The organism is Halomonas sp. IOP_31 (assembly GCF_021151495.1).
Taxonomy (GTDB): Bacteria; Pseudomonadota; Gammaproteobacteria; order Pseudomonadales; family Halomonadaceae; genus Modicisalibacter; species Modicisalibacter zincidurans.
The window spans coordinates 1-54,728 of the sequence record NZ_JAIRBP010000024.1; the positions used below are offsets into that span (position 1 = coordinate 1).

Here is a 54,728-nt window from a genome sequence, read left to right on the forward strand (position 1 = left end):
GAGGCGGTCGGCATGGTACATTTCGTCATGGCGGTTGATGCGGTTGATTCTTGTGTAGGAGCTTGAATTATAACCGATTTTCAGCCGCTTTTTTCATGTCTGATGAAATATCCGGGCTAGCATTGTGGATGCGGATCAACGCTCACTAAGCAGGGCCGCTCAATGGCCATGGATCAATCGCCGGCCAACCACTCGGTGACGAGGCGTTGCTCGGCGAAGCCGGCCAGGTCGAGTGCGGGGTCGGCCAGTGCATCCAGCCAGGCCACCGCGAAGCTGCCCGGCCCGGCGGCGTGGGCTTCGGCCCGCTCGGCCGCTGCCGCGGCATGTACATGGGCGGCGAGCATGGCCCCGACGACGTCGTCGCAGACCGCGGCGTAGGCGGCGGCTATTGCCCCCAGCGCGCAGCCGCTGCCGGTCATGCGCGCCTGCCAGGCGCTGCCGCCGTCGAGGCGCAGCTCGAGCGGGCATGCCCGGCCATCGTTGTCGGCCCGCGCCACCAGGCGATCCTGCACCCCGGAAACCGCCACGCCGCCGCACCGCGCGAGCAATCGGCGGGCGGCGTCGCGGGCCTCCGCGCTGGCACGCGCGCTGTCGACGCCGCGCCCGCCGCCTTCCGCCTGACCACCCAGGGCGATGACCTCGGCGGCGTTGCCACGCAATAGCGTCGGCCGGTGCGCCAGCAGTTCCTCGGCCCAATGGCGGCGCAGCGTCAGCGCGCCGGCGCCCACCGGGTCGAGCACCCAAGGCACGCCCACCTCGCCGGTCGCGGCGATGGCGCGATGCATCGCCTCGATCTGGTGGTCGCTGGGGGTGCCCTGGTTGACCAGCACGGCGCCGGCCTGGCGCGCCACGTCGGCGGCTTCCTGGGGATGATCGGCCATCACCGGCGCAGCGCCGATCGCCAGCAGGGTGTTGGCGACCACGTTGATGGTGACCCGGTTGGTCAGGCAGTGAACCAGCGGCGAGCGCTCTTTCAAGCGCCGGTGAGCCTCGCTCACCGTCTGCGGTGTCGGGGGCTGGGCGGCGCACTTGCGTATGGTCATGGCGGCTCCCTGTCGCGAAGAGGAAACGGTACCGGCCAGCATGCCGCTGGCCGGTACCGGGCTCCCTACAGGATAGCGTGTCGAGCTAGTCGCGAAAGCGCCGGCAGGCCGGCCAGTGCTTCATCAGCAGGTAGTAGGTGAGGCCGGCCGGGACGAGGCTGATGTACCACCCCAGATCCGTGAACGCGAACGCCGCCGCGAAGCCGACCAAAGAAGCGATGATGGCCGCTGGGTTAATGCCGCGATACGGGCCGTCCTTGTCGTACAGGGCGGTAAGGTCCAGGCTGCGGCGACGGGTGAGGTAGTAGTCGACCACCATGACGGCGAAGATCGGGCCGAGGAAGGCGGAGTAGATCTGGATAAACAGCTGCAGTCCGGCGGCGGAGTCGGGTTGCACCAGCTTCCAGGGGAAGGTGGCCACGGCGAGCAGCCCCACCAGGATGGTGGAGGTCTTGAAGGGGAGCTTGAAGACGTCCATGAATACGTAGGTCGGCGGCACCACGTTGTTGAGCACGTTGGTGGTGACCTGGGCGAAGGCGATGAACAGCAGGGTGGTGACCAGCAGCAGGGTGTTGTCCGTCGCGTTGCTGAACACGTCGATTGGATCGACCGTCCCCGTTGCACCCGAGACCATGAAACCGATCAGGCCCATGAACAGGGTGACCGGCAGAATGGCCATGGTATAGATGGTGGTTATCAGACCCGGGCCAGTATCGCGCACGTGCTCCCGAGAGTAGTCGCTGACGTTGAGCATCATGGTCGCGTAGATCCCCAGGTACAGCATGGTCGCAGACCAGAATGGCGCCCCCCATGTGCCCTCGATGTCGACCAGGTTGGCCCCGATTTGGTCACCGTATCGGTTGATAACGCTGATGAACATGTAGACCAAGGAGGCCAGGATGAAGACACTGCCGATGTTCTCCAGCCACTTGATGCCCTTGAATCCGAAGACCGACAGGCCGATCTGGAGCCCCTGGAAGACGATGAACCAGGCGACAATGTTGTCGAAGCCGAACAGGGTGGCCGTCACCAGGTTGAGGGCGCCCGCGCCGATCCAACTCTGGAATCCGTACCACACCAAGGCGGGGATGGCCCGCACCAGGCCGGGGATCTTGGTGCCAGCCATGCCGAAGGCGCTGCGCGCCTGGACCACGAAGGGGATGCCGTACTTGTGGCCGGCGGCGCCGTTGATGGCGAGTCCGATGCCGATAACCAGGCATCCGATGCTGACAGCCAGCACCGCCTGGAGCAGGTTCAAGGTCCCGACCAGGCTGGATCCGACGGTGAACGTCCCGATAGAGACGCACCCACCCATCCAGGCTGCCAGGTAGGAGGTGCGCCCCATGATGCGGGTCTTCTGCGGTGCCAGGGATTCGTCGCCGGGGGCCTTGGTCGCCGTGGCGACGGCGTCGGGCGCCGCCCCGGGCTGGGAGGTCGAAGTGGTCATACGTTGCCTCGCGGTGATTGCCGGTTTGTTGTCGTCGCCGCAAGCGGCGGGTCTTGGGTCTGAGGCGTGCTGCGTCGTTGTTGTAATTGATTGGCGTGTCGGATTTCTGGGTCTTGGGTGGCACCTTGTGTCGTAAGGTTGGCGGGCTCGTCAGTGGCGCGCGTCGCTCCAGTCGGCGAACCGGCCGCTGAACGGCTTGGGTCGTGGAAACGCCAGGTCGCCGTGCTTGCTGGTGTGAAGGCCCAGCCCGACCAGCGCCTCGGCGAGCTTGACCGAGGCGGTCACGCCCTCGATCACCGGCAGACCCACGGCGTCGCTGATCCGCCCGGTGAGATCGGCCATGCCGCCGCAGCCCAGCACGATCGAGCCGATGCCGTCCTCGTCGCGGGCGCGCCGGCACTCGGCGACGATGCGCTCGAAGGCCGCCTCATTGTTGTCTTCCAGTTCGAGCACCGGAATCTCGGCGGCACGCACCCGCCGGCAGTGGCCGGCGAAGCCGTAACTGGCGAGCAGGTGCTCGGCGATGATCGCGGTGCGCCCCAGCGTGGTGACCACCGAAAAGCGCGTGCTGACCAGCGTGGCCATGTGGAAGGCGGCTTCGGCGATGCCGATCACCGGCGCCCGGGTCAGCTCGCGCGCGGCCATCAGCCCGGGGTCGCCGAAGCAGGCGACGATATAGGCGTCGACCGATTCGCGCTCGCCGCGGCGCACCTCCTCGGCGACGCCGACCGCGCTGATCGCCTCGTCGAAGTGGCTCTCGATCGACACCGGGCCGTCCTGTGGGTTGACCGCGCTGATGCGCGTGCCCGGCGCGGCGATCGCCTCGGCGGCTTTGCCGATCCTGGCGGTCATGCTGGCGGTGGTGTTGGGATTGATGACGCGAATGTGCACGGTTGTCTCGCGGCTGAAGGCCGGCCTCACCTGGTTGTCTACGATATGAAAATATTTTGTACACAAAAGTTAGAGGCCGCTGGCAGCGAATGCAAGCAAAGAAGCGTTGGCCAGGCAGGAAGGTGTCAACGCGTCGTGGAGGATTCGCCGACTTGGCTGAGACCAGGACAAGAGCCAAGTCCAGCGTCCGGGAACGGCTTGCCGTGGAGGCGCGTTAGGCGCTAGGTTAGCCTTGTATACATTGGTCCCGGGCACTCGCCGCCTGTACAACGACAAGGAAAACCGTCATGTCTCTATCGGATGCCGCCTACCCCCGCGATCTGATCGGCTACGGCCGCACGCCACCGCAGGCCGACTGGCCGGGCAAGGCGCGCATCGCCGTGCAGTTCGTGCTCAACTACGAGGAGGGCGGCGAGAGCTGCGTGCTCCACGGCGACAGCCACTCCGAGCAATTCCTCTCCGAGATCGTCGGCGCGGCGGCCTATCCCGAGCGCCACATGAGCATGGAGTCGATCTACGAGTACGGCTCGCGGGCCGGTGTATGGCGGGTGCTGCGCGAGTTCGAGCGGCGCGGCCTGCCGCTTACCGTGTTCGGCGTGGCGATGGCTCTCGAGCGCAACCCCGAGGTCGCCCGGGCGTTCAAGGAACTGGGTCACGAAGTCGCCTGCCACGGCTACCGCTGGATCCACTACCAGAACGTGCCGGAGACGATAGAGCGCGACCACATGCGCCGGGCGGTCGAGATCTTCGAGTCGCTCTACGGCGAGAAACCGCTGGGCTGGTATACCGGCCGCGACAGCCCCAACACCCGGCGGCTGCTGCTCGACCGGGGCGGTTTTCTCTACGACAGTGATTACTACGGCGACGACCTGCCGTTCTGGAGCGACGTCAAGGACAGCCAGGGCCAGACGCACCGCCACCTGATCGTGCCCTATACGCTGGATACCAACGACATGCGCTTCGCCTCGCCCACCGGCTTCGACCACGGCGAGCCCTTCTTCCAGTATCTGCGCGATGCCTTCGACGTGCTCTATGAAGAAGGCGCGGAGACCCCCAAGATGCTGTCGATCGGCCTGCACTGCCGGCTGGTCGGGCGCCCCGGGCGCTTCCGCGCGCTGCAGCGCTTCCTCGATCACCTCGAGGCCCACGACCGGGTGTGGATAACCCGGCGTGTGGATATCGCCCGCCACTGGGCCGAGCATCATCCCGCGTCGCGCGGTTGAAGCGCTCGACCACCGTCAACGTTTCAAGGTAAGCCATGACACAACCGACCTATTACGCCCCACACGGCGGGCTGCCGCCGCAGACGCAACTGCTTTCCGATCGGGCGGTGTTCACCGAGGCCTACGCCTTCATTCCCAAGGGGGTGATGCGTGACATCGTGACCAGCAACCTGCCGTTCTGGGACAGGACGCGGCTGTGGGTGCTGTCGCGGCCGCTGTCGGGCTTCGCCGAGACGTTCTCGCAATACATCATGGAAGTCGCCCCGGGCGGTGGCAGCGACAAGCCCGAGCTCGACCCGGCGGCCGAAGGCGTGCTATTCGTGGTCGAGGGCGAATTGAGCCTGACCCTGGCCGGTGAGCATCACATCCTGCAGCCGGGCGGCTATGCGTTCATCCCCCCGGGCTGCGACTGGCGGGTGCGCAACGAAGCCGATAGCGAGGTGCGCTTCCACTGGATTCGCAAGGCCTACGAGCGCGTCGAGGGCATCGCGACGCCCGAGCCGTTCATCGCCAACGAAGTCGACATCGAGCCGCTGGTGATGCCCGATACCGACGGCAAATGGAGCACCACGCGCTTCGTCGACCCTGGCGACATGCGCCACGACATGCACGTCAACATCGTCAACTTCGAGCCCGGCGGGGTGATTCCCTTCGACGAGACCCACGTCATGGAACACGGTCTCTACGTGCTCGAGGGCAAAGCGGTCTATCACCTCAACCAGGACTGGGTCGAAGTCGAGGCCGGCGACTACCTATGGCTGCGCGCGTTCTGTCCGCAGGCCTGCTACGCCGGCGGCCCGGGGCGCTTTCGCTATCTGCTCTATAAGGACGTCAACCGGCACATGAAATTGTGCCTGTAAAACTGTCTGCGCTCGGTCATGCAGTGTTGAAGATCAACTCGGGCGCGAGTCCGATCAAAATGCTCATTTACGACTTGTAAACTCGTGTGCGAGCCCAGTCCGCTTTTCGCCGATCTTCGCCTCGCCTGACCTTCGCTCGCCTAGTTTTACGAGACGTAGAATCGAACAGGGTTATGAACATGCTCGAACTCACCGCCCAGCCCCTCACCAACGAGGCCTTCGCGCCCTTCGGCGATGTCATCGACACGCGTACGGCCGAGTACTTTCACATCAACGCCGGGCGCACACGGCGCTATCACGACCTGGCCAGGGTCGAGACGCTGGGTGACGAGGCGCGCGCCCTGATCAGTATCTTCGTCAGCCAGCCGGTCACGCTGCCGCTGACGCTGGACTTCCTGGAGCGCCATCCCTTGGGCAGCCAGGCGTTCATGCCGCTGCACGAGGAGCGCTTTCTGGTCGTCGTAGCGCCGCCCGGCGAGACCATCGATCCGGCCGGCATGCGCGCCTTCGTCACCGACGGCCGGCAGGGCGTCAACTACCGCGCCGGCACCTGGCACGCCATTCAGTCGGTGCTCGAGCGCGAAGGCGAGTTCCTGGTGGTCGACCGCGGCGGGCCGGGCGACAACTGCGACGAGCACCCCCTGGCCGCACGCATCAGCCTGCCCTGAGCCACTCATCTCTGTCCAGAGTCGCCGATGCCGTCGTTTTCCGCCAATCTCAGCATGCTGTTCGGCGAGGTCGATTTTCCCGCGCGCTTCGAGCGTGCCGCAGCGGCCGGCTTTCGCGGCGTCGAGTGTCACTTCCCCTACGGCTATCGCCCCGAGACGCTGCGCGCGACGTCTATCACATGCAGGTGATGGAGGGCGATCTGGCGATGACGCTGGAGCGGCTCCTGCCGCGCATCGGTCACATCCAGGTGGCGGACGCCCCGGGGCGCCACGAACCGGGTGCCGGCGAGATACACTATCCGTTCCTGTTCAAGCATCTCGATCGGCGGGGCTATCGCGGCTGAGTCGGTGCCGTGTACTGGCCGGCGAGTACCACCGAGGCGGGGCTTGGCTGGCTTAAGGCTTGCTTGCCGGGCCGAGATTAATGCGTTTGCGCTCGGTTTAGAGCGAGCCCGGGTCCCAGCGCGACGCCCCGGCGGTGCCGGGGCCATTGGCGAGCCGCTGAAGAGGCGCTCGGTCAGCCGGCCGGCGGGGCGCTCGGCTGGGTCAGCGTCGCCTTGGGGGCGCGCTCCATGCGCTCGCGCTCCTGGTCGAGCTTGGCCAGTGCCTCGGCCTCGCTGACCCGCGAGGCCGGCGTGGCCAGGCTGACGATCACCCCGCCGAGGGTCGCCACGATTACCGCGGGAATGCTGGGATTGCCCCAGAAGGCGCTCCACTCGGGGTTGGCGATCACCGCCAGCGAGGTCGCCGAGGCACTGATCAGGCTGGCTACCGCCCCTTGCCAGTTATAGCGCGGCCAGAAGCGACCCAGCATGCCGCACACGAACAGCCCGGCAAGCACCGTCGAGATCATCTTGGTGATGTAGCTGACGACGTTGTCCGAGGTCAGCGCGAAGGCCAGCGCCAGGCCGATGGTGGCGACCAGCGCCAGGCGTGAGTAGAGCACCACGTGGCGCGCCGAGGGCGTGCGTCCGGTGAACAGCACGTAGATGTCGCGCATCAGCGTCGAGACCCCGGCGATGGCGTCCGAGCTGGCGCTCGACATGGTCGCCGACAGCCCGGCGACCAGCAACAGCAGGCCCAGGCCGAGCGGCAGCACTTCGGTGGCCAGGAACGGGAAGGCGTAGTTGCTGTTGTCGAGATCGGGATTGAGCACGTGGGTGGCCATGCCGATGATCGCCGGAACGATCGAGAAGGCCATATAGAGCACCCCGGTGATGACGAACGAGCGACGCACCGAGCCCACTGACTTGCCCGAATAGATGCGCTGGCGGAACGACGGGGTGGACAATACCCCCACGGCGATCACCGTGGCCAGCGACAGTGCCGGCAGCCCGCCAATCTTGTCGATGCCCAGGAAGCTGGTCGAGGCGGCATCCATGCCGGCGGTGAGGCCGTCGAAGCCGCCTACCTCGATCAGCGATAGCCCGGCCATCAGGAAGAAACCCACGAACAGTACGATGGCCTGGACGGTGTCGGTCCAGACCACCGCCATGTAGCCGCCGATCACGCAGTAGACGCCGAAGCCCAGTGCCACCACCAGCTTGGCCAGGGTCGGGTCGATATCGGCCATCCAGGCCAGATAAAGCCCGCCGCCGAGGATATGCGCGCCCAGCCAGCCGATGCAGGCGAGGTAGATCAGCAGTGCGACTATATTGCGCACCAGTCGATTGGCGCCGACGTAGTAGGAGAGCTCCTCGCTCATGGTCATGAAGCGGAACTTGCGTACCGGGGCGAAGCAGAACGCCAGCAGCAGCACGCCGACTGAGCCGCCGATGCCGTAGAGCGCGCCGGCCCAGCCGTTGCTATAGCCGAAGCCCACCGCACCCATGCTCGAGCCGGTACCCACCATGGTCGCCACGGTGGTACCCACGGTGAGAAACAGCGGTAGGCTGCGCCCACCGAGCAGGAAGTCGTCACCCGTACCGCGACTGTTGCGCGACACCCACCAGCCGAAGCCGATCATCGCCACGATATAGACGAAGAAGGTGCCGAGGAAGATATGACTGTTCATACATGCCTCTTATACTTGTTGGCTCGGTCGTTGCCGCGACCGAGGCAGTGGTAGAAAACGTTATCGGTTGAAACGTGGTTATCGCTGCAGTGTGTGGCGTCGGGGCCTTGCCGGGCCTCGGCGCCTTTTTGTTGCCGGTGCCTTTATTGCCGATTCATGGCCCGCGGGTTGCCGCCCGCGGACTCACGCAGCGGTCGCGCTCAGGCGCGGTCGGCGCGGTAGCACTTGACGTCGACCTCCACCTTGCAGTCGACCACCAGGTCCTGGACGCTGCAGATGCGCGCCGGCGGATGCTCGCCGAACACCTCAGCGAAGACCTTGTTGAACGACGAGAAGTAGCGCGCATCGGTGAGCACCGCGGTGACATGGACGACGTCTTCCACCTCGTAACCGGCCTCGCGCATGATCGCCAGGCAGTTGTCGAAGGCCAGCCGGGTCTGCTCGACGATGCCGCCCTCGACGACCTCGCCGGCGGTCATCGGGGTCTGGCCCGAGACCAGCAGCCAGCCGGCGGCCTGGGTGGCGCGGGCGAACGGCAGCTTCTGGCCGCCGGTGCCGACGCCGCCCTCGACGCCGTAACGCTGGATGGTCATGAATTTTCCTCCGTGGTGAATGGATTAGTGGGTTGGGGGGATAGATGTTGGCTGCGCCGCAGCAGGCGGCCGCCGCGTTCGCCGGTGGCCGCGCCGGCGCGGTAGCCGATCACGCCGTTGACCATCACCAGCTCGATGCCGCGGGCGGCAGCGATCGGCCGGGCGTAGTCGGCGCTGTCCTCGAGAGTGGCGAGGTCGAACAGCGTCAAGTCGGCGTAGCCGCCCTCGCGAATCACCCCGCGATCGGTGAGGCCGAACTGGGCGGCCGACAGGCCGGTCATCTTGCGCACCGCCTCGGTCAGCGACATCAGTTCGAGATCGCGGCTGTAGTGGGCGAGCACCCGCGGGAAGGCGCCCCACAGCCGCGGATGCGGATGCGGGTCGTTGGGCAAGCCATCGGAGCCGATCATCGCCAGCGGGTGCGCCAGCACCCGACGCATGTCGTCCTCGCTCATGTTGTGGTAGACCGCGCCGGCCGGCTGCAGGCGGTGCGCGGCGTCGAGCAGCGACAGGCCCCAGTCGGCGGCGATCTCGGCGAGCGCGCGCTGGGCCTGCTCGGGGTGCGGGTCCGACCAGGTGATGAAGATCGCGATCTCGTCGGTGACCTGACCCAGATCCAGCGTCGACGAGCCGGCGGTATACGGATAGCAGTCGCAGTGCGCGCGTTGGTGGCGCGCGGCGTCCTCGAGCTTGGCCAGGGCGCGTGGCGCGCCGCCCCAGTTGCCGGCGCCGGCGCATTTCAGGTGCGAGATCACCAGTGGCGCCTGGCCCTGGCGCGCGGTCTCGAAGGCCTCGTCCATTGCTGCGGGCAGGCCGGCGAACTCGTCGCGCAGATGGGTGGTATACACGCCGCCGGCGGCGCCGACCTCGGCGACCAGCGGGCGTAGCTCCTCCAGCGGGGCGTGGAAGGCGTTGCGGTAGGCCAGCCCCGAGCTCATGCCCAGCGCGCCGGCGGCCAGCGCCTCGCGCAGGGCGTCGCGCATGCTGGCGATCTCGGCCTCGTCGGCGGGGCGGGCGAAGTCGCCCATCGCCTGGCTGCGCAGGCTGGTATGGCCGATCAGCGCGGCGACATTGACCGCGGGCGCGGCGGCGTCCACCGCCTCGGCGTAGGCCTCGAAACTGGGGTAGCGGAAGTCCTCGGCGCGGCCCAGCAGATTCATCGGGTCGGGCACGTCACCGCTAAGCGTCACCGGCGCGGCGCTGATCCCGCAGTTGCCGACCACCACCGTGGTCACCCCCTGCGAGAGCTTGGGCAGCATCCCGGGGGTGCGGATGACGTTGGTGTCGTCGTGGGTATGCACGTCGATGAAGCCCGGCGCCAGGTAGCGGCCGTGGGCGTCGATCACGCTGTCGGCGGTGGCCTCGCCGAGCGCGCCCACGGCGACGATGCGCTCGCCGCGCACCGCCAGGTCGGCGCGAAACGGCTCGGCGCCGGTGCCGTCGACGATCCAGGCGCCGCGGAACAGGGTGTCGTAGCGCATGCTCAGTCTCCCAGCGGTTGGCGGTTGTCGCCGCCGCGATGGGCGTCGAGGGTGATCTTGAGCCGGCGCAGCTTGGTGCGCGAGCGGTCCTGATGGCGCAGCGCCAGTTCCAGCGCCAGCACGTCGATGGCGGCGAGCATGGCGTAGCGCGACGCCGAAGGGTGATAGATGAAGTCGGTCTCGCGGGCCACCACCGGCAGCACCACGTCGGCGGCCTCGGCCAGCGGCGAGCCGTGGGCGGTGATCGCCACCACCCGGGCGCCGTACTGGCGGGCGATCTGCGCCGACTCGACGATCTCGGGGGTGTAACCGCTCACCGACAGCGTCACCACCACGTCGCGGGGTTCCAGCGTCGAGGCGACCATCCGCGGCAGCAGCGACTGCGGGTAGGCGCTGATCGCGTAGCCCAGCCGCACCAGCCGAAACTGCAGCTGCTGGGTGAGCATCGTCGAACTGCCGCCGGCGCCGAACGTGAGGATCTGGCGCGCGCCGTCGAGCAGTTCCACGGCACCGGCGACGGCGAACAGGGCGCCAGCCCGGGAGGAGGGGTATGAGAGAACCGATGACTGAACCGATGAGTGAACCGGCCAAGCGCAAGGCAATAAGCAACAAGGGCACGCCCGAGACGGGGCGCTCGCTGCTGAATGGGGTCAGCCTGCCGGCGGCGGCGATCTTCGAAGCGCCGCTTTCGCACAATCTGGCCTGGATGCAGCGCTTCGCCGAGGCCCACGGCGCGCATCTCGCGCCACACGGCAAGACCACCATGACCCCGGCGCTGTTCAGGCGCCAGCTCGAGGCCGGCGCCTGGGGCATCACCCTGGCCACCGCGCCGCAGTGCCGTGCGGCCTACATCCACGGCGTGCGCCGTCTGTTGCTCGCCAATCAGCTGGTCGGCGAGGCCAACATGGCGATCGTCGCCGGGCTGATCGAGGCCGGTGCCGAGTTCTACTGCGTGGTCGACGGCGAGGCCAACAGCCGCGCGCTGGGGCGGTTCTTCGCTGCGCGCGGGTTGACGCTCAACGTGTTGATCGAACTGGGCGTGCCCGGCGGGCGCACCGGCTGTCGCACAGCCGAGCAGGTGGTCGAGCTGGCGCGCCTGGTCGACGCCGAACCGGCCCTGCAACTGGCCGGCATGGAAGGCTACGAGGGCGTTGTGGGTGACGCGGCGCAGGGCGCCGATCCGGTGCCGGTGATCCGCGACTATGCCGCACGGTTGGTCGACTGCGCGCAGCGCCTCGATCGCGACGGACTGATCGGCGTCGGTGCGCCGATCATCACCGCCTCGGGCTCGGCCTGGTACGACCTGATCGCCGAGGCCTTCGACGCCGCCGAGCTGCGCGAGCGCTTCACGCCGGTGCTGCGCCCGGGCTGCTACGTGGTTCACGACCATGGCCTCTATCGTCAGGCCCAGCGCGGCGTGCTGGCGCGCCGCCCGGACCTGCACGAGGGGCTCGAGCCGGCGCTCGAGGTATTTGCCCAGGTGCAGTCGCTACCCGAGCCGGGGCTGGTGATCGTCGCCCTGGGCAAGCGCGACATCGGCTTCGACCAGCTGCCCGAGCCGTTGCGTCGCTATCGAGAGCAAGGGCTGCGAGAGCAAGGGCCGCGCGAGGGCGGCCGCGCCGACGAGACGCTGAGCGTCGCAGGCTGGCGGCTGACCCGGCTGATGGACCAGCACGCCTTCATCGAGCTGCCCGCGGGAAGCGACGACGTCGCGGTCGGCGACATCGTCGCCTTCGGCGCCTCGCACCCCTGCCTGACCTTCGACAAGTGGCGCCAGGTGCTGCTGGTCGACGACGCGCTTAGCGTTCGGGAAATGATGGAAACCCGATTTTGAGCGCCTGCGGCACCGCGGACTGGAGGCGGCGGGGCGTACCTTGTATGCCGGGCTGGGCGTGGAGTTCTGAGCCGGCCGAGGTGCCGCTGACGCTTCTCGTGAGTGACGGCGCCTCAAGTTTGCCCCGGCTTCGGCCGATATCGCTGTGATGGGGCGATAGCGGTCTCGGCAAACGGCAGGAGGGGTGATGGCTCACAAGGCGCGTTGGATTGCATGGCTGGCATGGCCGCTGGCGCTGGTCTGCGTGACGCCGGCGTTGGCGGCAACGGTGACCGTCACGGACTCAGCCACCGGGCGTCCTTTGGCGGATGCGGTGGTCGAGGTCTATGCGTCGGGCACCATGCCGGTAGAACGCGATGCGCCTGCGTATGAAATGATGCAGCGTCAGACAACCTTCATTCCATACGTGCTGGCGGTGCCGGTCGGTGCCGCCGTGGAATTTCCCAATCGTGACACCACGCGTCACCAGGCCTATTCCTTCTCGCCGGCCCATCCGTTCAATCTGGATCTCTTTCTGCGTGAGACTCCGCCGCCGGAGTATTTCGACAAGCCTGGCGTGGTGGTGGTGGGCTGCAATATCCACGATTCCATGCAGGCATTCATCATTGTCAGCGAGGCGCCCTATTTCGCCAAGACCGGCGACGACGGCACGGTGTCATTCGACTTGCCACCCGGTAACCATCGCCTGCGCATATGGCATCCGAAACTGGAAGACACCCACTACGAGTGGTGGGAGGGCGAGCTAGCGGGCAATACGTCACGCAGCGTGGCGCTGACGCTCAACGCCAGCCTGCCGGCGGTGGAAAAGCCCTCGGCGCTGGAGCGGCGTTTCCAGCAGGCCCTGCAACAGCGGCAGTCAAACTGACATGTCGTTTCGCCGGCGCTTGCTACTGGTCATGCTGGCGGTGATGTGCGTCGCTCAGTTGGTGACGGCCGCCGCCACCTTGCAGACCATCCGCCAGGATGTGTTGCAAAAGGGCGAGCAGGAGTTGGATGTCAGCCTCGGAGTTATGCGTCAGCTACTCGATGAGCGTGGTCAGCAGCTACGCAACAACGTGGCCATCCTGACCGCGGATTTTGGCTTCAAAAGTGCTATCAGCTCGCAGGATGTCGGCACTCTGGCAAGCGTTCTTGCCAATCATGGCGCGCGTGCTGGTGCCGATATCGTGCTGCTGGCCGACCCCAATGGCGATATTCTCGCCAGCAGCGACCATGCCCCCGGCACCTCGATCGGGTTTTCCCGACTATGGCAACAGGCCCAGCGCGATGGTCAGGCGATCGGCGTAATCCTTGAGGCGAACATGCCCTATCAGTTCGTGCTGCTGCCGGTGGGCGCGCCCAATCTGGTTGGCTGGGTGGGAATGGGCTTTTTACTCGATGGTCAACTGGCCGGCGAGATCGGCCGCTTGATCCGTTTGCAGGTCAGCTTTCTGGTGGATGGCGGTGCGTCGGCAGGGAGCGCTGCAACGAAGTATGTCGCCGGTGCGCTGAAAAACCAGCCGGACACCGCTATCGCCGGTTTGGCCGCCTCGCTGGCGGAAGGAAACTACCTGAAACACAGCGGCCTCGACGAATCGCTGGATGCCCTGACGCGGGCGGCGCGATTGAAGGAAGATGATTCCGCGGGGACGGGTGCGGGACGGGTCTATGCCATTATCCAGAACCCGCGGACCGACCTGCTGGCGATCTTCCAGGCATTGAGCTGGCAGTTGCTGGCCATCTTTGCGTTGACGCTGCTGTTGACCGTGATGGCCGCCGCCATCAGTGCGCGGGGCATATCATTACCCTTGATGAGGTTGGCCGAAGCCGCTCAGCGTATCGGCCGCGGTGAGCGACTCGAGGGAATGCGGGTTGCCTCTCAGGGTGAGCTAGGCATGTTGGCCAACACCCTGATGACCATGCAAGAGGACATTGCCGAGCGCGAGCGACAGCAATTGTATCAGGCTTGTCACGACCAGCTGACCGACCTTGCCAATCGTCACTCGGCGCAGCAGGACATCGATGCCGCCGCGGCCCGTGAGCTGCCGTTTACGCTGTTGCGGCTGTCGATCAGCGGCTTTCGCGATATCAACGACACCTTCGGCTACGCCACGGGCGACCAAGTGCTGGTGCGGCTCGCCCAACGTCTGCGCGAGTTGCCGGCGCCGCTGCGCCAGGCCTACCGCCTGGGCGGCGATGAGTTCCTGCTGACCATCGACGGCCCCCAGACCCAGGACGATTGGCTGAAGGCGGTACGCAAGCGTCTTGCCCAGCCTATCGAGCTCGACCATGGCGCGCTGCGGCTCAAGCTGGTCTATGGCGAGGTAAACTTTCCACGCCACGGCAGCAATGGCTACTTGTTGTTGAGACGCGCGGAGGTCGCCATGGACATGGCGCAGCAGGCCAACCTCGGTTACCTGCGCTACATGGAAGGCCAGGACGAACAGCATCTGCGCCAGTTGACCCTGGCTCGCGATCTGCAGGAGGCGGCGGCGCGTCAGCAACTGAGCCTGGTCTATCAGCCCAAGATCGCCGCCGCAGGCGGTGAGCTGGTTTCTTTCGAGGCGCTGATGCGCTGGCGGCATCCCGAGCTGGGATTCATTGCGCCGGACGAATTCATCGCCCTGGCCGAGCGCTCCGGTTTCATCGGCCGGCTGACCCAGTGGATGCTCCACACGGTATGTCGTCAACTGGCCGACTGGCAGCGTCAGGGGCAGTGCGTGAACGTGGCGATCAACCTGTCGGCCCAGGACGTGGTTGATCCGGGTCTGCCGGGAATGGTCCGGCAGGCGCTCGACGAGCACGGCCTGGATGCCGGGCGGCTGGCGCTGGAAGTCACCGAGAGCGCGATCATCCAGGATCCCACGCTGGCTCGTACCATGCTCGGCGAGCTTTGCGACAGCGGCCTGCACATCGCCATCGACGACTACGGCACCGGCTATTCGTCGCTGTCGCAGCTCAAGAGCCTGCCGGTTCGCGAGTTGAAGATCGACAAGTCGTTCATCCTCAAGCTCGATCAGCAGTCCGACGACCGGATCATCGTGCGTTCGACCATCGAGCTTGGCCACAACCTGGGGCTCGAGGTGGTTGCCGAAGGCGTCGAGACCCTAGCCTCTCGCGAACTGCTGACGGCGCTGGGCTGCGACTATCTGCAGGGCTATCTGATTTCACGTCCCTTGCCGGCCGAGCAGGTGCTCGACTGGATCGACACCTATCGACGCTGCAAGGCCGACACTTGACCCGGAAATCACCATGATGCATCAGAACTTGAAGTGCCTCGCCCTGGCGGCCGGGCTGAGTGTGGCAGCGCTGATGGCGACCTCGGCCGAGGCGGGCAGCCGCCTGCTGGCGACTGGCGGAGTCACCCAGATCGAGGGTGCGGCGGGTGGGGGCCTCTCGCCATGGGGCGTGCTGGCCGGCACCGCCAGCGATACCGAAGTGGCGGTGACTGCCAGCGCGAGCGCGGCCGAGCTCGACGACTACGGGCTGCGGGTCGAGGGCGTGGCATTCAACTGGCGCGACCGGCTCGAAGTCTCCTATGCCCGTCAGCATCTCGATCTCGATACCCTGGGTGGCGATCTCGAGCAGGCAATCTACGGCGCCAAGCTGCGGCTGTTCGGCGACCCGCTCTACCACCCCTGGGGCAGCTGGAGCCTCGGCATCCAGCACAAGCGGCTCCGCGAAGGGCAGGCGCTGGCCCGCGCGGTGGGGGCCGAGGCGACCCAGGGCAATGACGTCTATCTGGCCGGCAGCAAGCTGCTGTTCGATGCGGTGGCCGGACGCAACCTGCTGGTCAATTTGACGCTGCGCTCGACCCGGGCCAACCAGGGTGGATTGCTGGGCTTCGGCGGCGATCGCGAATCGGAGCGCTCGCTGGTGATGGAAGGTTCGCTGGGGCTGTTCCTGACTCCCCGCTGGGTGGTAGGCATGGAGTATCGCCAGAAACCCGACAATCTCGGCTTTGCCGAGGAGGACGCCTGGCAGGATCTGTTCACGGCGGTATTCATCGACAAGCATGTCTCGTTGACCGGCGCGTGGCTCGATCTCGGCGACATCGCCGGGCTCGACAATCAGCGCGGCGGCTATCTGTCGCTGCAATTGGCCTTTTGATCGGGAGTACGACAATGACTCGCCTGCGTAGCGCTTTTCTCGTCCTTGTGTTGCTGTTGGCCGGCTGTGCCGGCTCGGGCGCCAAACCGCCACCGACACTGTATCAACAGCTCGGCGGCGAAGCGGGCCTTAGCGCCATCGTCGAGGACTTCGCCTATCGGGTCGCCGACGACCCGCAACTGGTGGGATTCTTCGCCAATACCAACATCGACCACCTGGTGGCGTCGCTGGAACAGCAGTTCTGCGCGGTCAGCGACGGCCCCTGCGTCTATCAGGGCCCGCCGATGGACAAGGTGCACCAGTACATGGGCATTCGCGAGACCGATTTCAATCGGCTGGTCGGCAAGTTGCAGGCGGCGTTGCTGGCACAGGGCGTACCCGCCGCGGCGCGCAATCAACTGCTCAAGCGCCTGGCAGCGATGCATGACGATGTGATGCGTCGTCAAGACGGCTAAAGCGGGCAAAAGCCCCGACAGGCAGCATGCCGGGGCGGGTGGGTACGGCTGGAAGTTTAAGCGGCGGCTTACTCTTCGAAATTGGTTTCCGAATAGAGCGCGCGGGTGCGCAGGGTGTGATCGACCTGCTTGATCGCCTCCAGCGCCTGGGCGCCGTAGGCCTTGTCGACGTCGACCACCACGTAGCCGACCTGCGAGTTGGTCTGCAGGAACTGGCCGGCGATGTTGATGCCGTTCTCGGACAACACGCGGTTGATCTCGGAAAGCACCCCAGGCACGTTGTCGTGGATGTGCAGCAGGCGATGCTTGTCCGGGTGGGCGGGCAGCGCCACCTCGGGGAAGTTGACCGAGGTGATGGTGGTGCCGTTGTCGGAGTAGGTGATCAGCTTCTCGGCGACCTCGATGCCGATGTTCTCCTGGGCCTCGAGAGTCGAGCCGCCGATGTGCGGGGTGAGGATCACGTTCTCGAGCCCGCGCAACGGCGAGACGAACTCTTCGGCGTTGGCCTTGGGCTCGACCGGGAAGACGTCGATCGCCGCGCCCAGCAGCCGGCCGCTGTTGAGCGCATCGGCGAGCTCCTCGATCACCACCACGCTGCCGCGCGAGGCGTTGATCAGGATGCTGCCCTGCTTCATCAGCGCCAGCTGCTCCTTGCCGATCATCCAGCGCGTCGAGGGTACGTCGGGGACGTGCAGGCTGACCACGTCGGCGCGCGCCAGCAACTCCTGCAGGCTGCCGACCTGACGGGCGTTGCCCATGCCCAGCTTGGTGATGGTGTCGTAGAAGATCACGTCGAGGCCCACCGATTCGGCGAGCACCGACAGCTGGGCGCCGATGTTGCCGTAGCCGACGATGCCCAGCGTCTTGCCGCGCGCCTCGTGAGCGTTCTTGGCCGACTTCAGCCAGCCGCCCTGATGCGCGCGGGCGCTCTTCTCGGGGATCCCGCGCAGCAGCATGATCGATTCGGCCAGCACCAGTTCCGCCACCGAGCGGGTGTTGGAGTAGGGCGCGTTGAACACCGGAATGCCGCGCGCCAGGGCGGCGTCGAGATCGACCTGGTTGGTGCCGATGCAGAAGCAGCCCACCGCGGTGAGCTTCTCGGCGGCGGCGAACACCCGCGCGTTGAGCTGGGTGCGCGAACGAATGCCGATGAAGTGGACGTCGCGGATCTTGTCGATCAGCGTGTCCTCGTCCAGTGAGGTCTGCAGATGCTCGATATTGGTGTAACCGGCGTTCAGGAAGTTATCCACCGCCGACTGATGAATGCCCTCAAGCAGCAGGATCTTGATCTTGCTCTTGTCCAGGGACGTTTTGGCCATTGTCGGTTCAACCCTTTTCGTCGCTGACGACGCGCTCGTTGGTGGGAAAGCGACCCGTTGGCTCCGGCTGAAAGAGGCCGCGACCGGTGGCAGGCCAAGCCAGGCAAGGGGTAGCGCAACAGGGCGCCTATCGTAGCACAGCGCCGGCGGGCGACGATGAAAATGCCGCAGCTTGACCATGAGCCCGGTTGATAGGGTGTGTCGGGCCAGCGCCTGCAGGCCGTGTCGGGGCAGGCACCCCGTTGCACAGCGTGTATACTGTCCGGCCAGACCCGTGCGGGCCGGCCATGCGGGCAGGCCCGTTTCGATGAGCGAGAATGGCATGCCAGACAAGGACCCCGCAGCGCCCGCGGATCGCGAGGCGCCGCCCGAGGATTTCGCCGCCACCCTGGAGCGGCTCGAGGCGCTGGTCGGCCAACTCGAAGCCGGCGAGCTGACGCTGGAGGCGTCGCTGGCGGCCTTCGAGCAGGGCGTGCGGTTGACCCGCGATGCCCAGCGCCGGCTCGATGCCGCCGAGCTCCAGGTCCAGGCGCTGGTCGAACAGCCCGACGGACGCTTCGAAGCGACGCCGTTCACGGCTCCCAATCCGCCCTCGGAGAGCGGCAATGATCGATGAAACCATGGAATGGCCGCTGCGCCTGAGTGCCGATCAGGCGCGCATCAATGCCGAGCTCGAGGAGCTCTTCGCCCATCGCGACACGCCCGCCGATCGGCTCGAGGCGGCGATGCGCTACGCCGTGCTGGGCAACGGCAAGCGCCTGCGCGCGGTGCTGGTGTACACCGCCGGGCGCGCGCTGGGCGCCGACGATGAAACGCTCGATCCGGCGGCGGTGGCGATCGAACTAATCCATGCCTATTCGCTGGTCCACGACGACCTGCCGGCGATGGACGACGACGACCTGCGGCGTGGCCAGCCCACGGTGCACAAGGCCTTCGACGAGGCCACCGCGATTCTCGCCGGCGACGCCTTGCAGACGCTGGCCTTCGAATGGCTGGCCGACGCCGGCCATGGGCGGCTGGCGGCGATGATCCGGGTGTTGGCCCAGGCCGCCGGCCGCGATGGCATGGTCGCCGGCCAGGCGCTCGACCTGGGCGTGGTCGGCGGGCGCATCGACGCCGAGGCGCTGGCCCAGATCCATCGCTACAAGACCGGCGCGCTGATTCGCGCCGCGGTGCTGCTGGGCGGGCTGACGGCGGTGCCGATGAGCGACCCGCGACTGCAGCACCTGGAGCGTTACGCCAGCGCCATCGGCCTGGCCTTCCAGATCCATGACGACATTCTCGATGTCACCGGCGATACCGCCACGCTGGGCAAGGCCTCGGGCGCCGACGCCGCCCGCGACAAACCCTCCTATCCGGCCCTGATGGGCCTCGAGGCGGCTCGCGCCAAGGCCGACGAGCTGCTCGACGAGGCGCTGGCGGTGATCGCCCCGCTGGGCGAGGCCGGCGAGCCGTTGGCCGGTCTGGCCCGCTACATGATCGAGCGCGACTATTAAAGAGCCCTTATGAAGCTGTTCGACGAGATTCCTGTCGAGCGCCCGGCGACGCCGTTGCTCGACACCATCGATACGCCCGCCGCGCTGCGTGCCATGAACGCGGCCCAGCTCGATACGCTGGCCGATGAGCTGCGCGCCTACCTGCTCTACAGCGTGGGCTGCAGCGGTGGCCACTTCGGCGCCGGGCTGGGCGTGGTCGAGCTGACCATCGCCCTGCATCACGCCCTCGAGACGCCCCACGACCGAGTCGTCTGGGATGTCGGCCACCAGGCCTACCCGCACAAGATCCTCACCGGGCGCCGCGAGGCGATGCACAGCATCCGCCAGTTCGGCGGGCTGGCGGCGTTTCCGCGTCGCGCCGAGTCGCAGTACGACACCTTCGGCGTCGGCCATTCCAGCACCTCGATCAGCGCCGCGCTGGGCATGGCGCTGGCCGCGCGCACCCGCGGCGAGAAGCGCCGGGTGTGCGCGGTGATCGGCGACGGCGCGCTGACCGCCGGGATGGCCTTCGAGGCGCTGGCCCACGCCGGCCACGTCGACGCCAACCTGCTGGTGGTGCTCAATGACAACGAGATGTCGATCTCCGAGAACGTCGGCGGCATGGCCAGCTACCTGGCGCACATCTTCTCCAGCAAGACCTACATCAGCGTGCGCGAGGGCGGCAAGAAGGTACTCTCGCGGCTGCCCGGCGCGCTCGAGCTGGCGCGGCGCACCGAGGAACACATGAAGGGCATGGTCAGCCCGGCGACGCTGTTCGAGGAGATGGGCTTCAACTACATCGGCCCGATCGACGGTCACGATCTGCCGGGATTGGTGCAGACGCTGCGCAACCTGCGCGATCTCGACGGCCCGCAGTTTCTGCACATCAAGACCTGCAAGGGCAAGGGCTTCCGCCCGGCGGAGGCCGACCCGATCGGCTATCACGCCATCACCAAGCTCGAGAAGGGCGCCCCTGAACCGGCGCCGAAGGTGGAGCCGCTGTCGCCCAGCGACCAGCCCCCGGTAGTCCTCAGGGCCGAGCCGCGCAAGTATTGCAACGTGTTCGGCGACTGGCTGTGCGACATGGCCGCCGCCGATGCGCGGTTGATCGGCATCACCCCGGCGATGCGCGAAGGCTCCGACCTGGTGCGCTTCTCCAGGGAGTATCCCGAGCGCTACTACGACGTGGCGATCGCCGAGCAGCACGCGCTGACCCTGGCTGCCGGCTTCGCCTGCGAGGGCATGAAGCCGGTGGTGGCGATCTATTCGACCTTCCTGCAACGCGGCTACGACCAGCTGATCCATGACATCGCCGTGCAGCACCTCGACGTGACCTTCGCCATTGACCGCGCCGGGCTGGTCGGCGAGGACGGCCCGACCCATCACGGTGCGCTGGATCTTTCCTACCTGCGCTGCGTGCCGGGCCTGGTGATCCTGGCGCCGGCCGACGAGGCCGAATGCCGGGCGATGCTCAGCACCGCCTATCATCATATCGGCCCCGCGGCGGTACGCTATCCGCGCGGCAAGGGCCCCGGCTCACTGCTGCCCGAGAGTCTGGAGACTCTCGAGATCGGCCGCGCCGAGGCGCGTCGGACAGGCGGCGGCGACGTCGCCCTGCTGGCCTTCGGCAGTCTCAACGGCCCGGCCGCCGAGGTCGCCGAACGCCTCGACGCCACGCATATCAACATGCGCTCGGTGAAACCGCTGGACCGTCAGGCGGTGCTCGACGCGGCGCGCGCTCATCGGCTGGTGGTGACCCTCGAGGAGAGCGTGATCGCCGGCGGCGCGGGTAGTGGCGTCAACGAACTGTTGGCCGCCGAGGGCGTGCAGGTGGCATTGCTCAACCTGGGCCTGCCCGATGCCTTCGTCGAGCACGGCAAGCCCGGCGAGCTGCTTAAGTCCTGCGGGCTTGATGCCGGCGGCATCGAGGCATCGATTCGCCGTCGGCTGGCCGCCGATCCTTCATCATGAATCGGCGCACCCGCGTCTGACACAGCACACGAGGACACCATGGCAATCCTGATCGGGGCGATTCTGGGGTACATGATCGGCCGCTGGCCGGGGCTGTTGATCGGCGCGCTGCTCGGCTACTGGCTCGGCCGGCGCCTGGCCCGCGGCATCGGCGTCGCCCGGGTCGCCCAGTTGCAGATGCAGTTTCTGGATTCGACCTTCGCGGTGATGGGCTGCATCTGCAAGGCCGACGGCCAGGTCACCGACGCCGAGGTCCAGGTCGCCGAGACGCTGTTCACGCGCATGCGCATGAGCGGCGACATGCGCAACCGCGCCCGCGACGCCTTCGAGCGCGGCAAGGCCGACGACTTCGATCTCGACGCCGAGCTCGCCGAGGTACGGCGCGTCACCCGCGGCCAGCGTGCGTTGCTGCAGGTATTCCTGCAGGTCCAGCTGTCGGCGATCGCCGCCGACGGCAAGCTCGACCCGGCCGAGCACGAGATGATCCTGCGGGTGGCCCGCGGGCTGGGCTGCTCGGAGGCCGAGATCGCCCAGATCGAGGCGATGCTGCGTGGCGAGGCCGGCCAGGCGGGCGGTGGGCCGCCGTCCGGCCAGGCCCTGGAGGACGCCTACCGGGTACTCGGCGTCGAGCGCGACGCCAGCGATGCCGAGCTCAAGCGCGCCTATCGCCGGCTGATGAGTCAGAACCATCCCGACAAGCTGGCCGGCAAGGGCCTGCCCGAGAGCATGCGCGAGATCGCCGAGGCGCGGACCCGCGAGATCACTCACGCCTACGACCAGATCAAGCAGGCCCGCGCCGCCGGCAGTTGATCGCCGCCGGCGGGGCCGGGCAGAGGTAGAGCGAGGAGAGCACACATGGGCAACATTCTGCTGGCGCTGGGCGTCGTTCTGCTGGCGGCCAGCGCGCTGGGCCTGTGGGGGCTGCATCGCTTCAGCGCGCGCCTCGCCCGCCGCGCCGAGGCCGACGTGCCGCCGGCCGGGCGCTTCGTCGACACGCCCGAGGGGCGCGTGCATCTGGTCGAAGCCGGCCAGGGGCCGCCGCTGGTGCTGATCCACGGGCTGGGCGGGCAACTGCAGCATTTCACCTACGCGCTGAGCGAGCGACTGGCCGACGACTTTCATGTAATCATTGTGGACCGGCCCGGCTCGGGCTATTCCGAGCGTGGCGGCGGCGCAGACGATGCTGGCCTCGCCGCCCAGGCCCGGCAGATTCGCAATGCCTGGCGCGCCTTGGGCGTCGAGCGGCCATTGCTGGTCGGCCATTCGCTGGGTGGCGCGGTGGCCCTGGCGCTGGCCGAGGACTATCCCGACGAGGTGGCGGGCCTGGCGCTGCTGGCGCCGTTGACCGCCCGGGAATCCGAGGTGCCGCCGGCCTTTCGCGGTATGACGATCCGCTCGCCGCGTTGGCGACGCTTCGTCGCCGACACCTTCGCCGCGCCCCTCGGCGTGCGCTATGCAACGCGCATGCTGGCCGCGATCTTCGCCCCGGAACCGGTGCCCGCCGATTTCGCGACACGCGGCGGCGGCCTGCTGGCGATGCGCCCGCAAGCCTTCTACGCCAACTCGAGCGATCTGGTGAGGCTCGAGAACGACATGCCGGCACTGATTCGCCGTTACCCTGAGCTGCGCCTGCCGGTGGCGATCCTGTTCGGCGAGCGCGACCGGATACTCGAGCCTGCGCGCCACGGCCTGGCCCTGCGGGACCGGCTGCCCGGCCTGGCGGTGGAGACCCTGCCCGAGGCGGGCCATATGCTGCCGCTCACCCGGCCCGACGAGACCGCGGCGTTCATCCGCCGGGTGGTGGCCCGAGCCTGCGAATGATTCGACCTGGTCGTCTGTGGCCTGGATGTTGCCTCAGGTGCCGTGATGATCGCGCGGATAATTGATTTCACAGAGGTTTGTCCGATTGAGCGCCGTACCGGGGTGTACGGTCGAGTGAGGCAGAAATTGTCTGTGGAATCAAAGAGCAAGCGAGGGCGCGAGCGACCTGGTGCACTATTCGGGTTAGGGCGCCTCAGGCCTGGGGCGCGAGCACCGCGGTGTAGACCGCGAAGTAGTGAAACACGCTGCCGCCGAGCACGAACAGATGCCAGATGGCGTGGTGGAAGGGGATCGCGCGGATCGCGTAGAACACCACGCCCAGCGTGTAGGTGACGCCGCCGGCCACCAGCAGCGTAATGCTGGTATCGGAGAGGTAGGTGCCCATGGCGTCGCTGGCGAGCACGATCAGCCAGCCCATCACCAGGTAGACCGCCACCCGCAGCACGCCGAAGCGCTGCGGCCAGATCAGCTTGAGGGCGATGCCGCCGATCGCCAGCGACCAGATGACGGCGAACAGCGTCCAACCCAGCGGGCCGCGCAGATTGACCAGCAAAAAGGGCGTGTAGGTACCGGCGATCAGCGCGTAGATCGCGCAATGATCGACCACCTTGAGCGCGCGCTTGAGGCGTGGCCGGCGCACGCCGTGGTAGAGCGTCGAGGCGCTGTAGAGCAGCACCAGAGTGGCGCCGTAGAGGCTGACGCCGACGATCTTCCAGGGGTCGACGTGGGTGGCGAGGCTGGCCAGCGCGATCAGCACCACCATGCCGGCCAGCGCCAAGGCCGCGCCGATGCCGTGACTGATGCAGTGCAGCAGCTCCTCGAGCAGACTGTAGGCATCGTCGCCCGGATGAGCGGTCGTATTGCGCAAACGGGAATCGGGCATTGCCTTGGCTCCTCGTTGGAAACGAAAACCCCCGACGGGCCCGCTTCAGGGCTTGCGCCGGCTTTCCACGTCGCCCGCCGGGGTGAAATCCTCCAGCGCCATCAAATGGCCGAGCTTGCCGGCCTTGGTCGACAGATAATGTTCGTTGTGGGGGTTGCGGCCGGTGGTTAGCGCCAGTCGCTCGCTGATGGTCACGCCGTCACGGGTCAGGGCGTCGACCTTGCGCGGGTTGTTGGTCATCAGCTTCAGCGAGCGCACGCCGAGGTGCTCGAGCATCGGCACGCACAGATCGTAGCGGCGCAGGTCGGCGTTGAATCCCAGGTGCTCGTTGGCCTCGACGGTGTCGTAGCCCTGGTCCTGCAGATGATAGGCGCGGATCTTGTTGAGCAGGCCGATGCCGCGACCTTCCTGGCGCAGGTAGAGCAGCACGCCGCGGCCCTCGGCGGCGATCCGCTTGAGCGCTTCCTGGAGCTGGTAGCCGCAGTCGCAGCGCATCGAGAACAGCGCGTCGCCGGTCAGGCACTCCGAATGCACGCGGCCGAGCACCGCCTCGCCGATCGACACGTCGCCCAGCGTCAGGGCGATATGGTCCTTGCCCGTCGCTTCGTCCTCGAAGCCGTGCATGGTGAAGGTGGCCCAGGGCGTGGGCAGTTGGGAGGCGGCGATGAAGCGTATCGTCACGATGATCCTCGACTGCGAACCGGCGGGCACCAGCGCCCGGCCGATGTAAACGACCCATGATAGCAGGTTAGTGGGCATGGCTCATCAGCGGCGCGTCGTGTTGGGTGCCCATAGGCAAGGGGGCGTCGGATGCCCGGCCATCCGCTACAATTGGCGCAAACTCACGAGTCGACGAGAGCCCGATGGAACTTCACAACGACCGCCTTCTTCGCGCCCTGGCCCGCCAGCCGGTGGATCGCACTCCGGTATGGATGATGCGCCAGGCCGGGCGTTATCTGCCCGAGTACCGCCGGGTGCGCGGCGAGGCCGGCAGCTTCATGGACCTGTGCCGGGATACCGCGCGGGCCTGCGAGGTCACCCTGCAGCCGCTCGAGCGCTACCCGCTGGATGCCGCGATCCTGTTTTCCGACATCCTGACCATCCCCGACGCGATGGGCCTGGGGCTGTACTTCGAGACCGGCGAGGGCCCCAAGTTCAAAAAACCGGTGCGTACCCAGGCCGATGTCGAGGCGCTGAGCCTGCCCGACACCCAGCGCGATCTCGATTACGTGATGAACGCCGTCGCCGCGGTGCGTCGCGAACTCAATGGCCGGACGCCGCTGATCGGTTTCTCGGGCAGTCCCTGGACGCTTGCCACCTACATGGTCGAGGGCGCCTCGAGCAAGGACTTCCGCCACGTCAAGGGCATGCTCTACGGCAATCCCGAGGCGATGCACCAGTTGCTCGACCTGCTGGCCCAGGCGGTCACCGACTATCTCAATGCGCAGATTCGCGCCGGCGCCCAGGTCGTGCAGATCTTCGATACCTGGGGCGGCACGCTGTCGACGCCGGCCTATCGGGAATTCTCGCTGCGCTACATGGAGCAGATCGTCGCCGGGCTGATCCGCGAACACGAGGGTCGTCATGTACCGGTGATCCTGTTCACCAAGAACGGCGGCCAGTGGCTCGAGCATCTCGCCGCCAGCGGCGCCGATGCGCTGGGCCTGGACTGGACCACCGAGCTCAGCGACGCCCGCGAGCGGGTCGGCCATCGCGTGGCGCTGCAGGGCAATCTCGACCCCAACGTGCTGTTCGCCCGGCCGGCGGCGATTCGCGCCGAGGTGGCGCGGATACTCGACAGCTACGGCGCCGGTCCGGGGCATGTCTTCAACCTGGGCCATGGCATCAGCCAGTTCACCGAGCCCGAGCGGGTCAGCGCCTTCCTCGAGGCGCTCCACGAACTCAGCCCGGCCTATCATGCCGACTGAGCGTGTGGCGCAGGCGATGACTCGCCATCGCCGCTGGCTGGCGCTGGTGCCTGGCGACGCTTGTGCCGGGCGCGTGGCTGACCCGTCCGGCGTGTCACGCGTTCTTCGAGTGGCGCGCGCATGCGGCGTGCTTGGCATTTCTCGAGCGCATCATCCTGGTGCCTGCCGCCAGCCTGCTGCGACTTTGCGGCGCGTCGGCTCTGGCGCTGACAGTGCCTGGTTGCGTTGGGTCTACGTTGACTGAAGGTGACTTAAGGATAGGCGACAGATTGGAACACTCCTTGCTAGCGTTATAGGGCCATGCTTGAGCATGCACTCAAATGACAACGCAAGGGAGTCGATTCCACTATGCGACACAAGAACAAGAGCCTGTTACTGCTGTCTGCCGCCGTGCTGGCTGCCTCCGTGGCCTCCCAGGCCCAGGCGGCCATGCTCGACGACGTCAAGAGTAACGGCGAGTTCCGCTGCGGCGTGAGTACCGGTCTGCCCGGTTTCTCCGCACCGGACGAGAACGGCAACTGGCAGGGGCTCGACGTGGAAGTCTGTCGCGGCGTTGCGGCCGCCGTATTCGGCGATCCACAGGCCGTGAGCTTCACTCCGCTGACCGCCAAGGAGCGCTTCACCGCGCTGCAATCCGGCGAAATCGACGTACTGTCGCGCAACACGACCTGGACCGCGACCCGCGACAACTCCCTGGGTCTGAACTTCGCCGGTACCAGCTTCTACGACGGCCAGGGCTTTTTGATCCGCAAGGAGCTGGGCATCAACAGCGCCACCGAGCTCGACGGCGCCTCGATCTGTGTGCAGTCCGGCACCACCACCGAACTCAACATGGCCGATTACTTCAAGGCCAACGACATGCAATTCCAGCAGGTCGCTTTCGACACCACCGACCAGACCGCGCAGGGCTTCGACAGCGGCCGCTGCGACGTACTGACTTCCGATTCCTCGCAGCTCGCCGCGCTGCGTCTGCAGCTCCAGGACCCGTCCAGCGTCAAGATCCTTCCCGAGCGTATCTCCAAGGAGCCGCTAGGCCCCGTGGTGCGCCAGGGCGACGATCAGTGGTTCGATATCGTCAAGTGGTCGCTGTTCGCCATGCTCAACGCCGAGGAACTGGGCGTGACCAGCGAGAACGTCGACGACATGAAGGCCAACCCGCCGAATCCCGATGTCGCGCGCCTGCTGGGTACCGACGGTCGCTACGGCGAGCAGCTCGGCCTGAGCAACGACTGGGCTTACAACATCATCAAGCTGGTGGGCAACTACGGCGAGATCTACGCCAAGACCGTGGGCGCCGATTCGCCGCTGGAGATCGAGCGCGGCATCAACGCCCTGTGGACGGACGGCGGCATCCAGTACGCTCCGCCGATTCGCTAAGCGCGACGTGATGTCCTCGCACCGCACGCCGTGAGCGTGCGGTGCATTTATTCTGCCCGAAGTAGAGACATTCCATGTTGCGTCCATCCACTTCCACCTCCCGCCGCGGGCGTGGTCCCCTGTGGCGTGATCCGGCCATCCGCGCCCTGATGGTGCAGATCGCGCTGTTCGTGGGGCTGGCTGTCGTCATTGGCTTTTTGGTCCACAATACGCTGGCCAACCTCGAGGCGCGCGGCATCCGTACCGGCTTCGACTTCCTCGGCGAGCGTGCGGGCTTCTCGATTCCACAGACGCCGATCGACTATTCCAGCGACGATTCCTACGGCCGCACCTTCGTCATCGGACTGCTCAACACGCTGCTGGTCTCGGCGCTGGGCATCATTGCCGCGACGATCATCGGCTTCACGGTGGGCATCGCCCGGCTCTCGCCCAACTGGCTGCTGGCCAAGCTGGCGGCGATCTACGTCGAAGTGTTCCGCAACATACCGCTGCTGGTACAGATCCTGTTCTGGTATTTTGCGGTTTTGCGCTCGCTGCCCTCGCCACGGCAGAGCCTGTCGTTGTTCGAGGCTTTGTATTTCAACGTGCGTGGCCTGGTGATGCCGGCCCCGCAGCCCCTGGAGGGCTTCGCCGCCACGCCCTGGGCGTTGCTGGTGGCGATCGTCGCCGCCGTGGCGCTGGGGATCTTCGCGCGCAAGCGTCAGGCCGCCACCGGCAAGGCGCTGCCCGTCTATTGGTTGGGCGCGGCGATCATCGTCGGTTTGCCGTTGATCGTGTTCGTGACCACCGGCATGCCGCTGGAATGGTCGATGCCCGAGATGACCGGCTTCAACTTTCGCGGCGGCATCAACGTCATGCCGGAACTGATGGCGCTATGGCTGGCATTGTCAGTCTATACCGCGGCGTTCATCGCCGAGATCGTGCGTTCGGGCATCCAGTCAGTACCCCACGGCCAGACCGAGGCCGCGCACTCGCTGAGCCTGCCGGGGGGGATCGCGCTGCGCAAGGTCGTGATTCCCCAGGCAATGCGCGTTATCGTGCCGCAGTTGACCAGCCAGTACCTGAACCTGATCAAGAATTCGTCGCTGGCCACCGCCATCGGCTATCCCGATATCGTCGCGGTATTCGCCGGCACCACGCTCAACCAGACTGGCCAGGCGATCGAGATCATCGCCATGACCATGGCCGTGTATCTGCTCATCAGTCTGATGGTATCGCTGCTGATGAACATCTATAACGCGCGCACGCTGCTCAAGGAGCGTTGAGATGGCCTCGACTATCAATCCCGTCCGTACCCCAATGATCGAGGCCCGCCAACCGCCCAACCAGAGCCGAGGTCTGGTCGGCTGGCTGCGTGCCAACCTGTTCTCCAGTCCCGTCAACTCGATCGTCTCGGTCGTCACCATCGTGTTGTTGGTTCGGTTGATCTGGCCGTTTCTGGAGTGGAGCTTGTTTGACGCCGACTGGCTCGGCACCACCCGCGAGGACTGCAGCGGCGACGGCGCCTGCTGGGTGTTCATCTCGGCGCGCTTCGAGTCGATCGTCTACGGCTTCTACCCGGACGTGGCGCGTTGGCGGGTCGATATCGTGTTCGCCTTGATGGCGCTGCTGATCGCCTGGCTGGCGATCCCGCGCTTGCCGGTCAAGCGTTGGGTGGGGCTGTTCACTCTGGTCGGTTTTCCGGTCATCGCCTATTTCCTGCTCCTCGGCGGCAGCTTCGGGCTGCTGTACGTACCGACCCGCGAATGGGGCGGGCTGATGCTGACGCTGACCATCGCCACGGTGGGCATCGTCGGCTCCCTGCCGCTGGGTGTGCTGCTGGCGCTCGGCCGGCGCTCGAAAATGCCGCTGATCAAGGGCGTGAGCGTGATCTTCATCGAGTTCTGGCGCGGTGTGCCGCTGATCACCGTGCTGTTCATGGCCTCGGTGATGTTGCCGCTGTTCGTGCCGTCGGAGATCGAATTCGACAAGCTGCTGCGTGCGCTGATCGGCATCATGTTCTTCTGGAGCGCCTACATGGCGGAGGTGGTCCGCGGCGGCCTGCAGGCGATCGACAAAGGCCAGAACGAGGCCGGCCAGGCGCTGGGTCTGGGCTACTGGCGGCGTATGGCGCTGATCATCCTGCCGCAGGCGCTGAAACTGGTCATTCCCGGCATCGTCAACACCTTCATCGCGCTGTTCAAGGATACTTCGCTGGTGCTGATCATCGGCCTGTTCGACCTGCTGGCGATTATCCGCGCGGGGCTGACCGACACCAACTGGCTGGGCTTCGCGATGGAAGGCTATGTGTTCGCGGCGCTGGTGTTCTGGATCTTCTGCTTTGGCATGTCGCGCTACAGCCAATACATCGAGCGCCGGCTGCACACCGGGCATTAGCATCGGCCAGTCGTCATCTCAAGGCGCCGCATGGACATACAACAAGACAATCCATTTCAGGAAGCACCTGCATGAGCGAAGCAACTGCCTCAAAGGACAACGGCACCGAGCCGATGATCGAGATCCAGCAGCTCAACAAGTGGTACGGCGATTTCCACGTGCTGCGCGATATCGACCTGACCGTCAAGCGTGGCGAGCGGATCGTCATCTGCGGGCCCTCGGGGTCCGGCAAGTCGACGCTGATCCGCTGCATCAACCACCTCGAGGCTCACCAGCAGGGTGATATCCTCGTCGGTGGCGTGCACATGACTCAGGACATCAAGCGCATCGAGCAGATCCGCCGCCAGGTGGGCATGGTGTTCCAGCACTTCAATCTATTTCCGCATCTCACGGTGCTCGAGAACTGCTGCCTGGCGCAGGTCTGGGTGCAGAGACAGCCGCGCCGCGAGGCCGAGAAGAGCGCCATGAAATACCTCGAGCGGGTACAGATCGCCGATCAGGCCAAGAAATATCCGGGCCAGCTGTCCGGCGGCCAGCAGCAGCGCGTGGCGATCGCTCGCGCGCTGTGCATGCGCCCCGAGGTGATGCTGTTCGACGAGCCGACCTCGGCGCTCGACCCGGAGATGATCAAGGAGGTGCTCGACGTCATGGTCGAACTGGCCCATGAGGGCATGACCATGCTCTGCGTGACCCACGAGATGGGCTTCGCCAAGACCGTCGCCGACCGGGTGATCTTCATGGACCAGGGCCAGATCATCGAGCAGGCGCCGCCCGAGACGTTCTTCAACAATCCGCAATCCGAGCGCACCCAGCTGTTCCTCAGCCAGATCCTCGGTCACTGACGTCGCACCGCGCCACACCCATCGCTACAGGCTGGGCTCCTGGCGGGACGGGGCGCCCTTGTTGCTGCGCGATGCCTTGCCTTCCTCGTCCAGCGCCTGGCGCGCCGAGAAGGGGCGACGAGGCTGAACGACCCGGACATTGCCGACGGCTTCCTCGTCCAGGATGGCGGGCTCGGTTGCGGGCCTGGCCTCGCTGACCCAGGCGCTGTCGGGGTCGTGAATCGCCGGTCGCCGGTCGAAGGCGCGCGTCACCACGGCGCCTGGGCCTTGGCGCAAGCCGGCGAGATGGTAGGGCAGCATCAACAGCTCGGCGAGCAGCCGCAGGCCGACCAGCGCCAGCAGCCACAGGCCGGTATCCAGCACCAGCGTCGGCCAGCGCTCGGCCCACGAGCCGCCGGCCAGCAACGGGCTGCGCATCGCCAGCCAGGCGAGTCCGGCGATCACCAGCGTGAGTTGGGCCACCACGTGGCAGAACACCAGGGTGCGCCGCGGCAGCGGGCGGCGCAGAAGCAAAAAATTGCGCATCGTGCTGTTTCTCTCCGATTGAATCTTCACGCATGACGGCGCGGTCGCTTTTCGGCAGTCCTTGCCGGTTAACCGATACTAACAGCTAAGCATGAAGGGAGAGAAACGCCTTTCAGGCGTTCGAGATCGGGCATGGCGGTCTCCTGGTGGCGTCGCTTGCAGCATAGCGTCTGCGATGTTTGCCACGCAGCATTCGCGGGACTAGGCTCAGCGGTGCAAGGAGCCAAGGAGCGTCGCGAGCCCGGGCGTTCCGCTATCCACCGGGAAGGAGGCGTTCGATGTCGAGCCCCGAGCACAAGCAGAAGATCTGGAAACTGATCAGCGACATCAAGGTCGGCATGCTGGTGACGCTGGACGGCCCGCAGCCGCGCGCCCGGCCGATGCATCTGGTCCAGGACGCCTACGACGGCACGCTGTGGTTCTACACCCGGCGCAGCGCCGAGAAGGTCTTCGAGACCCAGGCCGACCAGGACGTGTGCCTCAGCTTTTCCGACCAGGAGGAGGGCGTGTATGTCTCGCTGTCCGGCACGGCGCGGCTCAACGACGATCGCGCGTTGATCGACAAGTACTGGAATCCGTTCGTCGCCGCCTGGTTTGCCGACGGCAAGGACGATCCCGACCTGACGCTGATGGAGATCAAGGTCGCGTTCGGCGAGCACTGGAAGGCCCGCGAGAGCAAGGTGTTCCAGCTCTACGAGGTCGCCAAGGCCAACGTCAAGAAGGGCAGCCAGCCCGATATGGGCGAGAACGAGAAGTTCGGCTGATTCTAGCGACCCGCAGCGTCATCCCCCACGCCCGGCTTTGTAGCCGGGCGTTTTTGTTGATCGGCATGCACCATCGCGGTGCGCTGCGCTTTCGGCTATGCTCGGGGGCCGGTCGCTCGGCCGGTAACCGTCATTCGGCGATACGCCCGGTTGTTGCATGGCGATGGCGGCTGACGCTGGGTGTCGCCACGTCATCGTCCGTCGTGGATCGCCCTTCGTGGAGAGTGCCATGTCCTCGTCGCTGCTGGGAATCCTGATCATGTGCGCGGGCGTGCTGTGCCTGGCGCTGGGCGATGCGATCTCGAAATGGCTGGGTGGCAGCTTCGACCCGATCCAGATCATCTTCTTTCGCACGCTGGTCTCGCTGCCGCTGATCGCTCTGCTGGCACGCTTCAATGGCGGCTGGGCCTCGCTCAAGACGCATCGCCCGGGCGTGCACCTGCTGCGTGGGCTGATCTTCACCGGCACCATGTTCTTCTTCGTCACCGGGCTGACCCTGCTGCCGCTCGCCGAGACCACGGCGATCGCCTTCGCCGCGCCGCTGTTCGTCACTCTCCTTTCGGGGCCGCTGCTCAAGGAGCGTGTCGAGGCGGTACCGTTCGTCGCGTCACTGATCGGTTTCGGCGGCGTGCTGATCGTGGTGCGGCCCGGCGCGGCGGGCTTTCAGTGGGGCGCGCTGATCGTCGTCGGCGCGGCGGTGTGCTACGCGCTGATGATGATCACCGCGCGGCTCTATGGCGGCAAGGAGCGGCTGTGGGCGATGGTCTTCTACGCCACGCTGGTGCCGATGCTGGTCAGCGCCGCCCTGCTGCCCGGCGTCTGGCGGACGCCGCACGGGCTGCATTGGCTGGGTTTCATCGCCGCGGGAGTGCTCGGCGTGGGCGCGATTTCGTGCATCACCCTGGCCTTTCGTTACGCACCGGCAGCGCTGGCTGCCCCTTTCGATTACACGGCGATGGTCTGGGCGGTACTGCTCGGCTGGTGGCTGTGGGGCGAGGTGCCGGACGTCTGGGTATTCGTCGGTGCGGGGGTGATCATCGCCAGCGGTGTGGCGATCGCCGTGCATGAGCGCCGGGTGGCGATCAAGGCGCGCCCCTCGACATGAACGTCGGGTGCTAGCGGCGACAAGAAAGTTGTGTCAAAGCTGGAAGTTAATAATAATCATTGTTATAAGATATTTCACCGCATGATGATTCATGCCGTGCCAACTGCAACGACAACACAGACAGGAGTGAAGCATGACACAGCGACACAATACGGGGTGGCTCAAGGTGTGTAGCCAGTCGGCGATGGGCCTTGTCCTGGGTGCCGTCGTCGGTACGGCCCAGGCGAATGGAACGATGAGCGGCTATCAGGACGATGTCGAGTCCCTCGACGCGGCGCTGAGCAGCCTCGTCGAGTCCTACCGTGCCGATACGCAAGCCGGCGACGAACTGGCGACCTTCAAGCAGCAGTGGGAGAGCGTCGAGTATCACGAGGCCGTGGAAGACAGCGCCAAGCCGTTGTATCCGGTCATCTGGCAGGCCATAGGTCAACTCGAGAACACGCTGGACGACTCGGCGGCGCCGTCGGCGGTGGAAGGCGCCGCGGACCGTGTGCGGGCCACGTTGTGGCAGGGCCTCGGTGCCTTGCGACTGGCGACGACCAAAGCCGCCGGGCAACCCCAGGAGGGCTCGGCTGAGAGTGGCAAGACGCCGATCACGGCTATCAAGGAGGCGCTCGATGAGGCGCTGGGCGAGTATTACGAAGGCGAAATCGACGAGGCCAAGACGCTGGTCAGTGACGCCTACATGCAGCGTTTCGAGGGCCTCGAGGGTGGACTGATCGAGCTCGATCCCGAGCTGGTCGAAGGGCTCGAGGAAGACTTCAACGCGAGCTTGCCGAATGCCATGGAGAGCGGCAAGGACGAGCAGGTCGCCACGCTGGTAAAATCGATGAAGGCGCGGCTCGATCAGAGCCGCGAATTGCTTGCCGGACAGGAAACGGTCGAGGTCTTTTGACATGGACAGGCGAACCTTGCTGAAATCGGGCCTGGCATTGGGGTTGCTGGGCCCGGCGCGGGTCTTGGCAGCCTCCCAGGAGGCCCAGGCACTCTCGGTCGACGCCTTGCCCGAGCTGAAGGGTAGCCTGACCCTCTATCTGGGACGCGGTGAAGGGGGGCTGTACGAGACGCTCATCGAGGCAATCCGTAAGCGCAACCCGCAACTGGATCTCAACGTCCGGCGCGGGCCATCGGCGTCGCTGGCCAACACCTTGGTCGCCGAACATCAGGCCGGTGTGCAGCGGGCGGATGCCTTCTGGTCGATCGATGCCAGTTCGCTGGGACTGGTCGTCGACCAGGGGATGGCGCGAGCGGTGCCCGAGGCCTTGCGTGCGCCGGTCCGCGAGCCGTTTAGTGCTGACGCCTGGGTGCCGATCTCCGGACGCATCCGTACGCTGCCCTTCAATCCCCAGCGTGTCACGGCCGAGCGGCTGCCCGACGACATCATGGCCTTCGCCGACAGCGACCTGAAACTCGGTTGGGCACCGGCCTACGGTGCCTTTCAGTCGTTTCTGACGGCGATGCGCTTGCTCGAGGGCGAACAGCGCACCCGTGAGTGGCTACGGGGGGTCAAGCAGCGGGCCACCAGCTATGCTGGCGAGTTCGGCGTGGTAATGGCGGTGGAGCGTGGCGAGATCGATGCGGGTTTCGCCAATCACTATTACACGCTGCGTCTCAAACAGGGCAAGCCGTCGGCCTCGGTGGCCCTGGGCTTCACCGACGGCGATGCAGGCTCGCTGGTCAATGCCTCGGGCGTGGCACTGTTGAGCGACAATCCTGCCGCCGCCGGCCTGGTGCGTTATCTGCAAACTCAGCAGGCGCAGCGGTTTCTGGCCGAGGAAGCCTTCGAATTGCCGATGGTCAAAGGTGTGGCGATGCCCGCTGGACTGCCGCCGATGAGCGATATTAATCCTCCCCAGGTGGAACTTTCGCAGCTGGCTGACCTGCGGCCAACGTTGGCGCTGATGCGCGAAGCCGGTGTGCTGTGACGCCATCGCGGGTCAATGTATGGCTGAGCGGGCTTGTCGCGGCGGTGATCCTGGCCCCGGTGGCGGTGCTGTTCATGTTGAGCCTGAGTGCGGATGTCGACTTGGCTGGGCAGATCGCGGCCATCACCGTCAATTCCCTGGCGCTGGCGCTGCTGACGGTGCTGGGCTCCGTGGCGATCGGCGTGCCGTTGGCGTTGGTCACCAGTTATGCCGACCTTCCGGGGCGACGTTTCTGGGTGGCGACGCTTTCCGCGCCGCTGGCGGTGCCCAGCTATCTCGGCGCGTTCGCGTTCTTCGCTGCCTTTGGTCCGGGAGGCGAGTTGAGTGTGCTCAGCGGGTTGCCGCTGCCGCCGGTCAAGGGACTGGCGGGTGCCACCTTGGTGATGACCCTGTATACCTTTCCTTTCGTGCTGCTCAGCACCCGGGCGGCGCTGGCCGGGCTGGACGTCAGCGTGCTCGAGGCGGCGCGCACGTTGGGCATGCCGCTGCCCATGGCATTGTGGAAAGTGGTCTTGCCTCGCGTACGTAACGGCATAGCTGCGGGTGCGCTGCTGGTGGCGTTGTACACGCTCTCGGATTTCGGCACGCCGGCGCTTCTTCAACTGGATACCTTCACCCGGGTGATCTTCGTCGAGTACAACGCCTTCGGTCTCGATCGGGCGGCATTGCTGTCGTTGCAGCTGCTGGGTTTTGTCGCGCTGATCCTGTTGCTCGAGTCACGGCTCAGGGCGTCGCGCGAACGCCCCGGCAGGACAATGACCCTCAAGTTGCCCGGTGCGATCAAGGCGCTTTGTCTGGTCGCCGCCAGCGTGATCGTGCTTGCGGCGCTGGTCTTGCCGGTGGCGATCTTCACTCTCTGGCTGGTCCGCGACGGGGCCGTCGGCTTCGATCCCGGCTACTTGCTGAATTCCGTGTATGTCTCGCTGCTGGCCGCCGTGGCGACCGTCCTGGTGGCCCTGCCGGTCGCCTTTGCAGCCTCGGCAGGGCGGCTTGGACGACTGTTCGAGCGCATCACCTATCTTGGCTTCGGCATCCCGGGTATCGTGCTGGGCACCGCACTGGTATATCTGGGCTTGCAGCTGAGCTTTCTCTATCAGACCGTGACGCTGCTGGTGGTCGCCTACGTGATCCGCTTCCTGCCGCTGGCGGTGGGTGCCGTACGCGCGACGCTGGCTCGGCGTAACAACGACCTGACCGGCGCGGCGCGCAGTCTGGGTGCCTCGTCCTTCGAGGTGTTCCGGCGGATCAGTCTGCCGCTGAGCCTGCCGGGGCTGGTCGCTGGCGCGGCACTGGTGTTTCTGGAGGCAATGCGCGAACTGCCCGCCACGCTGATGTTGCGTCCCACCGGGTTCGAGACCATCGGTACCTATCTATGGCGTACCTATGAGGCCGGTTACTTCGGGCGTGGGGCGATTCCCGGTCTGTTGTTGATGCTGGTCTCGGCCGTGGCGGTGATGATGATGGTGCTGGGCGAGGGGCGTCTGTCCCGGCGTCACTCCCGCTAGCCGCCAGGCTCGAATCCATTCAGGCGTTCAGGTAACGAGACGATGCTGACACTGCGAAACATGGGCGTGTGTTATGGACAGACAAGTGTTGTCAGCGGGCTCGACCTGACCCTTGGCGACGGGGAGATTTTAACCCTGGTCGGTCCCACCGGATGCGGCAAGTCGACGACTCTGCGCGCTATCGCCGGGCTGGAGCCGCTCAGCGAGGGCTCGTTGACACTGGCTGGCATGCAGATCGACAAGCACCGTTTCGTGGTCCCGGAAAAACGCGGTATCGGCATGGTATTCCAGGATTTCGCGCTGTTCCCGCACTTGAATGTCGAGCAGAACATCGGCTTTCGCGTCAAACGGCGCCAGCCCGTCGACTACTGGCTAGCGGTGCTGGGCATCGAAACGCTGCGCAAGGCCATGCCGGAGACGCTCTCGGGCGGCCAGAAGCAGCGGGTAGCGCTGGCTCGCGCGCTGGCGCACTCGCCTTCCCTGGTGCTGCTCGACGAGCCGCTGTCCAATCTGGATGCCGCGCTCAAGGACAGCCTGCGCTATGTGATCCGCGATGCGCTGAAGACAGCGAACGTGCCTGCCATCTGGGTGACCCACGACCAGGCCGAGGCGCTCTCGGTCGGTGACCGGGTAGGCATCATGCAGGCCGGTCGGCTGGCACAGATTGGCACCCCCGAAGCATGCTTTCGTGAGCCGGCCGATCGGTTCGTGGCTACCTTTCTCGGCGATGCGGCCTTCCTGCCCGGGCGGCGCTGCGGCGAGACGGTGCAGACCGTGCTGGGCAAGCTGCCCGTCACTGCCAAGGACGGGCCGAAAGAGTCGATGGAGTGCGTCGATTTGCTGGTGCGTCCGGACGACATCGGCCTGGCGCCGGCCGCCCCGGGAAACGCCTGCATCGACTGGATGCGCTACGAGGGCGAGCAGCGTCTGTTCGGGGTCACGCTCGACGACGGCACCGTACTCAAGAGTCGTCAGAATCACGAATGCCCGCTGCTGGCGGGTGAGCGAGTCGCGGCCCGCATCGTCGCCCGCCATCCGCTGGCGATGTTTGCGGCACAGTAATCCAGGCTGCCGAGCCGGACACCGACAATCGCAGATAGTGGTTAATCGAATAAAAGGATGAACAATGATTCCTTAAAAGCATCCGCGGCTTGCCACTAACCTATGTCGCCCCGAGCAGCTCAACGAGCTTGCCGAGACCATCGTCGCGATCCAGCGCGAGCGCTATCTGGCGTCGGTAACCACTCGGCGGCTACGGCAACGCGCGGGCCGGCGGCCGGCTTAGGCGTGGATATACCTCCAGCCCTCGGCCTGCCATTCGGCCAAGGCAACCACCGCGGCTTCGACCTCCTCGTGGCCGGCGGTGTTGTCGAGCCCTTGGGCGATCAGCGAGTTGCGGCACAGGTGCAGCCAGGAATCGGCCACCGGGTCGGGTTCGGCCAGGGCGGCGGCCACCGCGGCGCCGTTGGCGACGATGCGCACCTGGGCATCGTCGTGCACCTTGACCAGGTTGCGGGCGTTACGCCGGGCCCGGGCCAGGCTGTCGGCGGTGGGGGCATGCAGGAGGACGCGTAGCGAGCTCATGAGGAACTCTCCTGAGGGTCGGAAGTGGACGTGTCGATGCCGATATAGCGCTCGAGCCGATGAATGTGTTCGCGGAACGCCGGGTGTTCGCGGCGCTCTGACAGCGGCAGGTCGACGGCAACGATTTCGCTGACCCGTGCCGGTTCGTCCTCGCTGGGCTTGCTGAGCACCACCACGCGATCGGCGAGCAGCACCGCCTCCTCGATATCGTGGGTGACGAAGAGGATTGCCGCCTCGCTGCGGCGGCGCAATTCGCCGAGCTCGACCTGCAGGCGCTGGCGGGTCAGGGCGTCGAGTGCCGAGAACGGCTCATCCATGAACAGCACCCGCGGTTTTACCGCCAGCGCCCGGGCGATGCCCACGCGCTGCTGCTGGCCACCGGACAGGGTTCGCGGCCAGCGCTCGGCGAACGCCTCGAGGCCTACCAGGGCAAGCTGCTCCATGGCCCGTGAGCGGCGCTCGTTGCGCGACAATCCCAGCCCCTCGAGACCCAGTTCGACATTGGCGCGTACTTGGCGCCACGGAAACAGTCGCGGCGCCTGGAAGACCATCGACCACGGACGTGTGGCCGGCTCGTCGGCGGCCGACAAGTTCACCGTGCCGCGTTGCGGCGTTAGCAGCCCGGCCAGCGCGCGCAGCAGGGTCGACTTGCCGACCCCCGAGGCGCCGACCACGGCGACGAACTCGCGCGGCGCGATGTCGAGGCTGACGTCGTCGAGCACCATCTCGCCGGCGAAACCCAGGCGCACGCCACGTGCCTGCAGCACCGGCCGGCCGGGCGCCGGCGATGAAAGGCTCAGCTCTGCCATCGCAGGATCCTCCGCTGGACGCTCATGAACAGGAAGTCAAACAGCGCATAGAGCGCAGCGATCGTCAGCATGTAAACCACCACGATGTTGGTGGCGAGTAGGCCCGAGGCCTCCATCATCCGCTGGCCGATGCCCGGGATACCAAACAGCTCGGCGGCGACCACCGTCATCCAGCCCTGGCCGAGCCCGGCGCGCAGGCCACCGAGGATGCCCGGTGCCGCCGCCGGCAGGCTGACCTTGCATAGCCGCGCCATGAAACGCCCCTGGCCGAAGGCGTGGGCGACCTCGTTGTAGCCGTCGTCGACCGCGCTCACCGCGCTATAGCTGGCGAAGTAGTTGATCCAGAACACGCCGATACTGATGATGAATGCTGCCGCGGTCTCGGTGACGCCGAACCAGATGATCGCGAACGGGATCCACGCCAGCGGCGGGATCGGTCGCAGCAGCCGGGCCAGCCAGCTCTGGATGGCGTCGAAGGTGGGCTCGAGCGCCGCGCCGACGCCCACCGCGATGCCCAGCAGCGAGCCGATCGCCAGGCCGGTGCTGTAATGCGAGAGGCTGGCCAGCACCACCTCGAGCCAGATGCCCTCGCGAATCTCGGCCCAGAACTCGGCGGGGATGCTCGAGGGCAACGGCACCAGGTTGCTGGGAAGCAGACCGAGGCGCAACGCAAACTCCCATAGCATCACCAGGCCGACGACGCCGGTGGCGCTGAGCAGGGTGCGTCGATGGCGGGGCAGGCGCATCAGCGTGCCTCGGCGCCGAGTTCCTGAATCACCGCGTCATACACCGAGGTGTCGAACAGCGCGTCGATATCGACCGGTTTCTTGAGGCTGCCGATGCGTTGCTGGAAGTCGGCCATGGTCCGCGTGGCGTCGACGATGGCGTGCGGGTCGGCGAGATAGTTGGACGACGGAGAGGTCAGCGCAGCCTTGACGGTATCCTCGCTGATCAGCCGCTTGCCGACGAACTCGCGCACGTAGGGCGCGGCTTCGTCGGGCCGTTCCTCGAGCATTCGAGTGGCGCGCACGTGCAGCGCAACCAGCTTGCGGATCGCCTCGGGGTGATCCTTCATGACCGATTCGCGCACCGCCAGCACCGCACCGGGCTGATGGGGCAGCATGTCGCTGCCGCGTGCCACCACCTTGGCGTCGGGATCACGCTGCTGGACCACGCTGAGGATCGGCTCGAGGGTCGAGGCGGCATCCACTGCGCCGGCGAGCAGCGACTGTTGGACGCGATCGGCGCCCATGGTGACGATATCGACCGCATCGGGGCTGACGCCGACCTGCTCCTGCAGCCAATAGCGCAGCACGGTGTAAGGTACCGAGCCGGCGGGGAAAGTGGCGATCTTGGGCTTGCGACCGTATTCCTCGGTGAAGCGGGCGATCGCCGCCGCCGGGTCGTTGCCGTCGAAGGCCTCGGCGAATTCGCCGCGGGCGATCAGACCGATCTGCTCCTCAATGCTGGCGGCCAGCACCTTGATCGGCACGCCGTTGGCACGGGCCACCATCGCCGGACCGATGCCGAAGTTCACCACGTCGAGCTTGCCCGAGGCCAGCGCCTGGACCATTGCCGGGCCGCTGGAGAAGCGTGTCAGCTCGAGATTCAGCCCCGCCTCGTCGGTCCAGCCAGCGCCCTTCATGACGAACAGCTGGGCCACCGGCAGGATCGGCATGTAGCCGACCTTGAGGGTGTCATCGTTCTCGGCCAACGCCAGGGACGGCAGCGTAACGGACAGCACAAGCGTGCAGAACAGACAAAGCAGGCGTCGCATAGCGATTTTCTCCGGAGGAATGGCGGGTCTGGAGGGTGACTATAGCGATTAGCCGGGAACGAGGAAAATTTCAATCCTGTTGATTTGTTATACTCTTATACACGCTTATTCTCTGTTTCCTGTTCTGCCAATGGCGCGTCGATTCGCCGGCGGACGGGTCGAGCATGCCGCCTGGCGGACACCGAATGGCTGACCGCGTTGCGAGAGGGAGAAGAGGGGCCCGGCCGGGAGGCCGGGACGTGGCTTACTTATCGAGCTTGACCATGCGCAGGTAGGGTTTCTTCTCGTCCCAGCCCTGTGGGAACAGCTCCTTGGCCTGCTCGTTGCTCACCGAAGGCACGATGATGCAGTCGTCGCCCTCGGTCCAGTTGACCGGCGTGGCGACCTTATGGCCGTCGGTCAGCTGCAGGCTGTCGATGACCCGCAGAATCTCGGCGAAGTTGCGCCCGGTGCTGGCCGGGTAGGTGATGGTCAGGCGGATCTTCTTGTTGGGGTCGATGATGAACACCGAACGCACCGTCAGGGTGTCGTTGGCGTTGGGGTGGATCATGTCGTAAAGGCCGCTGACCGAGCGGTCGGCATCGGCGAGCAGCGGGAAGTTCAGGGCGTGGCCCTGGGTTTCCTCGATGTCGCCGGCCCAGCTGCGGTGATCGTCGACCGGGTCCACCGACAGGCCGATGGCCTTGACGTTGCGCTTGTCGAACTCCGGCTTCAGGCGCGATACCTCACCGAGCTCGGTGGTGCAGACCGGGGTGAAATCCTTGGGGTGCGAAAACAGGATGACCCAGCTGTCGCCGGCCCATTCATGGAACTTGATCGGGCCTTCCGTGCTGTCCTGGGTGAAATCCGGGGCGGTATCGCCTAGATGCAGTGCCATGACGTGCTCCTTGAACATGACCAGTGAATGGCTTATTCGCTTTGCCGATATAAGCGCTTCGCTACTATGACATCGGGTCGGCCCTTGGGGGAAACAACCCTTGAGGCTATATAAATAGCCGGATGGTATGACTTAAGGCGCACCTGGCGTGACTCGCAGGACGATGCCGGCCGGCACGCCATTCAAGGTGGCAACGCGCTCAGGCGTTGCTCTGATTAAGCCTGTCCAGGCCTTCGAGCAGCCCGGCCATGTCGTCGGCGTGCTCCTCTTCCTGGGCGAGGATGTCTTCCATGATGCGCCGCGAGGTGGGATCGTTCTCGCCCAGGTAATTGACGATCTCGCGGTAACTGTCGATGGCGATGCGCTCGGCGATCAGGTCCTCCTTGATCATCTCCTTGAGCGAGTCGCCCTCGACATACTCGGCGTGCGCGCGGGTCTGGATGCCCTCCGGCGAAAAGTTGGGCGCGCCACCCAACTGGACGATGCGCGCGGCAAGCCAGTCGGCATGCTGCTGCTCTTGTTGGGCGTGTTCGAGGAACTCCTCGGCGGCGATATGCGCACTGAGCCCGTCGGCCATGTAGTAGTGGCGCTTGTAGCGCAGGTAGCAGACGATCTCGGTGGCCAGCGCCTCGTTGAGCAGGTTGATGACATTCTCGCGATCAGCGCGATAACCCTCAGTGACCGCGCCGCGCTCGATATGCTGGCGGGCGCGTTCGCGAATCGTCTTGATGTCGGTTAGAAACGGTTGGTCGGCCACGGTTGCTCTCCTTGTCGCGTCGGTGTGCCTGTGCCTATGCAGCGTAGAACATTCATCGCGAAGCGCGCGATGCCATGATGATTTTGCGCCTGGTTCGGTTCAAAGGTCGCCGGGTGGCGCGGAATCGATCAGGTTTTCCAGGTCGAGCATCTGGATGGCGCTGATGGCCGCCTCCAGCGCACCTTCGCTGCACAGGCCGGCGATTGCCGCTTCCTCATGGCCCGCCAGGGCGGCGGCGACGCAGGCGTCGCGTACGCGGGCGGCCAGTGCCAGGCGCTCGGCATCTTTCATTAGCTGTCCTCCAGATGCTCCTTGAGTACCCGGGCATTGTTGTGCTCGACATCGCGGGCGGCGAACAGCAGCGTCAGCCCGTGGCGGCGGGCATGCTCGCGAAGTCGCGCCAGCGTGTCGGCATCGCTCTCGCGCAACTCGCGGCGATAGGCGCGGTAGAATTCGTCCCAGCGCTCCCGGTCGTGGCCGTACCATTGACGCAATGACTTCGAAGGTGCCAGCTCGCGGCACCATTCGTCCAGTGCGGCATCGCGCTTGGCGACGCCCCGCGGCCACATCCCGTCGACGAGCACGCGGTAGCCGTCCGCGTCGTCAGCCGGGTCGTAGATTCGCTTCAGGCCTACGTTCATAAGCGCTCCTCATGGGTCGCCGTGCCCATCCTGCATCGCCGCCGGCGAGCGTGCTCGGTAGCAGGGTACGACACTCATCCTGACACTGAGGGCTAAACAGGACTTGCTGCCAGAGGGGGCGCGCGTTCAGCGCCTCCGATAGCCTAACTTGTTAGCCGAGATATCCTTGAGCCCGCCTGAGACGTATTTGTGCAGGACACTAGCGACTGATAAGGAAGCCCTTCCTCCAAGGCGCGGCGCTGGAGCGCTTCCAGATCACGGTTGGAAATGCGGATATTGATGCGTTTGTCTTTCTTGAAAGAGTCCTCGGCAGCGTTGGCAAGATGCTCTCGGCGCTCGTCGTTCAGCTCAGATTCGAACTCACCCGCCTCATAGGCTTCAAGCAGTTCCTGCGCTTCTCGATCTAATTTGGTTTTACTCATCAGATGACCCTTTAAATACAGTTCACTTCATCTCGAAGCCGCGCTCGATCAGGAACTCGCGCATGTGGGCGCGCAGCTTGGTGTCGAATAGCGGGGTGAGGTTGCGTGACCAGTTGGCGTCCTTCCTGCCGCTGGTCCTGTCGCGGTAGTAGCCGTGCATGGTGGCATCGAAGGCCTCGACGTCCTGGCGCGTATCGCGGTACCGATCTTCCATGAGGATCGCTTCGACCGGCAGGCGGGGTTTGACCTCGGGCTGCTGGTCCGGGTAGCCGAGGCACATGCCGAACACCGGGTAGACATGCTCGGGCAACTGGAGCAGGTCGCTCACGGCTTGGGGATCGTTGCGGATGCCACCGATGTAGCAGATGCCCAGCCCTTCGGATTCGGCGGCGATCGCCACGTTCTGCGCCATCAGCGCGGTATCCACGCTGGCCACGAGCAGTTGCTCGGTCATCCCGCGCACCACTTGGGCGCCGGTGCGCTCGGCGGCGTCGGTGGGGCGTTTCATGTCGGCACAGAACACCAGGAAATCGGAGCAGCTGGCGATGTAGCCCTGGCTGCCGGCCAGTTCGGCGATCTTCTCGCGGTTCGCCGGGGTCTTGACGTGAATGACGCTGTAGGCCTGAACGTGGCTGGAGGTCGCGGCGCCCTGGCCGGCGCGGATCAGGTCCAGCAATAGTTCATGGGGAATCTTGCGCTCGGTGAACTTGCGGATCGAGCGGTGGGAAGTCAGCAATTCAATGACGTCGTTCATGCGGCCTCGCTTGGGGAGCATCGTTAGTGTCCTAAACAGGATACCGCAATGTGATGCCAGCGCTCAGGGCGCCGGGCCGGCCGCGCCCAGGTAACGCTCGCGCCAGTAGTCGATGGAAAGCGAGGTGACGGTGACCGTGCGTCCGCTGCCCGGAGCATGGATCATCCGCTGATCGCCCATGTAGATGCCGACATGGGTCGCCTTCGAGCCGGTGCCGAAGAACATCAGGTCGCCGGGGCGCGCGCGCTTGCGTTGCGGGAGTTGCCGACGCTGCTGCTCGGCGGTTCGCGGCACCGCGATGCCGGCGGCCCCGTAGGTCATCTGTACCAGGCCCGAGCAGTCCACGCCACTCGGCGAGGCGCCGCCATAGCGATACGGCAGCCCCAGGGCCTGACGAGCGTTGGCCAGGATCATCGCCCGCTCGATGGACAGCGAGTCCGCCGGGGTATCGTCGGAATCGGCCATCTGCATCTGTGGGCCGGCGCAGCCGGCCAACGACAGGTACGTCAGGATCAGCAGCAGCGGGGATAACCAGCGCCGCGTATCACTGCGAATCATATGATCTTCCTGGCTCGGTGCGTTAGTGCACAACATAACGTTTGACGCGCACGGCGGCTATTGCTGGGCGGCGACTTCCATTGTGCGGCGACTTCCATTGTGCGGCGACTTCCATTGTGCGGCGACTTCCGTGACATCGAGGCGTCGTGGCAGTTGGTCCGGCGGCGGTTGAAAATCGACAACGGAGAGTCAACGGCGCAAAGAATAAAACAATGTTATTATTGCACCGATATACAATAAACTCTGCTTAAGGAGGCTGCTCATGTCCCTATCCCATCGTACCAGCGGGCTGATTGCCGGTGTCCTGGCCAGCGCATCGCTGAGCCTGTCCGGTAACGTATTCGCGCAGGAAGATCCCGCCATTACCTTTTCCGCACCGCCCTGGCCCGGGGTGACCATGAAGACCGAGATCGCCTCGCAGCTGTTCGAGGCGCTGGGCTATCAGCCGAGCACCAAGCAGCTCGGCGCCCAGATCTCCTACGAAGCGCTCAACCTCGGCGAAATCGATGCCTTCTTCGGCGCCTGGTTGCCGGCCCAACAGGGCATGTACGACACCGTCAATGCCAAGGGCAGCCTGGTCGATCTGGGCAACAACGTCGACGGCGCGCGGATGGGTTTCGCGGTGCCCCGCTACGTCGCCGAGGCCGGCGTGAGTTCGGCGCGTGACATCGACAAGCCGGAGTTCGCCGAGAAGTTCGGCCGCGAGATGTTCTCCATCGAGCCCGGCTCGGCGACCAGCGACATCCTCAACGGCGCGGTCGCGGACGATACCTACGGCATGGGCGACTGGAACCTGCGTGAAGCCTCCACGCCGGCGATGCTCAGTGCGGTGGACAATGCGACCAGCAATAACGAGTGGATACTGTTCTACGGCTGGACACCGCACTGGATGAACATCGAATACGACATCGTCTATCTTGACGACCCTGAGAACCTGTTCGGCCCTGGCGGCGGCAGCAGCGACGTGCGCACCCTGCTCAACAGCGATTTTGCCGACAGCCACCCCAACGCCAGGAAGCTGCTCGATCAGATGGTCTTCAGCGCCGACGACCAGAGTCAGCTGATCCTCGACTTCAGCTACAAGGAGCGCGATGCCGACAAGGTTGCCGTGGAGTGGATGCAGAACAACGCCGACAAGCTCAAGGCTTACCTCGACGGCGTGACCACGCGGGACGGCGAGCCCGCCTGGCCGGTGGTTCAGAAGGCGTTCGACCTGAAATCCTGAGCGCTTGACTGAAAGCGCTTCGCGACACCGACGCGCCCCCGCCCAGCCTCGACCGGCTGGGCGGGGGCGCGTCGTTTTACCGAGCTACACGCCGGTGTTGGCCATCAACGCCGGTTCGATGATCTCGATCCAGTAGCCGTCCGGGTCCTTGATGAAGGCGACGTTCTGCAGCTTGCCCTGCTCGGGGCGCTTGACGTACTCCACGCCGTTCTCGTCCAGCCAGTCCACCGCGCCTGGCCGTCGCCGATCAGTAGCCGGTCATCTCCAGATAGCCCACGCCGGCGTGGCTGCCTGAGACCGAGACCATGCCCTCCCAGTAGGCGAACGAGGTGTCCATCCATTGGTCGGGATTCACTGCGCGCACCGTGACGTCGACGCCACGACCGGGCACCTCGAGGCGCCAGACGGTGGGCAGCCGGCGCCCGGCGACCTCGCGGGTCGCCTGCGGCGTCAGGCGCAGCGTGTCTGCGCCGAGCGGTGTGACGCGACCATCGGCGCTGATCCAGCTGCCGGACAGATAATCGCCGCCGCCCTCACCGGCGCCGCGCAGCCGGAATGCCATCAGCTTGGCGCCGCCGTCGAGATGCAGCGAGAACCAGTCCCAGCCCTGCTGGCCGGGGCCCAGCAGCTGGCTGCTCCATTCGCGATCCAGCCAGGCGCGGCCGCTCACCGTGATCGGCTCGCCCTTCACCTCAAGCGTGCCGCTGACCCGGTAGAACGGTTGGCTGTAATAGATCGAGCCCTGACCGTCGGCGGATTTCTGGCTGAAGCCGGCAGCGCCGTGTGCCACCAGCGGGCCCTGGGCATCGAGCGCCAGATCGTAGGCGAAGTTCTCGCCGGCGGCGCGCACCCGTAGCTGATCGAGCGCGGCGCCCGTCGAGGCGTCGTCGCTCGCGGCATCCGCCGGCGCGGCGAGCGTCCAGTCGTCCAGCCAGGCGGCGAACGGGGCGGTCTCGACGCCGGCCTGGCCGCGGGTGTCGTCCAGCGACATGCCACGCGCGAAGCGCTCGGCTTCGAAGTGCTGGCGGGACGTGGAGAGCGCGGCGTGGGCCATCCACAGCTGGCGACTCGCCCAGGGCGAGTCGGCGTTGGGGAAGTCGACGGCGCCGGGCGGCGCCAGCGCCTGGCGAAACAGCGTCCATTGCACGCCGAATGGCCGGCCGTCGTCGCTCTCGAGATTGGCGGTCAGATACCACCACTCGATGCGATAGTCGGGGTGGGTGCCGTGATCGGCGGGAAAGTCGAGCGTGATCCCCGGGCGCGCCTCGGCGAAGCCCGCCGCCGCTGGGTCACCGAGCCCGGCGTAGCCGCTCGAAGCGGGAGAATCCTGTGTCGTCCACGGTCGCCAGGCGGCGACGCTGGCGACCAGCACGACCGCCAGCAGCGCCCCGAAGAGTATCCATTGTCGCCGGGTCATGTCGCCGCGAACTCCTCGAGCAGTTGGCGGGGCGGGCTGCGCCATAGCCGCCGCGCCGGCAAAAGCGCCGCGCTGGCGGCGACCAGCACCGCCAACGCCAGGGTGATGGCCATTTCGTCGGGAAAAAGATGCAGCGGCAGGCGCCAGCCGAACGCCGCGACGTTGATCACCGCGACCAGCGCCCAGGCCAGGGCGATGCCCAGCGGCAGCGCCACCAGTGCGGTGGCCAGTGCCGCGCCGACCAGCTGGCCGAGCTGCACCGCGACCAGCCGCGAGCGCGGCACGCCGAGCGCCCAGAGCGGCGCGAGCTGGGCGCGCCGCACGCCGGCCTGGGCCAGCAGCGTGGTCAGCAGGGCCAGCGCCGCGACTGCCAGGGTCAGCGCGTTGAGCGCGCGGGTGATGGCGAAGGTGCGCTCGAAGACTGCCTTCGAGGTGGCCTTGAGCCGGCGCTGGTCGGTGAGTACCTCGCCGGAAATCGCCAGCTCCTCGGTGAGCCCGCTGCGCAGCCGCTCAAGCGCGGCATCGCGGGCCGCGCCGCTCGCGCTGCCCGCGGCGAGCACCACGCCCAGGCTGCCCGGCGGCGCGTCGAACTCGCGAGCCAGCCGCGCGGTGGGCATGACGATCTCGCCATGCGGATTGCCGTAGTCGGGGTAGATCGCGGCGATGGTCAGGCGGCGTTCGCGCCGGTCGGAGCCGCGCAGGGTCAGCGTTTCGCCGGCGTGTAAGCCGCGACGCCGGGCGAGCTGTTCGTTGATGAATACCGCGCCCTCGCGCAACGCCTGCCAGGCCGCCTCGCGGCCGGCGACACTGGATAGCAGCGGCCACTGGCGGGTCAGCGCCGGCGCCGGGTGGATGCCGAACAGCGCCACCGGCACGGCGCGTTCAGGCGTAGTGGCTGCTGTGCCGAGCACTAGCGTGGCCTGGGCCTGGCGCGCCGGCAGCAGCGTGGCGACTTCGGGCTGTGCGGCCAGCCAGTCGCGGAGCCTGGCGTAGTCGCCCTCCTCGGGGTGGACGTAAATATCGGCGAGCAGGCGTTGGTCGAGCCAATCGAGGAAAGTCAGCCGAAAGCCGCCGACCATGCTGCTCACCCCCAGGTTGGCGGCCAGCGCCAGCAGCAGCGCCATCATCGCCAGTTGCAGGCGCGGCAACTGGAGCTGCAGGTCGGCCACCGCCCACTGCCACAGCGGCCGGCGGCGCAGCGCGCGGCTGGCGAGCTGCAGCGCCATGGCGAGCAGCGCCGGCAGCCACAGCGCCACGCCGAGCAGCGCCGCGGTGACCATCGCGAAGCCGGCGATCAGCGTCGTCCGGCCGCCTTGAGCGAGCGGCGCACCGCCCGAGGCACTCAGCCATAGGCCGAGACCCAGCGCGCCGATCAGCAGCCCGCTGCCGGCCAGCGCCTGGCGTCGCCATTGCCGGCCCAGCCGCGCGCGCCAGGCCTGGGCCTGGCCCAGCGTCAGCACCTCGAGCCGGGCGACTCGCCACAGCACGCCGGAACCGGCGGTGGCCAGCCCGCCGAGGGTGATCGCCAAGCTGCCCAGCCAGTAGTACCAGGGCAGCGCAAGTTGGCCGCTCACCCGGCTGTCGTAGAGCGCGTCGAGGCTGGCGGCGACGTCCGGCAGCAGCCAGCGGGCCAGCGCCACGCCGCTGAGTATGCCGGCGAGCGCGCCGATCAGGCCGATCGCCAGCAATTCAATGATCAGCGCGCCGACCAGGGTGCGTGCCGGCACGCCCAGCGCGCGCAGCGTGCGCATCAGCCCCAGGCGCTGCTCGAGCGCCAGGCCCAGCGCGGCATGGACGATAAACAGCCCCACCACCAGCGCCAGCAGGCCCATCGCGGTGAGGTTGAGATGAAAGCTGTCGGCGAGCTGACCGGGCGAGGCCAGCTGGCGGGCGGAGATACGCACCAGATGCTCGGGCAGTATGAGCGTCGCCGACGGGGCGACGACCAGCCGGGTCAGTCGCCGGTCGAGCCCCAGCAGCGACTGGGCCACGCCGATGTCGCTGACCAGGGTGGCTGGCGGCAGGCTGGGGTCGTTTTCCACCGGTGGCAACCGCGGGTCGGCGCGGGCGGCGGCGGCGACATCCGGCGCGGCGCGCAGCCGGTGCGGCGGCAGCAACCAGTCGCGCAGCGCCGCGGCGCTGCTTTGCCGGCGCGCCAGGCTCGAGTCGCCGGGCAGGGTCAGCGGGTCGATGCCTAGTAGCCTGACCGTCGTGGCGGTGCCATCCGCGCCGTCGGTCAGGCGCAGTTGGCCCTCGGCCAGCGGCGAGACCGGCGCGCCGGCGCGGCGCAGCGTCAGGTAATCGTCGAGGGTCAGCGCTTCGCCGTCGCGGCGCTCGATACGATCGAGCTGACTCGTGAACAGCGCCTCGGCGCGGGCGTAGCTGTCGCGGGCCGAGGCGTTGATCGCCTGCACGCCGCTCCACAGCGCGCTGGCGACCCACAGTCCGAGCAGCAGCATGGCGAGCTGGCCGGGATGACGGCGGTAGTGCGAGAGCAGCGTGGCTAACGTGGTGACGAACACGCTGGTGGCGAACACCCCGCGGGCATGAGCGGTGGGCGCGCTCATGATTCGTCGCGGGCCAGCCGACCGCGCTGCAAGTGCACGCAGCGGTCGAGCGGCGCGGCGACCCGCGCGCTATGGGTGACCATCAGCAGCGCGCAGCCGCTCTCGGCGATCAGCGTCTGCAGCAACGCCAGCACGTCGTCGGCGGCGGCCTCGTCGAGGTTGCCGGTGGGCTCGTCGGCGAGCAGCAGATCGGGGCGTGCGGCCAGTGCGCGGCCGATCGCCAGGCGTTGCTGCTGGCCACCGGAGAGTTGCTCGGGGTAGCGCCCTTCGAGATCGGCGAGCCCCAGCCGGGCTAGCAGGTGCTGCGTCCAGGCCGGGTCCTCGCGCTTGGCGAGGCGCGCCTGCAACGTCAGGTTGTCGGCCACCGACAGGCTGGGCACCAGATGGAATTGTTGGAAGACCAGCCCCAGGCGCTGGCGGCGCAGCGCGCTGCGCCGGGTCTCGTCGAGCGCCGAGAGGCGCTCGCCGCCCAACAGGATTTCGCCGCGATCGGGCACGTCGAGCCCGGCGGCGAGATGCAAAAGGGTCGACTTGCCGCTGCCCGACTCGCCCATTAGCGCGAGGCTTTCGCCGCGAGTGAGGCGCAGGTCGACGCCATCGAGCACGTAAAGCGGGCCTTGCGGGGTCGGGTAGCTCTTGGTGACGTCGGTCAGTTGCAGCATGGCGGTGTCTTGTCGGCGCGTGTCTCCGCACATTAGCAAAGGCTATGGATTAGCGCGTGCGGCGATCGTCTATTGCGAGTTGGCTTCAGAATTCCCGCTGCAGGCTCTCCGGCGTGGTGAGGATGTCCGTCAGCCATTTTAGCACCTTGTCCACGGCCGGGCGGTCACTGGCATGACGAGCACGGTAGACCGACATGCCCGTCGGCATGTCGACACTCTCGACCACCGGGCGCACCAGCTCGCCACGCCGGACGAGCTGGCCGATCCCGCCGTAGCCGAGACAGATGCCCTGGCCGGTCATTGCCGCCTGCAGCATGACCGGGTAGCTGTTGAACACCGTGCCGCTGTGTGGCGGCGGGGGCGGTCGTGGGCAGCCGACCCGTTCGAACCAGGCCCGCCAGTCCATCCATTGGTCGCCGCCGGTTTCCCGGTAATGCAGCAGCGGGCGCGCCAGAAGCGACTCGAGCGTCCAGGCGTGCGGCTCGGTCAGTGCCGGGCTGCAAACCGGAAAGACCTCATCGCGCACCGACAGCGTCGGGGCCAGCAGTCCGCTGGGGCGATCGGTGCACTGCATCGCCAGGTCGAAGGGCTCCATGGCCTGGACCAAGGGCTGGCTCGAGGCGTTGATGCGCACCGAAATCTCGGGATGACGGCGATTGAAGTCGCCCAGGCGGGGAATCAGCCAATACATCGCGACATAGAGTTCGGCGAACAGCACCACTTCGTGTGCGGGCTGGCGATGGCGCAGACGCTCGGCACCACCGGCGATCTCGTCGAGGCCGCCGCGCACGGCCTCGGCGAACTCGCGCCCCGCCTCGGTCAACACGACCTGCCGATGGCGGCGTTCGAACAGCGTCTTCCCGAGCGCCTCTTCCATCGCGCGGATGCGACGGCTGATGGCCGCCTGGGTGAGGTTCAGCTCCTGGGCGGCGCGCAAGAAACTCTGGTGGCGGGCAGCCGCCTCGAAAGGCAGCAGGCTGGAAAGGGGCGGTAGCGCCTGGCGCAGTCGGCTCATGGCTGGCTTGATCTCCAGTAAAGCGAAGCGACTCGAAAGTCGTGTGAGGCAAGACCTCTATCCAGTCACACTTTACGCCAGCTATCGCAACCAGGGGAGGTCCGATGAGCTACCCGGCCACCGTTAGAGCCGTTGAGGCCCGCGCCGTCGCCGCCATCGTGATCGCTTCGCTGACGATCGCGTTGCATGACGCCTTGGTCAAGCGAATCAACGACGAACTCGGCATCTGGCAGCTGTATCTGCTGCGGGCGCTGTTCGCACTGCCGCTATTGACCGCACTGATGCGCATGCGCGGCGTTTCGCTGCGCCCCCGCCGCGCCGGCTGGGTGGCATTGCGTAGCCTGCTGATGGTGACGATGTGGGGGTTTTTCTATGCCGCCCTGGCACAGCTGAGCCTGCCGGTAGTGGCCGCCACCGCTTATACCTTCCCGCTGTTGCTGGCGCTGATGGCGGCGTGGCTGCCCGAGGAGCATCTCGACGCTCGACGGCTGCTCGCGGTGATCGTCGGCTTTATCGGCGTGCTGCTGATGCTGCGGCCGGGGCCGGAGGGCTTGTCGCCGTGGAGCCTGCTGCCGCTGGGGAGCGCGCTGTGCTATGCCCTGGCGGCACTGGTGACGCGCTATCGCTGCGTGGACGAACCGCCGCTGGTGATGTCGCTGGGGCTGAATCTGGGCTTCGTCGTGGCCGGGGTCCTGGGGCTGGCGGTAGTGGCCGGGATCGATGCGCAAAGCGTAACCGCCCAGCCTTTCATTCTCAGCGGCTGGCAGCCGGTAGGGGCCGGGCTGTGGAGCTTGATGGCGCTGCTGGGCGTGCTAATCGTCACCGCCAGTTCGCTGACGGCGCAGGCATTCCAGCAGGGCCGGCCGACCCTGATCGCCACCTGCGATTACAGCTATCTGCCGTTCGCGGCGCTGTGCAGCGGGGTGCTGGTGGGCGAGTGGCCCGGCCCGGCGACGCTCGCCGGCATGGCGCTGATCATCGGAGCCGGGATCTTGGCGATACATGCCCGGAAAGGGGAACGGCCCGAGTGAAGACCCGGGCGCCCCGCGCGACGCGTGCGGCGATCGTCTATTGCGATGCGGCGTCGCCGCTCAGGCCGTCGTGTATGGTCTGCGCGTTGTGGCGCATCATGCCGACGTAGCTGCCGGCCTCGCCGTCGCTGGCCAGCGCCCCGGAGTAGAGCGTTCCGGCGACCGGCAGGTCGGCTTCCTCGGCGAGCTGGCGGATCAGTGCGGGGCTGGTAATGTTCTCGTAGAACAGCGCCGGTACCTGGTTGTCCTCGATGAAGTCGACCAGACGCGCCAGCTCGGCGGCGGCCGGTTCGGCGGCGGTGTTGAGCCCCACCGGCGACAGGAAGCGCACGTCGTAGGCCGCGCCGAAGTACGCGAAGGTGTCATGGCCGCTGACCACGGTACGCTGCTCGGCGGGGATGGCGCTCATCAGCTCGCGAATCTCTGAGTCCAGGGCGTCGAGCGCTTCCAGGTAGCGCTGGGCGGCGGTGCGGTAATCCTCGGCGTGCTGCGGGTCGACCTCGGTCAGGCCATCGCGGATATTGACGACATACTGCTCGGCGCGCGCCACGTCCAGCCAGGCGTGGGGGTCGAGCTCGCCCTGGCCGTGATCACGGTCGGCGCCGCTGAAGGCCAGCGGCTCGATGCCGTCGGTGGCGGTCACCGTGACGCCCTGGTAGTTGCCGGCGTCGAGCAAGCGGTTCATCCAGCCCTCGAACTGCAGGCCGTTGAAGACCACCAGGTCGGCCTCGGCGAGTTTGCGGGCGTCGGCCGGGCTGGGGCTGTAGACGTGACTGTCGCTGTCGGGGCCGACCAGCGAGGTGACCGTGACGTGCTCGCCGCCGACCTGCTCGACCATGTCGGCGAGCACGCTGAAACTGGTGACCACGTTCAGCGACTCGCGGGCCTGGGCACTGCCGGCGGCGCCCAGCGCGAGGGCGCCGCAAATCAGGCCGGAAAGGAGTCGGTGATGCATGACGGTTGTTCCTCGTGATTGCAGGGCAAAACGGTATCGATCAGCGCGTCGAGGCGCTCTCTCGACCAGCACTCTCTCGACCAGCACTCTCTCGATCAGCGCTCTCGCCGTCGGCGCTTTCCAGCGGCGTCGCGGTGCGTCGCCAGCGCGCCAACAGGCTGTGATAGCGGCCGCCCAGCGCGGAAAGGAGGTACACGGCGCCGGCCAGCAGGATGATGCTCGGCCCCGAGGGCAGGCTGAAGTGATACGACAGCAGCAGCCCGCCGGTACTGGCGAACAGCGCGATCAGCACGGCCAGGCCGATCAGCCCCTCGAGGCGCTTCGACCAGAAGCGCGCGGCGGTCGCCGGCAGCATCATCAGGCCCACCGCCATCAGCGTGCCCAGGGTCTGGAAGCCGGCGGTCAGATTGAGCACCACCAGGCCCAGGAACACGCCCTGGATCAGCCCGCTGCGCACGCCCTGGCCGCGCAGGAACAGCGGGTCGAGGCACTCGACGACCAGCGCGCGGAAGCTCAGCGCGAGAACCACCACGGTGACGCTGCACACCGCGGCGATCAGCCACAGCGCGGTAGTGTCGACGGCCAGGATCGAGCCGAACAGCACGTGGGTCAGGTCGACGCTGCTGCCGCCCAGCGAGACGAGCATCACCCCGGCGGCCAGCGAGATCAGATAGAAGCTGGCCATCGCCGCGTCCTCGCGGTGACCGGTGAGCTGCGAGACGCCGCCCGCCAGCCCGGCGACCACCAGCCCCGAGAGGATGCCGCCGAGGCTCATCGCCGGCAGCGAGAAGCCGCCGAGCAGAAAGCCCAGCGCCACGCCGGGCAGGATGGCGTGGGCCATGGCGTCGCCGATCAGGCTCATGCCGCGCAGCATCAAAAACACCCCCAGCGGCGGCGCGGCCAGCGACAGCGCCAGCCCGGCGATCAGCGCGCGGCGCATGAAGCCGTAATCGTTGAGCGGGGCGAGCAGCAAGCTGTTGAGCGTGTCGATCATCGGGCGGCCCCCGGCGTTTTCAATCCCGATACGTTCAATGGCAGACGCGACGCGCGGGCACTGTCGGCATCGACGCCCGCGTCGATGCCGTAGTCGGCGAGCAGTTCGCGGGGCTCGCGCCAATGACCGTGGCCGCCGGCCAGTTGCAGCACGCAGCCGGCCAGCGCGGCGAGTTGGTCAAGATCGTGAAGCACGACGATGAGGGTGGTGCCCTGGGCGGCCATCTCGCGCAGCACCTCGGCGATCACCCCGACGGTCTCGCTGTCGAC

The 54,728-nt window shown here is 66.6% G+C and carries 57 protein-coding genes and 1 pseudogene (1 of these 58 running past the window's edge); 28 read left to right on the top strand and 30 right to left on the bottom strand.

Going from position 1 to position 54,728, the window contains the following annotated elements; genetic code table 11:
• Nucleotides 1-173: 173 nt before the first annotated feature.
• From thiM to K7I12_RS12335, 3 genes are all read right to left on the bottom strand, one after another.
• Nucleotides 174-1,043, bottom strand: a complete 870-nt coding sequence (thiM, locus tag K7I12_RS12325) for a hydroxyethylthiazole kinase (protein WP_051907554.1) — start codon at nt 1,041-1,043, stop codon at nt 174-176.
• Between the two features lie 85 nt (nt 1,044-1,128).
• The gene (locus K7I12_RS12330; RefSeq protein ID WP_231664285.1) at nt 1,129-2,490 is read right to left on the bottom strand and encodes an NCS1 family transporter; all 1,362 of its coding nucleotides are present in this window, start codon (nt 2,488-2,490) and stop codon (nt 1,129-1,131) included.
• Nucleotides 2,491-2,640: 150 nt separating this feature from the next.
• Complete coding sequence (locus K7I12_RS12335; protein WP_031385072.1) at nt 2,641-3,381, bottom strand: aspartate/glutamate racemase family protein; 741 nt, start codon at nt 3,379-3,381, stop codon at nt 2,641-2,643.
• Between the two features lie 287 nt (nt 3,382-3,668).
• Here K7I12_RS12335 and puuE point away from each other — a divergent pair, with 287 nt between their 5' ends.
• From puuE to K7I12_RS17705, 5 genes and pseudogenes are all read left to right on the top strand, one after another.
• Entirely contained in the window at nt 3,669-4,604 is a 936-nt protein-coding gene (gene puuE / locus K7I12_RS12340) for an allantoinase PuuE (RefSeq protein WP_031385073.1), read from the top strand.
• 35 nt (nt 4,605-4,639) lie between these two features.
• Entirely contained in the window at nt 4,640-5,464 is an 825-nt protein-coding gene (locus tag K7I12_RS12345) for a bifunctional allantoicase/(S)-ureidoglycine aminohydrolase (RefSeq protein WP_231664286.1), read from the top strand.
• A 179-nt stretch (nt 5,465-5,643) separates the two neighbouring features.
• On the top strand, nt 5,644-6,132 hold the full coding sequence (locus tag K7I12_RS12350) for an ureidoglycolate lyase (protein WP_231664287.1): 489 nt from the start codon (nt 5,644-5,646) through the stop codon (nt 6,130-6,132).
• 27 nt (nt 6,133-6,159) lie between these two features.
• The gene (locus K7I12_RS17700; RefSeq protein WP_442908055.1) at nt 6,160-6,321 is read left to right on the top strand and encodes a hypothetical protein; all 162 of its coding nucleotides are present in this window, start codon (nt 6,160-6,162) and stop codon (nt 6,319-6,321) included.
• A pseudogene (locus K7I12_RS17705) lies at nt 6,300-6,473 on the top strand (TIM barrel protein); the annotation flags it as partial. The gene K7I12_RS17700 and the pseudogene K7I12_RS17705, both read left to right, overlap by 22 nt.
• Before the next feature lie 176 nt (nt 6,474-6,649).
• Here the strand turns inward: K7I12_RS17705 and K7I12_RS12360 are convergent.
• The 4 genes from K7I12_RS12360 to K7I12_RS12375 all read right to left on the bottom strand — a co-directional run bounded on the left by K7I12_RS12360 (nt 6,650) and on the right by K7I12_RS12375 (nt 10,726).
• Nucleotides 6,650-8,146, bottom strand: coding sequence for a sodium:solute symporter family protein (locus K7I12_RS12360; RefSeq protein ID WP_231664288.1), 1,497 nt, complete (start codon nt 8,144-8,146; stop codon nt 6,650-6,652).
• A 200-nt stretch (nt 8,147-8,346) separates the two neighbouring features.
• The gene (locus tag K7I12_RS12365; protein WP_231664289.1) at nt 8,347-8,739 is read right to left on the bottom strand and encodes a RidA family protein; all 393 of its coding nucleotides are present in this window, start codon (nt 8,737-8,739) and stop codon (nt 8,347-8,349) included.
• A complete protein-coding gene (locus K7I12_RS12370) occupies nt 8,736-10,220 on the bottom strand; it encodes an N-acyl-D-amino-acid deacylase family protein (protein WP_231664290.1) in 1,485 nt (494 codons plus the stop codon). The genes K7I12_RS12365 and K7I12_RS12370 overlap by 4 nt, the downstream gene beginning before the upstream one ends.
• Nucleotides 10,221-10,222: 2 nt before the next feature.
• Nucleotides 10,223-10,726: a MurR/RpiR family transcriptional regulator gene (locus K7I12_RS12375; protein WP_231664291.1), complete on the bottom strand. Its 504-nt coding sequence runs from the start codon at nt 10,724-10,726 to the stop codon at nt 10,223-10,225.
• 56 nt (nt 10,727-10,782) lie between these two features.
• Here K7I12_RS12375 and K7I12_RS12380 point away from each other — a divergent pair, with 56 nt between their 5' ends.
• From K7I12_RS12380 to K7I12_RS12400, 5 genes are all read left to right on the top strand, one after another.
• Nucleotides 10,783-12,054, top strand: a complete 1,272-nt coding sequence (locus tag K7I12_RS12380; protein WP_231664292.1) for an amino acid deaminase — start codon at nt 10,783-10,785, stop codon at nt 12,052-12,054.
• 187 nt (nt 12,055-12,241) lie between these two features.
• A complete protein-coding gene (locus tag K7I12_RS12385; protein ID WP_031385093.1) occupies nt 12,242-12,919 on the top strand; it encodes a hypothetical protein in 678 nt (225 codons plus the stop codon).
• Between the two features lies 1 nt (nt 12,920).
• A complete protein-coding gene (locus tag K7I12_RS12390; RefSeq protein ID WP_231664293.1) occupies nt 12,921-15,272 on the top strand; it encodes a putative bifunctional diguanylate cyclase/phosphodiesterase in 2,352 nt (783 codons plus the stop codon).
• Between the two features lie 13 nt (nt 15,273-15,285).
• On the top strand, nt 15,286-16,143 hold the full coding sequence (locus tag K7I12_RS12395) for a DUF3034 family protein (RefSeq protein ID WP_150113129.1): 858 nt from the start codon (nt 15,286-15,288) through the stop codon (nt 16,141-16,143).
• Nucleotides 16,144-16,157: 14 nt separating this feature from the next.
• Nucleotides 16,158-16,598 carry a group I truncated hemoglobin gene (locus K7I12_RS12400; protein WP_231664294.1) on the top strand — a complete coding sequence of 147 codons (441 nt, stop codon included), beginning with the start codon at nt 16,158-16,160 and terminating at the stop codon, nt 16,596-16,598.
• A gap of 68 nt (nt 16,599-16,666) precedes the next feature.
• On the opposite strand, the gene serA is transcribed toward K7I12_RS12400, so the two are convergent.
• Nucleotides 16,667-17,917, bottom strand: coding sequence for a phosphoglycerate dehydrogenase (gene serA, locus K7I12_RS12405; protein ID WP_231664295.1), 1,251 nt, complete (start codon nt 17,915-17,917; stop codon nt 16,667-16,669).
• Between the two features lie 322 nt (nt 17,918-18,239).
• Here serA and xseB point away from each other — a divergent pair, with 322 nt between their 5' ends.
• Genes xseB through K7I12_RS12430 form a run of 5 tightly spaced genes read left to right on the top strand, consistent with a single transcriptional unit; the run spans nt 18,240 to nt 23,184 of the window.
• Entirely contained in the window at nt 18,240-18,533 is a 294-nt protein-coding gene (gene xseB / locus K7I12_RS12410; protein WP_031385098.1) for an exodeoxyribonuclease VII small subunit, read from the top strand.
• Nucleotides 18,523-19,413 (top strand): farnesyl diphosphate synthase, encoded by an 891-nt coding sequence (locus K7I12_RS12415; protein ID WP_051907561.1) that lies wholly within the window; start codon nt 18,523-18,525, stop codon nt 19,411-19,413. Before xseB ends, K7I12_RS12415 begins: the two co-directional genes overlap by 11 nt.
• 9 nt (nt 19,414-19,422) lie before the next feature.
• Nucleotides 19,423-21,363, top strand: coding sequence for a 1-deoxy-D-xylulose-5-phosphate synthase (gene dxs, locus K7I12_RS12420; RefSeq protein WP_031385100.1), 1,941 nt, complete (start codon nt 19,423-19,425; stop codon nt 21,361-21,363).
• Nucleotides 21,364-21,402: 39 nt separating this feature from the next.
• Entirely contained in the window at nt 21,403-22,173 is a 771-nt protein-coding gene (gene djlA / locus K7I12_RS12425; RefSeq protein WP_031385101.1) for a co-chaperone DjlA, read from the top strand.
• A 45-nt stretch (nt 22,174-22,218) separates the two neighbouring features.
• Nucleotides 22,219-23,184: an alpha/beta fold hydrolase gene (locus tag K7I12_RS12430; RefSeq protein ID WP_231664296.1), complete on the top strand. Its 966-nt coding sequence runs from the start codon at nt 22,219-22,221 to the stop codon at nt 23,182-23,184.
• Nucleotides 23,185-23,377: 193 nt separating this feature from the next.
• Here K7I12_RS12430 and trhA read toward each other — a convergent pair whose 3' ends face one another.
• Entirely contained in the window at nt 23,378-24,067 is a 690-nt protein-coding gene (gene trhA, locus K7I12_RS12435; protein ID WP_231664298.1) for a PAQR family membrane homeostasis protein TrhA, read from the bottom strand.
• Between the two features lie 45 nt (nt 24,068-24,112).
• Nucleotides 24,113-24,748 (bottom strand): GTP cyclohydrolase II, encoded by a 636-nt coding sequence (gene ribA, locus K7I12_RS12440; RefSeq protein ID WP_031385104.1) that lies wholly within the window; start codon nt 24,746-24,748, stop codon nt 24,113-24,115.
• 182 nt (nt 24,749-24,930) lie between these two features.
• Here ribA and hemE point away from each other — a divergent pair, with 182 nt between their 5' ends.
• The 5 genes from hemE (at nt 24,931) to K7I12_RS12465 (ending at nt 30,590) form a co-directional block, all read left to right on the top strand.
• Nucleotides 24,931-25,995, top strand: a complete 1,065-nt coding sequence (gene hemE / locus K7I12_RS12445; protein ID WP_031385105.1) for a uroporphyrinogen decarboxylase — start codon at nt 24,931-24,933, stop codon at nt 25,993-25,995.
• A gap of 348 nt (nt 25,996-26,343) precedes the next feature.
• On the top strand, nt 26,344-27,372 hold the full coding sequence (locus K7I12_RS12450) for an amino acid ABC transporter substrate-binding protein (protein WP_031385106.1): 1,029 nt from the start codon (nt 26,344-26,346) through the stop codon (nt 27,370-27,372).
• 74 nt (nt 27,373-27,446) lie between these two features.
• Complete coding sequence (locus K7I12_RS12455) at nt 27,447-28,637, top strand: amino acid ABC transporter permease (protein WP_031385107.1); 1,191 nt, start codon at nt 27,447-27,449, stop codon at nt 28,635-28,637.
• A gap of 1 nt (nt 28,638) precedes the next feature.
• Nucleotides 28,639-29,748 (top strand): amino acid ABC transporter permease, encoded by a 1,110-nt coding sequence (locus K7I12_RS12460; RefSeq protein ID WP_031385108.1) that lies wholly within the window; start codon nt 28,639-28,641, stop codon nt 29,746-29,748.
• Between the two features lie 71 nt (nt 29,749-29,819).
• Nucleotides 29,820-30,590 carry an amino acid ABC transporter ATP-binding protein gene (locus K7I12_RS12465; protein WP_031385109.1) on the top strand — a complete coding sequence of 257 codons (771 nt, stop codon included), beginning with the start codon at nt 29,820-29,822 and terminating at the stop codon, nt 30,588-30,590.
• 24 nt (nt 30,591-30,614) lie between these two features.
• On the opposite strand, the gene K7I12_RS12470 is transcribed toward K7I12_RS12465, so the two are convergent.
• On the bottom strand, nt 30,615-31,115 hold the full coding sequence (locus tag K7I12_RS12470; RefSeq protein WP_035575402.1) for a hypothetical protein: 501 nt from the start codon (nt 31,113-31,115) through the stop codon (nt 30,615-30,617).
• Nucleotides 31,116-31,393: 278 nt separating this feature from the next.
• Here K7I12_RS12470 and K7I12_RS12475 point away from each other — a divergent pair, with 278 nt between their 5' ends.
• The 6 genes from K7I12_RS12475 (at nt 31,394) to K7I12_RS12500 (ending at nt 37,476) form a co-directional block, all read left to right on the top strand.
• On the top strand, nt 31,394-31,879 hold the full coding sequence (locus tag K7I12_RS12475; RefSeq protein WP_231664299.1) for a pyridoxamine 5'-phosphate oxidase family protein: 486 nt from the start codon (nt 31,394-31,396) through the stop codon (nt 31,877-31,879).
• A 229-nt stretch (nt 31,880-32,108) separates the two neighbouring features.
• A complete protein-coding gene (locus tag K7I12_RS12480) occupies nt 32,109-32,984 on the top strand; it encodes a DMT family transporter (protein ID WP_231664300.1) in 876 nt (291 codons plus the stop codon).
• A 133-nt stretch (nt 32,985-33,117) separates the two neighbouring features.
• Nucleotides 33,118-33,879: a hypothetical protein gene (locus K7I12_RS12485; RefSeq protein ID WP_231664301.1), complete on the top strand. Its 762-nt coding sequence runs from the start codon at nt 33,118-33,120 to the stop codon at nt 33,877-33,879.
• Nucleotide 33,880: 1 nt separating this feature from the next.
• Nucleotides 33,881-34,909 (top strand): substrate-binding domain-containing protein, encoded by a 1,029-nt coding sequence (locus tag K7I12_RS12490; RefSeq protein ID WP_231664302.1) that lies wholly within the window; start codon nt 33,881-33,883, stop codon nt 34,907-34,909.
• Nucleotides 34,906-36,414 (top strand): ABC transporter permease, encoded by a 1,509-nt coding sequence (locus K7I12_RS12495; RefSeq protein ID WP_231664303.1) that lies wholly within the window; start codon nt 34,906-34,908, stop codon nt 36,412-36,414. The genes K7I12_RS12490 and K7I12_RS12495 overlap by 4 nt, the downstream gene beginning before the upstream one ends.
• A 42-nt stretch (nt 36,415-36,456) precedes the next feature.
• The gene (locus K7I12_RS12500) at nt 36,457-37,476 is read left to right on the top strand and encodes an ABC transporter ATP-binding protein (protein ID WP_031385115.1); all 1,020 of its coding nucleotides are present in this window, start codon (nt 36,457-36,459) and stop codon (nt 37,474-37,476) included.
• Between the two features lie 219 nt (nt 37,477-37,695).
• Here K7I12_RS12500 and K7I12_RS12505 read toward each other — a convergent pair whose 3' ends face one another.
• The 11 genes from K7I12_RS12505 to K7I12_RS12555 form a co-directional block, all read right to left on the bottom strand.
• On the bottom strand, nt 37,696-37,998 hold the full coding sequence (locus tag K7I12_RS12505; protein WP_231664304.1) for a DsrE family protein: 303 nt from the start codon (nt 37,996-37,998) through the stop codon (nt 37,696-37,698).
• Nucleotides 37,995-38,807 carry an ABC transporter ATP-binding protein gene (locus K7I12_RS12510; RefSeq protein ID WP_231664305.1) on the bottom strand — a complete coding sequence of 271 codons (813 nt, stop codon included), beginning with the start codon at nt 38,805-38,807 and terminating at the stop codon, nt 37,995-37,997. Before K7I12_RS12510 ends, K7I12_RS12505 begins: the two co-directional genes overlap by 4 nt.
• Nucleotides 38,795-39,553: an ABC transporter permease gene (locus tag K7I12_RS12515; protein ID WP_231664307.1), complete on the bottom strand. Its 759-nt coding sequence runs from the start codon at nt 39,551-39,553 to the stop codon at nt 38,795-38,797. The genes K7I12_RS12510 and K7I12_RS12515 overlap by 13 nt, the downstream gene beginning before the upstream one ends.
• Nucleotides 39,553-40,584: an ABC transporter substrate-binding protein gene (locus K7I12_RS12520; RefSeq protein ID WP_231664308.1), complete on the bottom strand. Its 1,032-nt coding sequence runs from the start codon at nt 40,582-40,584 to the stop codon at nt 39,553-39,555. The genes K7I12_RS12515 and K7I12_RS12520 overlap by 1 nt, the downstream gene beginning before the upstream one ends.
• A gap of 244 nt (nt 40,585-40,828) precedes the next feature.
• Nucleotides 40,829-41,461: a peroxiredoxin gene (locus K7I12_RS12525; protein ID WP_231664309.1), complete on the bottom strand. Its 633-nt coding sequence runs from the start codon at nt 41,459-41,461 to the stop codon at nt 40,829-40,831.
• A 199-nt stretch (nt 41,462-41,660) separates the two neighbouring features.
• Nucleotides 41,661-42,218 (bottom strand): ferritin-like domain-containing protein, encoded by a 558-nt coding sequence (locus tag K7I12_RS12530; protein ID WP_031385121.1) that lies wholly within the window; start codon nt 42,216-42,218, stop codon nt 41,661-41,663.
• 99 nt (nt 42,219-42,317) lie between these two features.
• Nucleotides 42,318-42,509 carry a hypothetical protein gene (locus K7I12_RS12535; protein ID WP_031385122.1) on the bottom strand — a complete coding sequence of 64 codons (192 nt, stop codon included), beginning with the start codon at nt 42,507-42,509 and terminating at the stop codon, nt 42,318-42,320.
• A complete protein-coding gene (locus K7I12_RS12540; protein ID WP_231664311.1) occupies nt 42,509-42,859 on the bottom strand; it encodes a DUF488 domain-containing protein in 351 nt (116 codons plus the stop codon). Before K7I12_RS12540 ends, K7I12_RS12535 begins: the two co-directional genes overlap by 1 nt.
• Nucleotides 42,860-43,002: 143 nt before the next feature.
• Nucleotides 43,003-43,281, bottom strand: coding sequence for an antitoxin (locus K7I12_RS12545; protein WP_231664312.1), 279 nt, complete (start codon nt 43,279-43,281; stop codon nt 43,003-43,005).
• Between the two features lie 22 nt (nt 43,282-43,303).
• The gene (gene nfsA, locus K7I12_RS12550) at nt 43,304-44,035 is read right to left on the bottom strand and encodes an oxygen-insensitive NADPH nitroreductase (protein WP_231664313.1); all 732 of its coding nucleotides are present in this window, start codon (nt 44,033-44,035) and stop codon (nt 43,304-43,306) included.
• A 63-nt stretch (nt 44,036-44,098) separates the two neighbouring features.
• Entirely contained in the window at nt 44,099-44,593 is a 495-nt protein-coding gene (locus K7I12_RS12555; protein WP_231664314.1) for a C40 family peptidase, read from the bottom strand.
• Between the two features lie 262 nt (nt 44,594-44,855).
• Here K7I12_RS12555 and K7I12_RS12560 point away from each other — a divergent pair, with 262 nt between their 5' ends.
• Nucleotides 44,856-45,818, top strand: a complete 963-nt coding sequence (locus tag K7I12_RS12560) for an ABC transporter substrate-binding protein (RefSeq protein WP_231664315.1) — start codon at nt 44,856-44,858, stop codon at nt 45,816-45,818.
• Between the two features lie 84 nt (nt 45,819-45,902).
• Here K7I12_RS12560 and K7I12_RS12565 read toward each other — a convergent pair whose 3' ends face one another.
• The 5 genes from K7I12_RS12565 to K7I12_RS12585 form a co-directional block, all read right to left on the bottom strand.
• Entirely contained in the window at nt 45,903-46,046 is a 144-nt protein-coding gene (locus K7I12_RS12565; RefSeq protein ID WP_231664316.1) for a VOC family protein, read from the bottom strand.
• A gap of 19 nt (nt 46,047-46,065) precedes the next feature.
• On the bottom strand, nt 46,066-47,235 hold the full coding sequence (locus K7I12_RS12570; protein WP_035575404.1) for a lipocalin-like domain-containing protein: 1,170 nt from the start codon (nt 47,233-47,235) through the stop codon (nt 46,066-46,068).
• The gene (locus K7I12_RS12575; protein WP_231664317.1) at nt 47,232-49,802 is read right to left on the bottom strand and encodes an ABC transporter permease; all 2,571 of its coding nucleotides are present in this window, start codon (nt 49,800-49,802) and stop codon (nt 47,232-47,234) included. The genes K7I12_RS12570 and K7I12_RS12575 overlap by 4 nt, the downstream gene beginning before the upstream one ends.
• Nucleotides 49,799-50,464: an ABC transporter ATP-binding protein gene (locus K7I12_RS12580; RefSeq protein ID WP_231664318.1), complete on the bottom strand. Its 666-nt coding sequence runs from the start codon at nt 50,462-50,464 to the stop codon at nt 49,799-49,801. Before K7I12_RS12580 ends, K7I12_RS12575 begins: the two co-directional genes overlap by 4 nt.
• An 85-nt stretch (nt 50,465-50,549) precedes the next feature.
• A complete protein-coding gene (locus K7I12_RS12585) occupies nt 50,550-51,479 on the bottom strand; it encodes a LysR substrate-binding domain-containing protein (protein WP_231664319.1) in 930 nt (309 codons plus the stop codon).
• Between the two features lie 104 nt (nt 51,480-51,583).
• Between K7I12_RS12585 and K7I12_RS12590 the strand changes: the two genes are divergently transcribed.
• Nucleotides 51,584-52,510 (top strand): DMT family transporter, encoded by a 927-nt coding sequence (locus tag K7I12_RS12590; RefSeq protein WP_051907565.1) that lies wholly within the window; start codon nt 51,584-51,586, stop codon nt 52,508-52,510.
• Nucleotides 52,511-52,547: 37 nt separating this feature from the next.
• Here the strand turns inward: K7I12_RS12590 and K7I12_RS12595 are convergent, their stop codons facing one another.
• The 3 genes in view from K7I12_RS12595 to K7I12_RS12605 are tightly spaced (at most 40 nt apart) and all read right to left on the bottom strand, a layout consistent with a single transcriptional unit that may run on beyond the window.
• The gene (locus K7I12_RS12595; RefSeq protein ID WP_031385132.1) at nt 52,548-53,465 is read right to left on the bottom strand and encodes a metal ABC transporter solute-binding protein, Zn/Mn family; all 918 of its coding nucleotides are present in this window, start codon (nt 53,463-53,465) and stop codon (nt 52,548-52,550) included.
• 40 nt (nt 53,466-53,505) lie between these two features.
• Nucleotides 53,506-54,459, bottom strand: coding sequence for a metal ABC transporter permease (locus tag K7I12_RS12600; protein WP_051907566.1), 954 nt, complete (start codon nt 54,457-54,459; stop codon nt 53,506-53,508).
• Nucleotides 54,456-54,728, bottom strand: the end of a protein-coding gene (locus tag K7I12_RS12605) for a metal ABC transporter ATP-binding protein (protein WP_231664321.1). Its footprint extends 483 nt past the window's final position; 273 of the gene's 756 nt are visible here — the last part of the coding sequence; its start codon lies beyond the right edge, outside the window; the stop codon is at nt 54,456-54,458. The genes K7I12_RS12600 and K7I12_RS12605 overlap by 4 nt, the downstream gene beginning before the upstream one ends.

What these genes read in the sequence shown, in the direction of transcription:
- thiM (WP_051907554.1), bottom strand. Translation starts at nt 1,043, where the DNA reads ATGACCATACGCAAGTGCGCCGCCCAGCCCCCGACACCGCAGACGGTG.
- K7I12_RS12330 (WP_231664285.1), bottom strand. Translation starts at nt 2,490, where the DNA reads ATGACCACTTCGACCTCCCAGCCCGGGGCGGCGCCCGACGCCGTCGCC.
- puuE (WP_031385073.1), top strand. Translation starts at nt 3,669, where the DNA reads ATGTCTCTATCGGATGCCGCCTACCCCCGCGATCTGATCGGCTACGGC.
- K7I12_RS12345 (WP_231664286.1), top strand. Translation starts at nt 4,640, where the DNA reads ATGACACAACCGACCTATTACGCCCCACACGGCGGGCTGCCGCCGCAG.
- K7I12_RS12350 (WP_231664287.1), top strand. Translation starts at nt 5,644, where the DNA reads ATGCTCGAACTCACCGCCCAGCCCCTCACCAACGAGGCCTTCGCGCCC.
- K7I12_RS17700 (WP_442908055.1), top strand. Translation starts at nt 6,160, where the DNA reads ATGCCGTCGTTTTCCGCCAATCTCAGCATGCTGTTCGGCGAGGTCGAT.
- K7I12_RS12360 (WP_231664288.1), bottom strand. Translation starts at nt 8,146, where the DNA reads ATGAACAGTCATATCTTCCTCGGCACCTTCTTCGTCTATATCGTGGCG.
- K7I12_RS12365 (WP_231664289.1), bottom strand. Translation starts at nt 8,739, where the DNA reads ATGACCATCCAGCGTTACGGCGTCGAGGGCGGCGTCGGCACCGGCGGC.
- K7I12_RS12370 (WP_231664290.1), bottom strand. Translation starts at nt 10,220, where the DNA reads ATGCGCTACGACACCCTGTTCCGCGGCGCCTGGATCGTCGACGGCACC.
- K7I12_RS12380 (WP_231664292.1), top strand. Translation starts at nt 10,783, where the DNA reads ATGACTGAACCGATGAGTGAACCGGCCAAGCGCAAGGCAATAAGCAAC.
- K7I12_RS12385 (WP_031385093.1), top strand. Translation starts at nt 12,242, where the DNA reads ATGGCTCACAAGGCGCGTTGGATTGCATGGCTGGCATGGCCGCTGGCG.
- K7I12_RS12390 (WP_231664293.1), top strand. Translation starts at nt 12,921, where the DNA reads ATGTCGTTTCGCCGGCGCTTGCTACTGGTCATGCTGGCGGTGATGTGC.
- K7I12_RS12395 (WP_150113129.1), top strand. Translation starts at nt 15,286, where the DNA reads ATGATGCATCAGAACTTGAAGTGCCTCGCCCTGGCGGCCGGGCTGAGT.
- K7I12_RS12400 (WP_231664294.1), top strand. Translation starts at nt 16,158, where the DNA reads ATGACTCGCCTGCGTAGCGCTTTTCTCGTCCTTGTGTTGCTGTTGGCC.
- serA (WP_231664295.1), bottom strand. Translation starts at nt 17,917, where the DNA reads ATGGCCAAAACGTCCCTGGACAAGAGCAAGATCAAGATCCTGCTGCTT.
- xseB (WP_031385098.1), top strand. Translation starts at nt 18,240, where the DNA reads ATGCCAGACAAGGACCCCGCAGCGCCCGCGGATCGCGAGGCGCCGCCC.
- K7I12_RS12415 (WP_051907561.1), top strand. Translation starts at nt 18,523, where the DNA reads ATGATCGATGAAACCATGGAATGGCCGCTGCGCCTGAGTGCCGATCAG.
- dxs (WP_031385100.1), top strand. Translation starts at nt 19,423, where the DNA reads ATGAAGCTGTTCGACGAGATTCCTGTCGAGCGCCCGGCGACGCCGTTG.
- djlA (WP_031385101.1), top strand. Translation starts at nt 21,403, where the DNA reads ATGGCAATCCTGATCGGGGCGATTCTGGGGTACATGATCGGCCGCTGG.
- K7I12_RS12430 (WP_231664296.1), top strand. Translation starts at nt 22,219, where the DNA reads ATGGGCAACATTCTGCTGGCGCTGGGCGTCGTTCTGCTGGCGGCCAGC.
- trhA (WP_231664298.1), bottom strand. Translation starts at nt 24,067, where the DNA reads ATGCCCGATTCCCGTTTGCGCAATACGACCGCTCATCCGGGCGACGAT.
- hemE (WP_031385105.1), top strand. Translation starts at nt 24,931, where the DNA reads ATGGAACTTCACAACGACCGCCTTCTTCGCGCCCTGGCCCGCCAGCCG.
- K7I12_RS12450 (WP_031385106.1), top strand. Translation starts at nt 26,344, where the DNA reads ATGCGACACAAGAACAAGAGCCTGTTACTGCTGTCTGCCGCCGTGCTG.
- K7I12_RS12455 (WP_031385107.1), top strand. Translation starts at nt 27,447, where the DNA reads ATGTTGCGTCCATCCACTTCCACCTCCCGCCGCGGGCGTGGTCCCCTG.
- K7I12_RS12460 (WP_031385108.1), top strand. Translation starts at nt 28,639, where the DNA reads ATGGCCTCGACTATCAATCCCGTCCGTACCCCAATGATCGAGGCCCGC.
- K7I12_RS12465 (WP_031385109.1), top strand. Translation starts at nt 29,820, where the DNA reads ATGAGCGAAGCAACTGCCTCAAAGGACAACGGCACCGAGCCGATGATC.
- K7I12_RS12470 (WP_035575402.1), bottom strand. Translation starts at nt 31,115, where the DNA reads ATGCGCAATTTTTTGCTTCTGCGCCGCCCGCTGCCGCGGCGCACCCTG.
- K7I12_RS12475 (WP_231664299.1), top strand. Translation starts at nt 31,394, where the DNA reads ATGTCGAGCCCCGAGCACAAGCAGAAGATCTGGAAACTGATCAGCGAC.
- K7I12_RS12480 (WP_231664300.1), top strand. Translation starts at nt 32,109, where the DNA reads ATGTCCTCGTCGCTGCTGGGAATCCTGATCATGTGCGCGGGCGTGCTG.
- K7I12_RS12485 (WP_231664301.1), top strand. Translation starts at nt 33,118, where the DNA reads ATGACACAGCGACACAATACGGGGTGGCTCAAGGTGTGTAGCCAGTCG.
- K7I12_RS12490 (WP_231664302.1), top strand. Translation starts at nt 33,881, where the DNA reads ATGGACAGGCGAACCTTGCTGAAATCGGGCCTGGCATTGGGGTTGCTG.
- K7I12_RS12500 (WP_031385115.1), top strand. Translation starts at nt 36,457, where the DNA reads ATGCTGACACTGCGAAACATGGGCGTGTGTTATGGACAGACAAGTGTT.
- K7I12_RS12505 (WP_231664304.1), bottom strand. Translation starts at nt 37,998, where the DNA reads ATGAGCTCGCTACGCGTCCTCCTGCATGCCCCCACCGCCGACAGCCTG.
- K7I12_RS12510 (WP_231664305.1), bottom strand. Translation starts at nt 38,807, where the DNA reads ATGGCAGAGCTGAGCCTTTCATCGCCGGCGCCCGGCCGGCCGGTGCTG.
- K7I12_RS12515 (WP_231664307.1), bottom strand. Translation starts at nt 39,553, where the DNA reads ATGCGCCTGCCCCGCCATCGACGCACCCTGCTCAGCGCCACCGGCGTC.
- K7I12_RS12520 (WP_231664308.1), bottom strand. Translation starts at nt 40,584, where the DNA reads ATGCGACGCCTGCTTTGTCTGTTCTGCACGCTTGTGCTGTCCGTTACG.
- K7I12_RS12525 (WP_231664309.1), bottom strand. Translation starts at nt 41,461, where the DNA reads ATGGCACTGCATCTAGGCGATACCGCCCCGGATTTCACCCAGGACAGC.
- K7I12_RS12535 (WP_031385122.1), bottom strand. Translation starts at nt 42,509, where the DNA reads ATGAAAGATGCCGAGCGCCTGGCACTGGCCGCCCGCGTACGCGACGCC.
- K7I12_RS12540 (WP_231664311.1), bottom strand. Translation starts at nt 42,859, where the DNA reads ATGAACGTAGGCCTGAAGCGAATCTACGACCCGGCTGACGACGCGGAC.
- K7I12_RS12545 (WP_231664312.1), bottom strand. Translation starts at nt 43,281, where the DNA reads ATGAGTAAAACCAAATTAGATCGAGAAGCGCAGGAACTGCTTGAAGCC.
- nfsA (WP_231664313.1), bottom strand. Translation starts at nt 44,035, where the DNA reads ATGAACGACGTCATTGAATTGCTGACTTCCCACCGCTCGATCCGCAAG.
- K7I12_RS12555 (WP_231664314.1), bottom strand. Translation starts at nt 44,593, where the DNA reads ATGATTCGCAGTGATACGCGGCGCTGGTTATCCCCGCTGCTGCTGATC.
- K7I12_RS12560 (WP_231664315.1), top strand. Translation starts at nt 44,856, where the DNA reads ATGTCCCTATCCCATCGTACCAGCGGGCTGATTGCCGGTGTCCTGGCC.
- K7I12_RS12570 (WP_035575404.1), bottom strand. Translation starts at nt 47,235, where the DNA reads ATGACCCGGCGACAATGGATACTCTTCGGGGCGCTGCTGGCGGTCGTG.
- K7I12_RS12575 (WP_231664317.1), bottom strand. Translation starts at nt 49,802, where the DNA reads ATGAGCGCGCCCACCGCTCATGCCCGCGGGGTGTTCGCCACCAGCGTG.
- K7I12_RS12580 (WP_231664318.1), bottom strand. Translation starts at nt 50,464, where the DNA reads ATGCTGCAACTGACCGACGTCACCAAGAGCTACCCGACCCCGCAAGGC.
- K7I12_RS12585 (WP_231664319.1), bottom strand. Translation starts at nt 51,479, where the DNA reads ATGAGCCGACTGCGCCAGGCGCTACCGCCCCTTTCCAGCCTGCTGCCT.
- K7I12_RS12590 (WP_051907565.1), top strand. Translation starts at nt 51,584, where the DNA reads ATGAGCTACCCGGCCACCGTTAGAGCCGTTGAGGCCCGCGCCGTCGCC.
- K7I12_RS12595 (WP_031385132.1), bottom strand. Translation starts at nt 53,465, where the DNA reads ATGCATCACCGACTCCTTTCCGGCCTGATTTGCGGCGCCCTCGCGCTG.
- K7I12_RS12600 (WP_051907566.1), bottom strand. Translation starts at nt 54,459, where the DNA reads ATGATCGACACGCTCAACAGCTTGCTGCTCGCCCCGCTCAACGATTAC.